The organism is Enterobacter sp. fkY84-1 (genome assembly GCF_052974705.1).
On record NZ_CP169393.1, the window covers coordinates 4,568,857 to 4,626,527 of the forward strand.

General features: G+C 55.5%; 49 protein-coding genes, 1 tRNA gene and 3 rRNA genes (2 of these 53 only partly in view). 25 read left to right on the forward strand and 28 right to left on the reverse strand.

The genetic code is table 11. The features are described 5' to 3' along the window. A protein-coding gene (gene cpxA / locus ACEPLT_RS21865; RefSeq protein WP_045416900.1) for an envelope stress sensor histidine kinase CpxA crosses the window boundary here: on the forward strand, positions 1–1,116 show its 3' portion. Its footprint begins 258 nt before the window's first position; only the last 1,116 of its 1,374 coding nucleotides appear in the window; its start codon lies off the left edge, out of view; the stop codon is at positions 1,114–1,116. A 53-nt stretch (positions 1,117–1,169) separates the two neighbouring features. On the opposite strand, the gene yiiM is transcribed toward cpxA, so the two are convergent. The 6 genes from yiiM to ACEPLT_RS21895 form a co-directional block, all read right to left on the reverse strand. After that, positions 1,170–1,844, reverse strand: coding sequence for a 6-hydroxyaminopurine reductase (yiiM, locus tag ACEPLT_RS21870; RefSeq protein ID WP_008501820.1), 675 nt, complete (start codon positions 1,842–1,844; stop codon positions 1,170–1,172). A gap of 71 nt (positions 1,845–1,915) precedes the next feature. After that, on the reverse strand, positions 1,916–2,536 hold the full coding sequence (gene sodA / locus ACEPLT_RS21875) for a superoxide dismutase [Mn] (RefSeq protein ID WP_003861999.1): 621 nt from the start codon (positions 2,534–2,536) through the stop codon (positions 1,916–1,918). Between the two features lie 162 nt (positions 2,537–2,698). Then, positions 2,699–3,964 carry an MFS transporter gene (locus ACEPLT_RS21880; protein ID WP_023326324.1) on the reverse strand — a complete coding sequence of 422 codons (1,266 nt, stop codon included), beginning with the start codon at positions 3,962–3,964 and terminating at the stop codon, positions 2,699–2,701. Between the two features lie 44 nt (positions 3,965–4,008). Further along, the gene (locus ACEPLT_RS21885; RefSeq protein WP_232929206.1) at positions 4,009–6,132 is read right to left on the reverse strand and encodes an alpha-galactosidase; all 2,124 of its coding nucleotides are present in this window, start codon (positions 6,130–6,132) and stop codon (positions 4,009–4,011) included. Between the two features lie 103 nt (positions 6,133–6,235). Further along, a complete protein-coding gene (locus tag ACEPLT_RS21890; RefSeq protein WP_032675660.1) occupies positions 6,236–7,231 on the reverse strand; it encodes a LacI family DNA-binding transcriptional regulator in 996 nt (331 codons plus the stop codon). Between the two features lie 17 nt (positions 7,232–7,248). Further along, positions 7,249–7,797 carry a helix-turn-helix domain-containing protein gene (locus tag ACEPLT_RS21895; RefSeq protein WP_021242797.1) on the reverse strand — a complete coding sequence of 183 codons (549 nt, stop codon included), beginning with the start codon at positions 7,795–7,797 and terminating at the stop codon, positions 7,249–7,251. A gap of 102 nt (positions 7,798–7,899) precedes the next feature. On the opposite strand from ACEPLT_RS21895, the gene ACEPLT_RS21900 reads away from it, so the two are divergent. Together ACEPLT_RS21900 and ACEPLT_RS21905 are read left to right on the forward strand one after the other, a co-directional pair. Further along, positions 7,900–8,559 carry an AzlC family ABC transporter permease gene (locus ACEPLT_RS21900; RefSeq protein WP_008501825.1) on the forward strand — a complete coding sequence of 220 codons (660 nt, stop codon included), beginning with the start codon at positions 7,900–7,902 and terminating at the stop codon, positions 8,557–8,559. After that, complete coding sequence (locus ACEPLT_RS21905) at positions 8,559–8,882, forward strand: AzlD domain-containing protein (RefSeq protein ID WP_008501826.1); 324 nt, start codon at positions 8,559–8,561, stop codon at positions 8,880–8,882. Before ACEPLT_RS21900 ends, ACEPLT_RS21905 begins: the two co-directional genes overlap by 1 nt. Positions 8,883–8,922: 40 nt before the next feature. Here ACEPLT_RS21905 and ACEPLT_RS21910 read toward each other — a convergent pair whose 3' ends face one another. Both ACEPLT_RS21910 and fdhD read right to left on the reverse strand, forming a co-directional pair. Then, complete coding sequence (locus ACEPLT_RS21910) at positions 8,923–9,135, reverse strand: YdgH/BhsA/McbA family protein (protein ID WP_008501827.1); 213 nt, start codon at positions 9,133–9,135, stop codon at positions 8,923–8,925. 114 nt (positions 9,136–9,249) lie between these two features. Next, positions 9,250–10,086, reverse strand: coding sequence for a formate dehydrogenase accessory sulfurtransferase FdhD (gene fdhD, locus ACEPLT_RS21915; RefSeq protein ID WP_177317944.1), 837 nt, complete (start codon positions 10,084–10,086; stop codon positions 9,250–9,252). 371 nt (positions 10,087–10,457) lie between these two features. Between fdhD and fdnG the strand changes: the two genes are divergently transcribed. From fdnG to ACEPLT_RS21940, 5 genes are all read left to right on the forward strand, one after another. Next, positions 10,458–13,508, forward strand: coding sequence for a formate dehydrogenase-N subunit alpha (fdnG, locus tag ACEPLT_RS21920; RefSeq protein WP_088728449.1), 3,051 nt, complete (start codon positions 10,458–10,460; stop codon positions 13,506–13,508). A gap of 12 nt (positions 13,509–13,520) precedes the next feature. Beyond that, the gene (gene fdxH, locus ACEPLT_RS21925) at positions 13,521–14,423 is read left to right on the forward strand and encodes a formate dehydrogenase subunit beta (protein WP_008501831.1); all 903 of its coding nucleotides are present in this window, start codon (positions 13,521–13,523) and stop codon (positions 14,421–14,423) included. After that, positions 14,420–15,055: a formate dehydrogenase cytochrome b556 subunit gene (fdoI, locus tag ACEPLT_RS21930; RefSeq protein ID WP_008501832.1), complete on the forward strand. Its 636-nt coding sequence runs from the start codon at positions 14,420–14,422 to the stop codon at positions 15,053–15,055. The genes fdxH and fdoI overlap by 4 nt, the downstream gene beginning before the upstream one ends. After that, positions 15,052–15,981: a formate dehydrogenase accessory protein FdhE gene (gene fdhE, locus ACEPLT_RS21935; RefSeq protein WP_008501833.1), complete on the forward strand. Its 930-nt coding sequence runs from the start codon at positions 15,052–15,054 to the stop codon at positions 15,979–15,981. Before fdoI ends, fdhE begins: the two co-directional genes overlap by 4 nt. Before the next feature lie 219 nt (positions 15,982–16,200). Continuing rightward, on the forward strand, positions 16,201–17,121 hold the full coding sequence (locus ACEPLT_RS21940) for an alpha/beta hydrolase (RefSeq protein ID WP_232929209.1): 921 nt from the start codon (positions 16,201–16,203) through the stop codon (positions 17,119–17,121). 8 nt (positions 17,122–17,129) lie between these two features. On the opposite strand, the gene fabY is transcribed toward ACEPLT_RS21940, so the two are convergent. The 6 genes from fabY to ACEPLT_RS21970 form a co-directional block, all read right to left on the reverse strand. After that, the gene (fabY, locus tag ACEPLT_RS21945; protein ID WP_023326334.1) at positions 17,130–18,071 is read right to left on the reverse strand and encodes a fatty acid biosynthesis protein FabY; all 942 of its coding nucleotides are present in this window, start codon (positions 18,069–18,071) and stop codon (positions 17,130–17,132) included. A gap of 44 nt (positions 18,072–18,115) precedes the next feature. Beyond that, the gene (dtd, locus tag ACEPLT_RS21950) at positions 18,116–18,553 is read right to left on the reverse strand and encodes a D-aminoacyl-tRNA deacylase (RefSeq protein WP_008501836.1); all 438 of its coding nucleotides are present in this window, start codon (positions 18,551–18,553) and stop codon (positions 18,116–18,118) included. Further along, entirely contained in the window at positions 18,550–19,431 is an 882-nt protein-coding gene (locus ACEPLT_RS21955; protein WP_021242790.1) for a virulence factor BrkB family protein, read from the reverse strand. Before ACEPLT_RS21955 ends, dtd begins: the two co-directional genes overlap by 4 nt. Beyond that, positions 19,425–20,024, reverse strand: a complete 600-nt coding sequence (yihX, locus tag ACEPLT_RS21960; RefSeq protein WP_008501839.1) for a glucose-1-phosphatase — start codon at positions 20,022–20,024, stop codon at positions 19,425–19,427. The genes ACEPLT_RS21955 and yihX overlap by 7 nt, the downstream gene beginning before the upstream one ends. An 88-nt stretch (positions 20,025–20,112) precedes the next feature. After that, entirely contained in the window at positions 20,113–20,616 is a 504-nt protein-coding gene (locus ACEPLT_RS21965) for a hypothetical protein (protein WP_227156930.1), read from the reverse strand. Continuing rightward, positions 20,580–21,323 (reverse strand): winged helix-turn-helix domain-containing protein, encoded by a 744-nt coding sequence (locus tag ACEPLT_RS21970; RefSeq protein ID WP_447088317.1) that lies wholly within the window; start codon positions 21,321–21,323, stop codon positions 20,580–20,582. Before ACEPLT_RS21970 ends, ACEPLT_RS21965 begins: the two co-directional genes overlap by 37 nt. Positions 21,324–21,870: 547 nt before the next feature. Between ACEPLT_RS21970 and ACEPLT_RS21975 the strand changes: the two genes are divergently transcribed. Together ACEPLT_RS21975 and ACEPLT_RS21980 are read left to right on the forward strand one after the other, a co-directional pair. Further along, positions 21,871–22,488, forward strand: coding sequence for a helix-turn-helix transcriptional regulator (locus ACEPLT_RS21975; protein WP_232929215.1), 618 nt, complete (start codon positions 21,871–21,873; stop codon positions 22,486–22,488). Positions 22,489–22,559: 71 nt separating this feature from the next. After that, entirely contained in the window at positions 22,560–25,424 is a 2,865-nt protein-coding gene (locus tag ACEPLT_RS21980; protein ID WP_232929217.1) for an autotransporter outer membrane beta-barrel domain-containing protein, read from the forward strand. A 40-nt stretch (positions 25,425–25,464) separates the two neighbouring features. Here the strand turns inward: ACEPLT_RS21980 and ACEPLT_RS21985 are convergent, their stop codons facing one another. Next, positions 25,465–26,259, reverse strand: a complete 795-nt coding sequence (locus ACEPLT_RS21985) for a DeoR/GlpR family DNA-binding transcription regulator (RefSeq protein ID WP_021242785.1) — start codon at positions 26,257–26,259, stop codon at positions 25,465–25,467. Positions 26,260–26,293: 34 nt separating this feature from the next. Next, the gene (locus tag ACEPLT_RS21990) at positions 26,294–27,190 is read right to left on the reverse strand and encodes a sugar kinase (RefSeq protein WP_232929218.1); all 897 of its coding nucleotides are present in this window, start codon (positions 27,188–27,190) and stop codon (positions 26,294–26,296) included. A 155-nt stretch (positions 27,191–27,345) separates the two neighbouring features. Between ACEPLT_RS21990 and yihU the strand changes: the two genes are divergently transcribed. The 7 genes from yihU to ompL all read left to right on the forward strand — a co-directional run bounded on the left by yihU (position 27,346) and on the right by ompL (position 36,082). Beyond that, on the forward strand, positions 27,346–28,236 hold the full coding sequence (gene yihU, locus ACEPLT_RS21995; protein WP_232929219.1) for a sulfolactaldehyde 3-reductase: 891 nt from the start codon (positions 27,346–27,348) through the stop codon (positions 28,234–28,236). Positions 28,237–28,253: 17 nt separating this feature from the next. Beyond that, complete coding sequence (gene yihT, locus ACEPLT_RS22000) at positions 28,254–29,129, forward strand: sulfofructosephosphate aldolase (protein WP_232929220.1); 876 nt, start codon at positions 28,254–28,256, stop codon at positions 29,127–29,129. A 14-nt stretch (positions 29,130–29,143) separates the two neighbouring features. Beyond that, on the forward strand, positions 29,144–30,385 hold the full coding sequence (yihS, locus tag ACEPLT_RS22005) for a sulfoquinovose isomerase (RefSeq protein ID WP_135345644.1): 1,242 nt from the start codon (positions 29,144–29,146) through the stop codon (positions 30,383–30,385). Positions 30,386–30,401: 16 nt separating this feature from the next. Further along, positions 30,402–32,426, forward strand: a complete 2,025-nt coding sequence (locus tag ACEPLT_RS22010; protein ID WP_232929221.1) for an alpha-glucosidase — start codon at positions 30,402–30,404, stop codon at positions 32,424–32,426. 45 nt (positions 32,427–32,471) lie between these two features. Continuing rightward, positions 32,472–33,854 (forward strand): MFS transporter, encoded by a 1,383-nt coding sequence (locus ACEPLT_RS22015; protein WP_025912315.1) that lies wholly within the window; start codon positions 32,472–32,474, stop codon positions 33,852–33,854. Positions 33,855–33,896: 42 nt separating this feature from the next. Then, positions 33,897–35,321, forward strand: coding sequence for an MFS transporter (locus ACEPLT_RS22020; RefSeq protein WP_032675668.1), 1,425 nt, complete (start codon positions 33,897–33,899; stop codon positions 35,319–35,321). 74 nt (positions 35,322–35,395) lie between these two features. Next, entirely contained in the window at positions 35,396–36,082 is a 687-nt protein-coding gene (ompL, locus tag ACEPLT_RS22025; protein ID WP_032637905.1) for a porin OmpL, read from the forward strand. A gap of 80 nt (positions 36,083–36,162) precedes the next feature. Here ompL and typA read toward each other — a convergent pair whose 3' ends face one another. Then, entirely contained in the window at positions 36,163–37,986 is a 1,824-nt protein-coding gene (gene typA, locus ACEPLT_RS22030; RefSeq protein WP_008501854.1) for a ribosome-dependent GTPase TypA, read from the reverse strand. Between the two features lie 376 nt (positions 37,987–38,362). On the opposite strand from typA, the gene glnA reads away from it, so the two are divergent. The 4 genes from glnA to ACEPLT_RS22050 all read left to right on the forward strand — a co-directional run bounded on the left by glnA (position 38,363) and on the right by ACEPLT_RS22050 (position 42,637). Further along, positions 38,363–39,772 (forward strand): glutamate--ammonia ligase, encoded by a 1,410-nt coding sequence (gene glnA / locus ACEPLT_RS22035; RefSeq protein WP_008501856.1) that lies wholly within the window; start codon positions 38,363–38,365, stop codon positions 39,770–39,772. 170 nt (positions 39,773–39,942) lie between these two features. Next, positions 39,943–40,992 carry a nitrogen regulation protein NR(II) gene (gene glnL, locus ACEPLT_RS22040; protein ID WP_008501857.1) on the forward strand — a complete coding sequence of 350 codons (1,050 nt, stop codon included), beginning with the start codon at positions 39,943–39,945 and terminating at the stop codon, positions 40,990–40,992. 11 nt (positions 40,993–41,003) lie between these two features. Further along, a complete protein-coding gene (gene glnG, locus ACEPLT_RS22045) occupies positions 41,004–42,416 on the forward strand; it encodes a nitrogen regulation protein NR(I) (RefSeq protein ID WP_008501858.1) in 1,413 nt (470 codons plus the stop codon). Between the two features lie 110 nt (positions 42,417–42,526). Beyond that, complete coding sequence (locus ACEPLT_RS22050; protein ID WP_032622955.1) at positions 42,527–42,637, forward strand: YshB family small membrane protein; 111 nt, start codon at positions 42,527–42,529, stop codon at positions 42,635–42,637. A gap of 100 nt (positions 42,638–42,737) precedes the next feature. On the opposite strand, the gene hemN is transcribed toward ACEPLT_RS22050, so the two are convergent. Both hemN and yihI read right to left on the reverse strand, forming a co-directional pair. Further along, positions 42,738–44,111, reverse strand: coding sequence for an oxygen-independent coproporphyrinogen III oxidase (hemN, locus tag ACEPLT_RS22055; RefSeq protein ID WP_032654245.1), 1,374 nt, complete (start codon positions 44,109–44,111; stop codon positions 42,738–42,740). A gap of 188 nt (positions 44,112–44,299) precedes the next feature. Next, positions 44,300–44,815, reverse strand: a complete 516-nt coding sequence (gene yihI, locus ACEPLT_RS22060; protein WP_008501860.1) for a Der GTPase-activating protein YihI — start codon at positions 44,813–44,815, stop codon at positions 44,300–44,302. 580 nt (positions 44,816–45,395) lie between these two features. Between yihI and yihA the strand changes: the two genes are divergently transcribed. Continuing rightward, positions 45,396–46,025, forward strand: coding sequence for a ribosome biogenesis GTP-binding protein YihA/YsxC (gene yihA, locus ACEPLT_RS22065; RefSeq protein WP_008501861.1), 630 nt, complete (start codon positions 45,396–45,398; stop codon positions 46,023–46,025). Between the two features lie 98 nt (positions 46,026–46,123). Here the strand turns inward: yihA and ACEPLT_RS22070 are convergent, their stop codons facing one another. Next, positions 46,124–46,171: a spot 42 RNA, inhibition of DNA synthesis gene (locus ACEPLT_RS22070; protein WP_071892919.1), complete on the reverse strand. Its 48-nt coding sequence runs from the start codon at positions 46,169–46,171 to the stop codon at positions 46,124–46,126. A gap of 166 nt (positions 46,172–46,337) precedes the next feature. Continuing rightward, on the reverse strand, positions 46,338–49,130 hold the full coding sequence (gene polA, locus ACEPLT_RS22075; protein ID WP_232929223.1) for a DNA polymerase I: 2,793 nt from the start codon (positions 49,128–49,130) through the stop codon (positions 46,338–46,340). Positions 49,131–49,570: 440 nt separating this feature from the next. Here polA and ACEPLT_RS22080 point away from each other — a divergent pair, with 440 nt between their 5' ends. Then, positions 49,571–50,479 carry an acyltransferase gene (locus tag ACEPLT_RS22080; protein ID WP_021242775.1) on the forward strand — a complete coding sequence of 303 codons (909 nt, stop codon included), beginning with the start codon at positions 49,571–49,573 and terminating at the stop codon, positions 50,477–50,479. 23 nt (positions 50,480–50,502) lie between these two features. Here ACEPLT_RS22080 and dsbA read toward each other — a convergent pair whose 3' ends face one another. From dsbA to ACEPLT_RS22095, 3 genes are all read right to left on the reverse strand, one after another. Then, positions 50,503–51,126, reverse strand: a complete 624-nt coding sequence (gene dsbA, locus ACEPLT_RS22085) for a thiol:disulfide interchange protein DsbA (protein ID WP_008501864.1) — start codon at positions 51,124–51,126, stop codon at positions 50,503–50,505. A gap of 26 nt (positions 51,127–51,152) precedes the next feature. Further along, positions 51,153–52,139 carry a serine/threonine protein kinase gene (locus tag ACEPLT_RS22090; protein WP_023293673.1) on the reverse strand — a complete coding sequence of 329 codons (987 nt, stop codon included), beginning with the start codon at positions 52,137–52,139 and terminating at the stop codon, positions 51,153–51,155. Positions 52,140–52,214: 75 nt separating this feature from the next. Beyond that, positions 52,215–52,484: a YihD family protein gene (locus ACEPLT_RS22095; RefSeq protein WP_008501866.1), complete on the reverse strand. Its 270-nt coding sequence runs from the start codon at positions 52,482–52,484 to the stop codon at positions 52,215–52,217. 68 nt (positions 52,485–52,552) lie between these two features. On the opposite strand from ACEPLT_RS22095, the gene mobA reads away from it, so the two are divergent. Both mobA and mobB read left to right on the forward strand, forming a co-directional pair. Next, the gene (gene mobA / locus ACEPLT_RS22100; protein WP_063616207.1) at positions 52,553–53,137 is read left to right on the forward strand and encodes a molybdenum cofactor guanylyltransferase MobA; all 585 of its coding nucleotides are present in this window, start codon (positions 52,553–52,555) and stop codon (positions 53,135–53,137) included. Then, positions 53,134–53,637: a molybdopterin-guanine dinucleotide biosynthesis protein MobB gene (gene mobB, locus ACEPLT_RS22105; protein ID WP_232929225.1), complete on the forward strand. Its 504-nt coding sequence runs from the start codon at positions 53,134–53,136 to the stop codon at positions 53,635–53,637. Before mobA ends, mobB begins: the two co-directional genes overlap by 4 nt. 97 nt (positions 53,638–53,734) lie before the next feature. Here the strand turns inward: mobB and rrf are convergent. The 4 genes from rrf to ACEPLT_RS22125 all read right to left on the reverse strand — a co-directional run. Beyond that, a 5S ribosomal RNA gene (rrf, locus tag ACEPLT_RS22110) occupies positions 53,735–53,850 on the reverse strand. Between the two features lie 70 nt (positions 53,851–53,920). Beyond that, positions 53,921–56,826: ribosomal RNA gene (locus tag ACEPLT_RS22115) — 23S ribosomal RNA — on the reverse strand. 183 nt (positions 56,827–57,009) lie between these two features. After that, positions 57,010–57,085: transfer RNA gene (locus ACEPLT_RS22120), tRNA-Glu, on the reverse strand. Between the two features lie 85 nt (positions 57,086–57,170). Continuing rightward, positions 57,171–57,671, reverse strand: a 16S ribosomal RNA gene (locus ACEPLT_RS22125); it runs 1,041 nt beyond the window's last position. Together the 16S, 23S and 5S rRNA genes with 1 tRNA gene alongside form the textbook arrangement of a ribosomal RNA operon.

The following is a 57,671-nucleotide window of genomic DNA, read 5'->3' on the forward strand; positions in this document are numbered from 1 at the left end:
CTGGTGACCAGCGAAGGCCGCGTGATTGGCGCCGATCGCAATGAAATGCAGATCATCCGCAACTTCATTGGCCAGGCAGATAATGCCGATCACCCCCAGAAGAAAAAATATGGCCGCGTAGAGATGGTGGGGCCGTTCTCCGTCAGAGATGGCGAGGATAACTATCAGCTCTACCTGATTCGCCCCGCGAGCAGCTCCCAGTCCGATTTTATCAACCTGCTGTTTGACCGCCCTCTCCTGCTGCTGATTGTCACGATGCTGGTCAGCTCGCCGCTGCTGTTATGGCTGGCGTGGAGCCTGGCAAAACCCGCACGTAAGCTGAAAAACGCCGCCGACGAAGTGGCGCAGGGCAACCTGAGGCAGCACCCGGAACTGGAGTCCGGACCGCAGGAGTTCCTGGCCGCCGGGACCAGTTTCAACCAGATGGTGAGCGCGCTCGATCGCATGATGACGGCCCAGCAGCGCCTGCTGTCGGATATCTCGCACGAGCTGCGTACCCCGCTCACGCGCTTACAGCTGGGTACCGCCCTGCTGCGCCGCCGCAATGGAGAAAGCAAAGAGCTGGAGCGCATCGAAACCGAAGCGCATCGTCTGGACAGCATGATCAACGATCTGCTGGTCATGTCGCGCAATCAGCAGAAAAACGCGCTGGTGAGCGAAACGGTGAAAGCCAATCATCTGTGGCATGAAGTGCTGGATAACGCGGCGTTCGAAGCGGAGCAGATGGGCAAATCCTTCACCGTTAACTTCCCGCCGGGTCCATGGCCGCTGTACGGTAACCCCAACGCGCTGGAAAGCGCGCTGGAAAATATCGTGCGTAACGCCCTGCGCTACTCGCACACGAAGATTGAGGTGGCGTTCTCGGTGGATAAAGACGGGATCACCGTCATCGTCGACGACGACGGTCCTGGCGTCAGCCCGGAAGACCGCGAGCAGATTTTCCGTCCGTTCTACCGTACCGACGAAGCGCGTGACCGGGAATCGGGCGGTACGGGGCTGGGGCTGGCGATTGTGGAAACCGCCATGCAGCAGCACCGCGGCTGGGTGAAAGCCGACGACAGCCCGCTGGGTGGGCTGCGGTTAACGCTGTGGCTACCGTTGTATAAGCGTTCGTAGCTGTTAGTGCCGGGTGGCGGCTTCGCCTTACCCGGCCTACTTTTTACGGAGGTCTATTTACCCCACAATCTCCGGGAATTATCCTCGATCTTGCTGCTTAAACGCCGTTTCTGCATCGTTCTTGTCCAGCTGGTCGACAGCCCCGCCGCCGACAGCAGGCGATGATACTGCTCGTCATCAAACGGCATATGCCACGCAATGGCGCAGGCGTCGTAAACAGACACCTCACTCAGGCGTGATACCAGCTCAAGCGGCGCATCCGCTGAAACCTGCCCAGCCAGCACCACCCGGTACAGCCAGCCGGTTTTACCCGCGCTTTGCATCTGAGCCGACATGTCATGAATGCCGAAATGGTAGTTGAGCTTGAAGCACGGCGAGCGCGGCTGCGTCACCTGAATCAGGGCATCGCCCCAGCGGTAGATATCACCAATAAACACGTTCTTTTCGGTGAGCCCTTCAGTGGAGAGATTTTCACCAAACGCGGGAGCAACGAAGAGATCCGCCTGCTCGGGGAACTCCGCCTTCCAGTGCTGATAGTGCTCGCGCGGATAGTGGCACAGCGCGCGCTCCGGCCCGCCGTGGATCTTCTTTTCGGCCTGCTCGTCACCCGCAAGCCCGAGGTCGGTTAACGTCAGCTCACCGTCGACCTGAATTTTGGCGATGGCGCTCGGGCGGCTGCCGTCGTACTCCCTTACCTTGCCTGTAAATACATTCACCGGATAATGCATCGCTGCCTCCATTACGCAGATACAAAAAAAGCGAGCCATCAGACTCGCTTCTCACAGGCGTCAATGCAACCTTATTTTTTAGCGGCGAAACGCGCTGCTGCTTCGTCCCAGTTCACCACGTCCCAGAAGGCTTTGATGTAGTCCGGACGACGGTTCTGGAATTTCAGGTAGTAAGCGTGTTCCCACACGTCCAGACCCAGGATTGGGAAACCGGATGCGCCAGAGATCGCTTCACCCATCAGCGGGGAGTCCTGGTTCGCGGTAGAAACCACGGCCAGTTTGTCACCTTTCAGTACCAGCCACGCCCAGCCGGAGCCGAAACGGGTTGCAGCGGCTTTCTCGAACTCCGCTTTGAAGTTGTCAACGGAACCGAAGTCGCGCTCGATAGCCGCTTTCAGGTCGCCCTGCAGGGTAGTACCGGTTTTCAGGCCTTTCCAGAACAGGCTGTGGTTAGCGTGACCGCCCGCGTTGTTGCGCAGCACGGTTTTCTTGTCCGCTGGCAGCTGGTCCAGCTTGGTGATCAGCTCTTCAACAGGCAGGTTAGCGAACTCAGGCAGGCTTTCCAGCGCGGCGTTCGCGTTGTTCACATAGGTCTGGTGGTGTTTAGTGTGATGGATTTCCATCGTCTGCTTGTCGAAATGCGGTTCCAGTGCGTCGTAGGCATACGGCAGGGATGGCAGTGTATAACTCATAATCCTCTCCATTATTGTCGGGCGGCACAGCTGTTAATGCCGCGTAAGCAGTTGGTTCATTATAGTTAATTAAATGATATTGAAAATGATTATCAATGCCGTAGTTTTTATAAGGTTATTCATTTTTTGACCAACGCCGGAATAGTGAATGGGTTCAGGGTGTTAATGGACTTCTAGCGCCTTATTGCCCGCCGCTATCTCCTCCCTGCTGCTGAGCGTAAACGCCGACACCACCGTAATCGCCAGCACGAAACAGCCCAGCATCAGGTACGTCTCCTGGAAACCGATCCGGTCATACATATTCCCGGCAAACGCGGAGAGGAAGATTGCCGCCGACTGTTTGGCAAACTGGAAGCCAATCAGATAGATAGTCGCCGAAAGACGCGTATCAAACACCCCGGTGATGTACTTGAAGGCCCCCACCAGCAGGAACGGCACCTCCAGCGCGTGCAGCATCTTCAGGGCAATCACTTCTACGGCGGTGGTGGCAAACGACGAGCCGATAATGCGCGTCGCCATAATCACCCCGGCGATCAGCAGCGTGTTTTTCGCGCCGATGCGGTTAATGATCCACGGTGAACAAAACATGATGATCGCATTGCAGATTTCCCCGGCAGTGGTCGCAAAACCAAAGGCGCGAGTGCCCTCCTGCGGCGTGGCGAAGAACGTTTTGAAGAAGGTAGCAAACTGCTGGTCGAAGACGTCATAGACGCAGGCCACGCCAATCACGTACAGAATAAACATCCACATTCTGCGCTGGCGGAACAGGCTAAAAACCGTTTTCGCCGTGATCTGCGGCTGGTTGGCACCCAGCGCATTCATTACCTGCGCCGTCTGGTTGGGTCTAGGCTTTGCGACCACCAGCAGCAGCATCAACAGCAGCGCCGCCGCCGAACCCATCCAGAAAACATACGACGGATCGATGCCGAACAGGATCCCGCCCGTGGAGGCGCACAGCCCCCAGCCGAGGCAGCCAAACATGCGCGCCTTGCCGTACTCAAAGAAACTGTTACGGCTCACGCGTTCAATGTAGGCCTCAATGGCTCCTGAGCCCGCCGAAAAGACAAAGCCGATATAAATGCCGCCGCTCAACGCGCCCAGCCAGATGTTGGCTTTCAGTAACGGCGCAAAGACGTAGAGGAAGAAAGGGGCAAACAGGAACAGCAGCACGGAGATGATCCACAGCAGGTGTTTTTTCAGCCCCAGTTTATCCGAGATCACCCCAAGCACCGGCTGGAAGGCAATGGCCGAGAGTGAGATGCAGGAGAAGACGATGCCGGTATGGGTTTTATTGAGGCCGATGATATCCGACAGCCAGATCGGCAGGAACGGAAAGCAGGTGGCCATGATGAAAAAGTAGAGAAAGAAGAACAGCCCGAATATCCAGAAATTAGGGTTGTCTTTGTGGGTACAGGTTGTTGTGTTCATTATTTTTATCCTCAACGGAGGGCCAGTTTCCCGGCCCGTCACCTTTACACGCGTTCCACGCCAATCAGGATGGCGCTTTCCGGATCGAGAATCGGCAGCGCAATGCCCGCCTGCATCAGCCACTCACCGCTCGCCGTTTGCGGGGTCTCCATCCATGCCGGCAGCTTGCGCATGGTATGGCCTCCCTCACCGGTGATGCGAATATCAGGGTGATCGAGCAGCGAAATACGATATTGCGCGCTGGCCTCAAGCCCCGGCATGCGCAGCGGCATCATCAACGTGTAGTCCGGCATGGCGAGCTGGCTGACGATAAACAGTCCCTGCGTTTTATCTTCGCTCACAATACCCTGTGCCAGCGTAGTGGCATCCGGCATATCCACGCGCCAGTGGGTGCCCTGATGGATAACCTCGCGCCACTGCTTATACAGCGCGGCGTAACGGCGATAACCTTCGCGCTCCTGCTCATCAACGGTGAGGGGATCCAGTTCCAGCCCCATATGGCCAAACAGCGCCGTCAGACCGCGAAATTCAATGCTGTGCTGGCGGAAGGTGGCGTGACATTTATGATGACCGATATGCGCCCCCATCACCTCCGGCGGGAAGAAATAGCTCATGCCGCGCTGGATAGCGTTGCGCTCCAGCGCATCGTTGTTGTCCGAGGCCCAGAAGCGGTGGCAGCGCGTCAGCACTTCATAATCAATTCGCCCCCCGCCGGAGGAGCAGGATTCAAATTCGACGTGCGGGAAACGCTTGCCCAGCACGTCCAGCAGGCGATAAAACTGGCGGGTTTGCGCGTCGGCGGCGGCCTTTCCGTCGTGACCCGGCTGCACCAGCTCACGGTTCATGTCCCACTTCACGTAGTCGACCTCATGTTCACCCAGAAGCCAGCTCATGCGCTCCACCAGGTAATCAAACGCCTTCGGAATGTTCAGGTTAAGCACCAGCTGGTGCCGCCCGGTATGTTGCCTGTAGCCGGGCAACGCCAGCACCCAGTCGGGATGCGCACGATAAAGATCGGAATCCGGGTTAATCATCTCCGGCTCAACCCAGATGCCAAACGCCATGCCGAGCTGTTTCACATGGCTGATGACCGGCGTGAGGCCGTTCGGGTACTTCTTCTCGTCCAGATACCAGTCACCCAGCGCGGCGTAGTCGTCGTTGCGACCTTTGAACCAGCCGTCGTCGATGATAAAGCGCTCCACGCCCAGCGCGGCCGCCTCGTCGGCCATGCGCATGATGTAGTCCGGGTCGTGGTTAAAGTAGATGCCTTCCCAGGTATTGAGGTGAACCGGGCGCGGTTTGTTTTCGGGGAAGCGGATAACGTTGTCGCGAAGGTAATGGTGAAACTGCTGGCTCATGCCGTTCAGGCCCCGTGCAGAGTAGCTTGCATACAGGCGCGGCGTCCAGAGCGTGTCGCCCTCCTCAATCGCCATTTCGCCCGGCAGGTAGAGGGCTTCAGCCTGCAGATAGCGGCGGCCGTCGGTTTTGGCTTCCGCACGCAGGCGATGGTTGCCGCTCCAGCCCAGATGCACGCCCCAGACGTCGCCGTGCATTTCGCTGAACGACGGCGTACCGGCAATCAGCGCCGGGAAGTGTTCATGGGAGGTTTTACCCCGGCGGTTTTCAATCACAAAGCTGTCGTGCTCAAGCGTCACGCGGTGCGGCTGAAATTCCCGGATCCAGCGTCCGTGGAAGGCCATCACCTCCCGCGCGCGTTCGGCCACGGGTAGCGTTATGGCAAAACGGTCCACCTGCCACGCCTGCGCTTTCAGGTTGGTTAAGCCGTGACGCACCACCAGCACGCCGCTGGCGTCCAGCGCCAGCTCGCTGGTCAGCCGCAGGCCCGCATGTTCATCTTCTGCCGTAATCGTCAGGGTTTGCCCCTGCTGCTGGACGTCTGTGGTGCTAAAGAGAGGTGAACCGTCCAGTCCCAGACGATGCCCTTCAATACCGGGCGACCCAAACAGGCCGTGCCCCAGCTCGGCCATCAGCGTGACCGGAGAATCCACATCCAGCCTGCCGTTGGCAACTGGCCGGGAAAGGGTTTCAGCATTCTGCGGCGAAAAGTGCTGAAGATGCGGCCCCCAGTAGATAATTTCGGCGAACGGGTGCGTTTTTATCACCACATCCACCGTCGCGCTTTCGAGTCGTAAAATGGAATCTTGCATCAGACATCTCCTGTCATGGGATGCCTTGAGTTTTGATCCGAAACGTTTCGGATACAAACCAAAACGTTTCGGATTTGTGATCGGGTTTAGAAAATGGAGAGATTCAGGCCGTCTGGCCGGGAGAGAATTCGGGCTGCCAGAGCACCTGGAGCTGCTCGATCGCCTCTCCGTTGATCAGCTGGCGAACCATATCGGCAATCTGTTTCCCGACGCCCTGACGGGTGGACTGGATCACTGCCGCCACGTCAGCGTCGACGATGCTGTCCTGCGGAAGCCCGTCATAAACCACCAGCGCAACGGCGTTCTCGCCGGTCAGGCGGCCCAGCTCCGCCAGCGCCATCGCCGCGCCGTCGCCATGAGTGTTGCAGTCGGTAATGATGGCCGTGGGCGGCTGCGACAGCGAGAGAAGCTCTTTCGTGGTGGCATACCCCACCCGGCGTGAAGGGGGCATGGCGCGCAGCCATTCGCTGGAAAGCCCGGCTTCCCGCAACGCGTCCAGATAGCCCTGACGGCGCTGGGTGATGAATGCCTGATTGTTGCTTTCGCCCAGCAGGGCAATGCGCTGATGGCCTTTTCCGATCAGCCAGCGGGTCGCATTGTACGTACCGGCATAGTTGTCGAAGTCGAACCACGCGTACGGCTGCGGCAGCTGGCTGCGCCCGAGCGCCAGGAAAGGAAAACCGGCCGCCTGCAGCTGCTCAAGACGGGGATCGCGATCCAGCGTGTGTGCCACGATCAGCGCATCCACGCGGCGGCTTTGCACCATGCGCATATAGCTGTGCTTATCCGCCAGATCGTCGTCTGCGATGAGCAGCAGGTCGATTTCATGTCGCGCCAGTTCGTGGCTAATTTCGCCGACCATGTCCATAAATACGCTGTTATTGAGCGGAACAGGATGGACCGGGAACACCAGCCCAACGGCGTCGATTTTGCCCATCTTCAGACGACGGGCGAAGGTGTTAGGCCGATAGCCGCGTCGCTGGGCCTCCGCTTCTACGCGAGCGCGCGTCTCGTGAGAAACGTCGTCATATCCGTTGAGGGCGCGGCTGACGGTGGTGACTGACAGCCCCAGTTCTTTGGCAATGGCTTTAAGCGACATGAGTTTCCGTATCTCTGTTAGTTTTGTTCCGCCACCAGCAGCGCGTAAGTGTCTGGCTCCAGGGCCTTGAAGATGTGCGGCTGGTCGGCGGGATAACAAATGTAATCCCCTGCGCCAAGCTCTTCCGCTGCGTCGAGCAGGCCGACCAGCGCCCGCCCCTGCGTCACAATAATATGTTCAACCGAGCCCGGCGGATGCGGCTGAGAAAGACGGTCTGCGCCCGGTTGGGTCATCAGAAGATAGACATCGCGGCGCGCGCCGGGAGGGCATGCTGCCAGCAAAATGGCTTCATAATTAGCCTCTCCGGCGACCACTTTCGTCCCTTCACCACGGCGTATCACCTGCGTGGTCGGTAGCTGCGGCTCAAGCAAGCGGGCGAAAGGAATATCCAGCGCCACGCAGAGCGACCACAGCGTTTCCAGGCTAGGGTTACCGTTGCCGGACTCCAGCTGGGAAAGCGTGGATTTTGCGATCCCGGCACGGCGGGCAATTTCCGCCAGTGAAAGCCCGGTTCGCAGGCGTTCTCGCACCAGACTTTTGGCGATCAGGCTGATCGGCTGCGTCATATAACGGCCTCTTGTTCTATAAAACGAACGAATCGTTCGTCTTGAAAATCAGTTTCGTTGCGTTCATTATAATGGATACACGTTCGATATGGCTAAAATTGTATGAAGCATCATCTCTCTTGTCTGAAAGGCGACACCATAAAAGCAATCATCCTGGTCTGCCTCGCGGTGGGTGTGGTCGGGATGTCCTACGGCTCGCTGGCGATGGCCTACGGTTTCCCGGTCTGGGTGCCGTTTGTGCTCTCCATTACCGTGCTGGCGGGCGCGTCTGAGTTCATGTTTATCGGCATCGTGGCGAGCGGCGGCAATCCGCTGGCGGCCGCGGCGGCAGGTTTGCTGGTCAACGCCCGGCACGTGCCGTTTGGCGTGACGGTGCGTGAGCTGGTGGGCAAGCGCGGTCTGAGCCTGCTGGGCTGCCACATCATGAACGATGAAAGCGTGGTGTTTGGCCTGTCGCAAAAAACCGCCGAGCAGCGTAAAGCCGCCTACTGGCTGTGCGGCTTAGGCGTCGCCATCGTCTGGCCGCTTGGCGCACTGCTGGGGGCCATGGTCGGCAAATTGTTGCCGGACCCGGAGACCATCGGGCTGGATGCGGTATTTCCGGCCATTCTGCTGGCATTAGTGGTTCCCGCTTTTAAAAACCGTACCACGCTGATCCGCGCCTGCAGCGGCGCCGTGTTATCGCTGGCCGCCGTACCGTTTGCCCCGGTGGGATTACCGGTACTGCTCTCTTTACTCGGTCTTGCCGCGAGGAAAAAATAATGGAAAACATGACGGTCTTTATTCTCGGCATCGCCATTCTTTCTGCCGGAACCTATTTAATGCGCCTTGGCGGCGCCAAACTCGGCAACCGGCTGGCGCTGTCGGAGCGTTCTCAGGCGCTGCTGTCAGATGCGGCAACGGTATTGCTGTTCTCCGTGGCGCTGGCGACCACCTTTTATGAGGGAGAACACTTCGCGGGCATGGCGCGCGTGCTGGGCGTGGCGTTTGCGGTGTTTTTAGCCTGGCGGAAAATGCCGTTAATCGTGGTCATTGTGGCTGCGGCGGTGGTGACGGCATTGCTGCGCGTGGCGGGCATAAACTAAAAAAGCGCCCCGGGGGCGCTCTTTCGACGGTGTGACTCGCTTATTTGTTCAGTTCAGCAGTCATGTGTACGCGGTTACCGGTGAATGCCTGGGTAATTTTGTACGAAGACGCGCCCGCTTCCTGAGCCTGAGCCGCGATTTTCGCTTCTGCACCATCAATGGTAGAGGCGGTTGCGGTTACGGTCTGCGCAGCGAAAGAACCAAAAGAAGTAGCCAGAGCGATTACAGCGACAAAAGTTTTGATGCTTTTCATAATATAAACCCTTTCATTAAGTTGTTCAGGTAAGGCACCGTGCCTTGATGAGATAAATACTAGACCTCATCGCGAACAACTAAAAGCGGAAGGATTTGCTATTATCATTCAAAATTACTGATTAACTATTAATCGCTGTGGATGGGTATAAATGGTTGCCCTTCCCGGCTTGCAGAACCCCACCAGCGTCAGGTTGCAGCGCTCGGCCACCTCCACCGCCAGCGTCGTTGCCGCCGACACGGCAAACAGGATCTCCACCCCGCACATCGCCGATTTTTGCACCATCTCATAGCTGGCGCGGCTGGAAACGAGCGCGGCGCCCTGCTGCCAAACCTCACTTTCACGTGCACGACGACCGAGCAGCTTATCCAGCGCCACGTGGCGGCCCACGTCTTCATGCCCACCGGCAATCTCTCCCGACGGCAATACCCACGCCGCCGCGTGCGTGCAGCCGCTGAGCTGGCCGATAGGCTGTACATCGTTGAGGTGCTCAAGCGCAGGGTCGAGGTGCGCCAGATTAAAGGTCTGAGTAAACGGCAGTGGTGAAACAGGTTTGCCAATATCATTGAGCTGCTCAACGCCACACACGCCGCAGCCGGTACGCCCGGCCAGCGCGCGTCGACGCTCTTTCAGCCCCATAAAGCGGCGGCTGGAGAGCTCGATTTGCACTTCCAGGCCGTTGCAGGCCTGCACCACGTCCATGCCATAGATATCTTGCGGATGCTCAATGATGCCTTCCGAGAGGGAAAAACCGATGGCGAACAGCTCAAGATCTTTCGGAGACGCCATCATCACCACATGCGATATGCCGTTGTAAACGAGCGCAACGGGCACTTCTTCGGCCAGAAAATCGGGTATGGCATCGGTTATGTGGGGCGGTCGGTGTACCGACAGTTCCACAATGCCGGCAGGCAGGGGTGACGAGAGGGGATCACGGTTTTGTTTAGACACAGCGGTATTCCTGAACAACCACGGAAGCGAGCGTGCTATTGCAGCATAAACCACAGGCTGTACGCATAGTATGGATCAACTTTTCGACAACCATTCTCCTACTCATTTAGCAGGGGTGCAACCTGCCACCGGCTACACCGCTTTAACATGCAGAGCTGTTAACGTGATCAATATCACACTTTATAATCAACATGGTGATAATACGTTCACTTTGTATTAACGCCATTAGAACAGCTGTACCGACAATGTGGTATTCTGATGATATCCCTCGTGGAATTGAGGGATTAACGCAAATTTTTTCCTTTGCGGTCATTCTTCAACCGCGAAGTCAAAACTACATATGTAAGCAATGTCGAAACAAGGAGTGACCCATGCAGGTCAGCAGAAGGCAGTTCTTTAAGATCTGCGCTGGCGGTATGGCAGGCACCACGGCAGCGGCACTGGGCTTTGCGCCCGGCGTAGCGCTGGCGGAAACGCGGCAGTATAAACTGCTGCGCACCCGTGAAACCCGTAATACCTGTACGTACTGCTCTGTCGGTTGCGGGCTGTTGATGTATAGCCTCGGCGACGGTGCTAAAAACGCCAAAGCGTCTATTTTCCATATCGAAGGCGACCCGGATCACCCGGTTAACCGCGGCGCATTGTGCCCGAAAGGGGCCGGTCTGGTGGACTTTATCCACTCCGAAAGCCGCCTGAAATTCCCTGAATACCGCGCGCCGGGTTCCGACAAATGGCAGCAAATCAGCTGGGAAGAGGCGTTTGACCGCATCGCTAAACTGATTAAAGAAGACCGCGATGCCAACTTTGTTGAGAAGAACGCCGACGGCGTCACGGTCAACCGCTGGCTCTCCACCGGGATGCTGTGTGCCTCTGCCTCCAGCAACGAAACCGGTTATTTAACCCAGAAATTTACGCGCGCACTCGGTATGCTCGCGGTCGACAACCAGGCGCGTGTCTGACACGGACCAACGGTAGCAAGTCTTGCTCCAACATTTGGTCGCGGTGCGATGACCAACCACTGGGTCGACATCAAGAACGCCAACCTCATTGTGGTGATGGGCGGTAACGCCGCTGAAGCGCACCCTGTCGGGTTCCGCTGGGCGATGGAAGCCAAAATCCACAACGGTGCGAAACTGATTGTGATCGATCCCCGCTTCACGCGTACTGCGTCAGTGGCGGATTTCTACACCCCTATTCGTTCAGGTACTGACATCACTTTCCTGTCAGGCGTACTGCTGTACCTGATGACCAACGAAAAATACAACCGCGAATACACCGAAGCCTATACCAACGCCAGCCTGATCGTGCGTGAGGATTACCACTTCGAAGATGGTCTGTTTAGCGGTTACGACGCCGAAAAACGCAAGTACGACAAAACCAGCTGGAACTACGAGCTGGATGAGAAAGGTTTTGCGAAGCGTGACACCACGTTGCAACACCCGCGCTGCGTGTGGAACCTGCTGAAAGAGCACGTCTCCCGCTACACGCCGGAGGTTGTCGAAAACATCTGCGGTACGCCGAAGGCGGACTTCCTGAAGGTGTGCGAGCTGATCGCCGAAACCAGCGCGAAAGACAAAACCGCGTCGTTCCTGTACGCCCTCGGCTGGACGCAGCACTCCATCGGCGCGCAGAACATCCGCACCATGGCGATGGTGCAGCTGCTGCTCGGCAACATGGGGATGGCAGGCGGCGGCGTGAACGCCCTGCGCGGTCACTCCAATATTCAGGGTCTGACCGACCTCGGCCTGCTGTCTCAGAGCCTGCCGGGCTATATGAACCTGCCAAGCGAGAAACAGACCGACCTGCAAACCTACCTGACGGCCAGCACGCCTAAACCGCTGCTTGAAGGCCAGGTGAACTACTGGGGCAACTATCCGAAGTTCTTCGTCTCGATGATGAAAGCGTTCTTCGGTGACAAAGCGACGGCGGAAAACAGCTGGGGCTTTGACTGGCTGCCGAAGTGGGACAAAGGTTACGACGTTCTGCAGTATTTCGAGATGATGCATCAGGGCAAAGTGAACGGCTATCTGTGCCAGGGCTTTAACCCGGTTGCCTCGTTCCCGAACAAGAACAAGGTTGTTGAGTCGCTGTCGAAGCTGAAGTTCCTGGTGACGATTGACCCGCTCAATACCGAGACCTCGACCTTCTGGCAGAACCACGGCGAATCGAACGATGTCGATCCGTCGAAGATTCAGACCGAAGTGTTCCGTCTGCCATCGACCTGCTTTGCGGAAGAGAACGGCTCTATCGTCAACTCCGGGCGCTGGCTGCAGTGGCACTGGAAAGGCGCGGACGCCCCGGGCATCGCCATGAACGACGGCGAGATCCTGGCCGGTATCTTCTTACGCCTGCGTAAGATGTATGCGGCTGAAGGCGGCGCGAACCCTGAGCCTGTGCTGAACATGACCTGGAACTACTCGACGCCGGAAAACCCAGCGCCGGAAGAAGTGGCGATGGAGAGCAACGGTAAGGCGCTGGCGGACGTTATCGACCCGGCCACCGGCACCGTGCTGGCGAAGAAAGGCGATCAGCTCAGTACCTTCGCGCACCTGCGTGACGACGGCACCACCTCCAGCGGCTGCTGGATCTTTGCCGGTAGCTGGACGCCGAAAGGCAACCAGATGGCCAACCGCGATAACGCCGACCCGTCGGGTCTGGGCAATACGCTGGGTTGGGCATGGGCATGGCCGCTCAACCGCCGTATCCTCTATAACCGCGCGTCCGCTGACCCGCAGGGCAACCCGTGGGATCCGAAGCGTCAGCTGCTGAAGTGGGACGGTGCGAAATGGGGCGGCGTGGATATTCCGGACTACAGCACTGCCGCACCAGGCAGCGATGTCGGACCGTTTATCATGCAGCCTGAAGGGATGGGGCGTCTGTTCGCTATCGATAAGATGGCGGAAGGTCCGTTCCCGGAACACTATGAGCCGTTTGAGACGCCGCTGGGCACCAACCCGCTGCACCCGAACGTGGTTTCTAACCCGGCAGCCCGTATCTTCAAGAGCGATTTTGAAGCGCTGGGTAAAAAGGACAAGTTCCCGTACGTGGGCACCACTTACCGTCTGACCGAGCACTTCCACTACTGGACCAAACACGCGCTGCTTAACGCCATCGCGCAGCCGGAACAGTTTGTGGAAATCGGCGAGAAGCTGGCGAACAAGCTCGGCATTGCCCATGGCGATACCGTGAAGGTCTCCTCTAACCGTGGCTATATCAAAGCCAAGGCAGTGGTGACCAAGCGTATTCGCACGCTGAACGTTCACGGTCAGCAGGTGGATACCATCGGCATCCCAATTCACTGGGGCTATGAGGGCGTGGCGAAGAAAGGGTTTATTGCGAACACCCTGACGCCATTCGTCGGTGATGCGAACACGCAGACGCCGGAGTTTAAGGCCTTCCTCGTGAACGTGGAAAAGGTGTAACGGAGACGACTTATGGCTTATCAATCTCAAGACATTATCCGTCGTTCCGCGACTAACGGTTTCACGCCCGCGCCTCAGGCGCGGGACCACCAGCAGGAAGTGGCGAAGCTTATCGACGTGACCACCTGTATCGGCTGTAAAGCCTGTCAGGTGGCCTGCTCTGAGTGGAACGACCTGCGTGACGAAGTGGGTCACAACGTCGGGGTGTACGACAACCCGGCGGACCTGACCGCCAAGTCCTGGACGGTGATGCGTTTCTCGGAAGTGGAGCAGAACGACAAGCTGGAATGGCTTATCCGCAAAGACGGCTGTATGCACTGTGCGGATCCGGGCTGCCTGAAGGCGTGTCCGTCAGAAGGGGCTATCATTCAGTATGCCAACGGCATCGTCGACTTCCAGTCCGAGCAGTGCATTGGCTGCGGCTACTGCATCGCGGGCTGTCCGTTCGACGTACCGCGCCTGAACCCGGAAGACAACCGCGTCTACAAATGCACCCTGTGCGTGGACCGCGTTACCGTCGGCCAGGAGCCTGCATGCGTGAAGACCTGCCCAACCGGCGCCATCCACTTTGGTTCTAAAGAGGATATGAAAACGCTGGCGGCAGAGCGCGTGGGCGAGCTGAAAACCCGTGGTTACGACAATGCGGGCCTGTACGATCCGGCCGGGGTGGGCGGTACGCACGTGATGTACGTGCTGCACCACGCCGACAAGCCGAACCTGTATCACGGCCTGCCGGAGAACCCGGAAATCAGCGCCACCGTGAAGTTCTGGAAAGGCATCTGGAAACCGCTGGCAGCGGTGGGCTTTGCTGCCACCTTTGCAGCGAGCATCTTCCACTACGTCGGCGTCGGTCCGAACCGCGCGGAAGAGGAAGACGACAACCTGCATGAAGAGAAAGACGAGGTGCGCAAATGAGAAAACGTGACACCATCGTGCGCTACACCGCGCCGGAACGCATCAACCACTGGGTCACCGCCTTCTGCTTCATGCTGGCGGCGATAAGCGGGCTGGGGTTCTTCTTCCCGTCCTTCAACTGGCTGATGCAGATCATGGGGACACCACAGCTGGCGCGCATCCTGCACCCGTTTGTGGGCGTCATCATGTTCGCGTCGTTCATCATCATGTTTTTCCGCTACTGGCACCATAACCTAATCAATCGGGATGATATCTTTTGGGCGAAGAATATTCGTAAGATCGTCGTCAACGAGGAAGTGGGTGACACCGGGCGTTATAACTTCGGCCAGAAATGCGTATTCTGGGCGGCGATTATCTTCCTGGTCCTGTTGCTGGTGAGCGGCGTGATCATCTGGCGTCCGTACTTTGCGCCTGCTTTCTCAATCCCGGTGATCCGATTCGCGCTGATGCTGCATTCATTTGCCGCAGTGGCGTTAATTGTGGTTATCATGGTGCATATCTACGCCGCCCTCTGGGTGAAAGGCACCATTACCGCGATGGTGGAGGGATGGGTCACCAGCACGTGGGCGAAGAAACATCACCCGCGCTGGTACCGTGAAGTCCGCCAGAAACAGGAAAAGTCATCTGAATGAGTATTCGCATAATCCCGCAAGATGAGCTGGGGTCGAGCGAGAAACGCACGGCGGATTATATTCCGCCGTTGTTATTCCCCAGACTCAAGAACCTCTACAACCGCCGCGCAGAGCGTCTGCGCGAGCTGGCAGAGAACAACCCGCTGGGTGATTTTCTGCGCTTTGCCGCGCTGGTCGCCCACGCGCAGGAAGTGGTGCTGTACGACCACCCGCTGCAAATGGACCTGACCGCGCGGATCAAAGAAGCCAACGCGCAGGGTAAGCCGCCGCTGGACATTCACGTCCTGCCGCGCGACAAGCACTGGCAAAAGCTGCTGCATTCGCTGATTGCCGAGCTGAAGCCGGAAATGAGCGGAACCGCGCTGGCGGTCATTGAGAATCTGGAAAAAGCGTCCGAACAAGAGCTTGAAGAGATGGCGAGCGCGCTGTTCGCGTCCGACTTCTCGCTGGTCAGCAGCGATAAGGCGCCGTTTATCTGGGCAGCCCTGTCGCTCTACTGGGCACAAATGGCCAGCCTGATCCCGGGCAAAGCTCGCGCCGAATACGGCGAGGCGCGCCAGTTCTGCCCGGTGTGTGGCTCAATGCCGGTCTCCAGCATGGTGCAAATCGGCACCACTCAGGGGCTGCGCTACCTGCACTGCAACCTGTGTGAAACCGAGTGGCACGTGGTGCGCATTAAGTGCAGCAACTGCGAGCAGACCCGCGATCTGAACTACTGGTCGCTGGAAAACGAAGACGCGGCGGTGAAAGCCGAAAGCTGCGGCGACTGCGGCACCTACCTGAAGATTCTGTATCAGGAAAAGGACCCGAAAGTCGAAGCGGTGGCCGACGATCTCGCCTCGCTGATTCTGGACGCGAAGATGGAGCAGGAGGGCTTTGCCCGCAGCTCGATCAACCCGTTCCTGTTCCCGGGCGAAGGGGAGTAATTCCCTGTGACAGTGCCGGGCGGCGCGTGCTTGCCCGGCCTGTAATTCGACAGCAATACCCGCCGCCTTTCATGCCAGATACTCTCCATTCTCGTTGAGAGACGCGTTATCGCCTTTGCGAGCCGCTTTCCAGGTTGTTGCCCTCAACACTATTCTTGTTTTCTTTTGAATCAAACCAGGCTACAAAACTGTTCATCCATACAGTAAAAGGGATTATTCATGGCGCTGGAAAAGGGTATTGCACAGCTGGTTCAGGGATTTATCGCTGCAGGGCGGCCCTCGTCACGTCGCCAGAGCATTGAGGTGCGACGAGCAGGCTATATTGCCAGCACAGGGCTTGCCGGGGAGACCGAAACGCGCGTTCAGGTGGAGACGCTTGTTCTTGAGGGTCTTACCATTCGGGTATTTTCACCTCTCAATGCGCCTGAACTATTGCCTGCTGCCATCTACTACCACGGCGGATGCTTTATCAGCGGCGGCTTTGATACCCATGACAACCAGCTCCGTCAGTTAGCCTGCTACGGCAATTGCCGGGTGGTTGCGATTCAATACAGGCTGGCGCCGGAGCATACCTTCCCCGCCGCACATGACGATGCGGAAAGAGGCGCAGATCTGGTCTGGCACTATGCGGACAAACTGGGCGTGGATAAAAACCGGATTACACTTTGTGGAGACAGCGCGGGGGGACATCTGGCGCTGGTAACGGCGCTGCGGCTTAAGGCTAAAGGGCTCTGGCAGCCTGTACAGCTTATTCTTATCTACCCCATGCTCGACGCCACGGCCAGTTTTGAAAGCTATACCCTCAACGGCCTGGATTACGTAATTACTCGCGATACCCTGCTGAGCGGCTATGAAATATATCTGGCTGGAGCCGACCGTAAGCATCCTGAGGTTAGCCCGCTGTGGCGAGAAGACTTCAGCGGCCTGCCAGCTGTCCATATCGTTACCGCTGAGTACGATCCGTTATGCGATGAAGGCGAGGCGCTGTTTCAACGCCTCACGGAGCAAGGAGTGACGTGTACCGCTCAGCGATGGCTGGGAGTAATACATGGCTTCTTCCAGCTTGGTGGAATTAGCCAATCAGCGCGAGATATTATGCGGGATATCGCCGGGCGGATTCAGCACGCCCGGGGAGCGTAAACAGGAGATTACTCCTCCTCGTTCCCGCCCTCTTCATACGCGCCAAAAGGCTTCGCCGGAAGAACAATGTAGGTGCCTTCAAACACCGCGCCCGGCGTTTTATCGCCAAACAGTTCAACCTGCATTTGTACGCGCGCCTTGCGACCGCGTGCCAGACGGTCAAGATCGCCACCCAGTGATCCCAGATCGGCCACGGCGGTCGGCTTGCCGCTTATCGGCGCGCTATAGCGAATGTGGGCATCGGCCAGAATGATGGTGCCGCCCAGATGGCGCTCGCGCAGCATCAGCCAGATAAGCCCCCAGCCGGTGAGCGTGGCCAGTGAGAAAAGACTTCCGGCAAACAGGGTGTGGTGCGGATTCTGGTTGCCGGTTTCCGGCATGGTGGTAATAAATTTTTGTCCGGTGTACTGCTGAATGCGTACGCCCATTTTTTCGCTGAGCGGAATGTGCTGATACCAGGCCTGCTGCAGCTGTCCGCACCAGTCGGCGCGATGCAGAATATCGTCCAGCGTGGCGATGGGTTTGATCATCAAAAAATGACGAATCGGCGTGGTTTGCGGGGTTGTGATTTCACCCTGATTCACAAAACCGAGTTTAGCGAAGAACTCCACGGCATCTTCGCGGGCGCTACAGGTGACGCGCTTAACGCCTTCCTGACGGGCGACGGATTCCAGGGTCATCGCCATTAGCGTCCCCAGACCTTTGTCCTGCACGGAGGGATGAACCGCCATAAAGCGAATAGACGCTTCGTTATCGGCGTTGATATACAAACGCCCGACGGCCACAAGGTTGCCCTCTTCGTCCATCACCATCTGATGGTGGGCCATCGCGTCCCAGGCGTCGCGCTCAGAGCCTTTTGGCTGATGTAATGGCTTGCGTAGCATTTCCCAGCGGAACTGGTAATAGGCTTCTAACTCTTCTTCCGTTTGCGGTACTCGAAGGTGATACATAGCTGTACTCTCTCTTGTTACCCGCGGCCACGCCGTAAGTATGCTCATACCTGGAGCCAGAATGTGACGGGGCCATCGTTCACCAGCGATACCTGCATATCTGCAGCGAATCGTCCGGTTTGCGTATTCATTTCCTGCTGGCGACAACGCTCAACAAAGTACTCGTAAAGTGCTTCTGCACGATCCGGCGCGGCGCCTTTCGAGAAACTCGGGCGCATGCCGCGCTCGGTATCCGCTGCCAGCGTAAACTGGGAAACCACCAGCACGCTGCCGCCCGCCTGCTGGACGTTCAGGTTCATCTTGCCTTCCGCATCGCTGAAAATACGGTAGCCCAGCACGCGCTCACACAAGCGGTTGGCTTTTTGTTCGTCATCATCCTTTTCGACACCTAACAACACCAAAAGTCCTGGGCCAATTTCACCCGTCACCTCTCCCTCCACGGTGACGCTGGCACGGGTTACGCGCTGTATCAATGCAATCATGGTTGGTCTGCTTCTTGTTGTTTTTCAGCTTCTGCTGCTTTTTTAAGTTCGCGGTATACACCGAGAGTGACAGTTATTTCAGCACCAAGCAAGACGATACACCAGGTCCAGTAGACCCAGACAAACAAAATGGGGATCACCGCCAGCACGCCGTAAATCAGCTGATAGGACGGAAACATGGTGATGTAAAGGGCAAACCCTTTCTTACCGAGCTCAAAGAGCAACGCCGCCACCAGCGCCCCCACGACCGCATCGCGGTTAGGCACGCGCGTGGTCGGCACCACGCTATAGAGCAGCCAGAACGAGAGCCACGACAGGATCAACGGAAAGATGCGAAGCACATTATCAATCACGCCGTTTAAATCGCTCGCCCAGCGCAGGGAGAGCAGATACGAACTGATCGCGAGGCTCGCCCCGGCCAGCAGCGGCCCCAGCGTGAGGATCATCCAGTACACGGCAAAGGAATAGACCTTTGGCCGCGCTTTTTTACTCCGCCAGATCGTGTTCAGCGCGTTATCGATGGCGTACATCAACAGCAGCGCGGTGACAATAAGACCGCATGCCCCCACTGCCGTCATCTTGCTGGAGTTAGCAACAAACTGCTCAATGTAGTTCTGGATGACATCCCCGGTTGCCGGAATGAAATTCGCGAAGACAAAATGACGAAGCTGCAGGCTGACGTCCGCAAACATCGGAAAGGCGGAAAACAGGGCAAAGATGACTGCCACCAGAGGCACTAATGAGAGTAACGACACGTAGGCGAGGTTACCCGCCAGCGTGGTCATATTGTCCTCATCAATCCGGTGCCAGAGCAGTTTCAGCCAGGCCCGCAGCGGGCGAGTATGGTGCGTGGCTTTTTGATGAACGGTTTTTAGCATAGCTGCTTCGCAAAGTAGTCTGGTATCGTCTCTTTTCCGGTCACCAGAATTGACGTAATACCCAACTGGTTAGCTCCCTCTATATTATCGGCGTTGTCGTCGAAAAAGACCGCATCGGCCGCGGTGAATCCCTCTGCCTGCAGAACAGCCTGATAAATTCGCGCTTCAGGCTTACGCATCCCCATCTCCTGCGAGAGGTAGATCTTATCCGCCGCCGCCTTAACTTCAGGGTACTCCTCAGGCCAGAACGTGGTGTGCAGACGGTTGGTATTTGATAGCACAACGACCCGATGCCCCTGCTCGCGCAGTTTGTGCATGATGTCGATCACCTCAGGGCGAACCGCCACAAATACCGCCTGCCAGCCGTGGGAAAACTGTTCATAGCTTAACGAAAGCCCCATCTCCTGGCAGAAACGTTCAGCGAATGCTTCATCGCTGATTTCACCGCGCTCATGCTGGTGGAAGGTCTCGCCCATCGCGAAATTCTGCTTTAAGGTCGCCAGCGGCACGCGGCTAAAATCGCTCCATGCACCCAACACGCGATTAAAATCGATATCGACGATGACGTTTCCTAAATCAAAGATATAAAGCATGTTTATCTCCTGCTCGCCGTGGAGAGGTAACTGTAGCGGGAATAAAGAGATTTGACTATGTATGCGGTCTAAGGTGTGCGATCGATTTTTACGGCGCGTTTTTACGACAGTAAAGCGAAGGGACGTTTGACGCGGCAAAAATCCAGGCCCCCCGGTACTCATCGATCATCAGGCTCAGCTCTCTACCCGGCGTGCGGTAAAAACCCGGTAGCGTTGCGTTGATATCAGCCTCATCCGCATTATCGGCAAAGGTTTTAACAATACGATTGTTATTTAACACGCGCGCGTTCTCATGGTCACTGTAGTGAAAATAGATGGTTCGATTAACTTCAGTAACCGTCTGACCAAATAATTTACCGTTAATAACCGTAGACCCCTCCCGATGCTGCATCCGCCAGGAAACCGTACCCACAAATCGGTTTTTACCAATCGTCCATTCCACATCTCCCGTACAGCGTATCGGCGTACTCGATAAATGCGAATAAGCTAACCAGCCACTGGTGATAGCGGCAGCCAGAAATGCCGCCAGCAAAATGATACGGTTCCGGAGAGTCATCATTTTTCGTGCGCCCAAAAATAATGGGTGGTACATAACGCCGTCGCGTCCCTTCGCGCATCGTTATTACAGACAAACGCCGCGATTCGCTCCGTTTTACTATAGCCGACGAGAAAAACGTATCGTTTTTCGGCACACAGACCGGGATTATTGTTTAGCAGGCGCACGTAATGATCCTGAATATGTTCGTTAGGTGCATAAAAAAGTTGGCAGGCATGGGTCGTGCTGCCCGCTGAAAGGGGAATGTAGTGACTAAACGGCATGTTCTGGTGCTTTTTATATAATATTCCCCCGTTGATAAGCGCGATCAACAAAAGCGTTGCGGTCGTTATTATCAGCCAGGCTGGCCTCTGCCTCGCGGCGCCATTGGCAACGAGCACGTCTTTATTGGCTATGACTGGCTCAGCGGTTGGGACAAATAATTCAACCTCGGTAGCCTCGGAAAGCATAAGCCCGCGACGCGAAATCGTTTTTACCGTATCGCGCGGTAAGCCCACCTCAGCGAGGGCATTGCGTAATGTCAAAATAGCCTGGTAAAAGGTATTCGGCTTAGTGACGTCATTGCGCTCCCCCCATCCCACCACCATTAACTGGTTTTGCGAAATTATTTCTCCGGGATGGGTGATGAGATAAAGAAAACAGAGGTTGGCAGGAAGCTGCAATTGTATCGAGCGCCCGGTAATATGATTTACCAGGTTTTTGTTTTCTGGATCATACTCGACCAATTTGTTAATAAGATACAATTTTCCTTTCCTCAGCAATAACAACCCTTAACTATATACACCAGAAAGATATACGTATATTTAACAACAGTATAGGTCAGAAGGATCAGGACGCGATACCACCCCAACTAAGATTAAGAATAACACATTGTTTTTCAATCAGTTAAAAGACAATTTTCTTAGGTTTCTCTCATCTAAAACGACATAATGAGATTTCATTACACTTCGCCCGGCCCACTCATTATATTGAGCCCCAAGTCGCGAAAAGACTGTCGTTACGGCCGATTTAAGAAACGAATCTTTAGCTATTAGTGCTATTTCGTAAATCGTCCTCCGGGATTTTTTTTGTCGAATAATCTTAAGGGGCTGAAGAATAGTCCTGGAATACGATGGCCAAAGTATGTCCTTTCGCTATGGCTACGGCCTGACAAAATAGACATCACCAGGAATTTATATTCTTCACCACTATTTATCATAAACAAGAGAGGGGCACGGGATATGTTTCAAGATTGACACATTTGGATGGCAGTGAAATATTGACAGTGAAAATAAGACAGGAGTGGACTGGATGATGACATCGTCGCATAAGGTTGTCCGCTGTATGAGCTGTGAATTGTCCTGTCAGTTATTTCCAGATAACGCAGTACGCTCACAATATTGTGGAAATGCCTCATTCGCAGTTTGGCCTGGTGGTAACCATTTCCTGCAGTTTGCAGTAGAAAATAAAATATTGCAAGGAAACAAGAATCACTTATTACGCGGCTTTATATTTGTAGACTTTTCGTTTTGCAACCTGCGCGTACTTGCCGATCCGCAATGGATTGAACGTCTGGTGAGAACTAACATGAACATCGTGATTATCACAGACCGCAAGCTGGAAGCATTGGCCAATTATTTTTTCATGCAGCGCAGTGAAATAAAGGGAATTATTTATTCGGATGACAACGACATTATATTAAAGGAAAAAATCAGCCATCTTTTCTCCGGGAGACGGTTAAATAGCAGACGCGGCAGCATGTTGAACGCTGTTGAATTTACGTTACTGAACAGATTTTTGTCAGGTGCGTGCCTCCAGGAGATTATAAAATCAGACGGCATAGATGTTAAAAAAATTTATGTTCATAAAATACGACTTGAGAGGAAGTTAGGCACCAGTATTCATAAAATTCTCGTTTCTATTTTGTAATTTCAACCTGTTTACCTACCCACATTTAATGGTGTGGAGGATGTTCTACGCCTGAAAGAAAGGGGGCAGTCATGCCATATATAATGAAACACTCACCAGTCGCCGCTGCGATTTCGCTGGCGTTAACGTCAGCGCTATTTACCGCACATGCAGCGGTAATAGATTTTGCTAATTTACCTGCCTCCGGAGCGGTAACGGATTTGCCTGCAGAAATACAGGCGCTGATACCTGCAACGGCAAACGCGAACTTTAGCAAAAATACCGGCGATCCTAACTATGTCTACCAGTACAGCCCGGGGAATATCCCGATTTACGGAGATGGGATCACCCTCGAAGGGCCTGGGGCGGAAGCCTTTGAGCATTCCGTTACCGTTATTCAGAACTCCACATCCGGCAGCCCGGGGGTGATATTTGGTGACGATCTGACTATTCGCACCCAGTCAAAAGTGGCTGCCAATAATGGTAAAGACGTCGACGGTATTCGTACCCACGGGATGAACACGCCGGCCAACCCGGTATTTATCATTACCGGCGACCGCACCCACATCTACGTTAATGGCCAAAGCGGTGACGGCATCAATGCCGGGTACAGCTCCTTCAGTCAGGGTTCTCTCGGCTCCGCCAATATTTATGTGGGTGACGATCTCTATATCGAAACCACGGGCAGCACCGGGCGCGGGATTAGCGCTTATGCACTGAATGATGCCTCAAAGGCAAAAAATAACGTTATCGTCGGCGATCGTGCGCATATTGTGACGCGCGGGATTTACGCTGAGGGAATTCGTACCAACCAGAGCGGCTCATACGTCCGGCTGGGCGATGTGGCGACCATCGAAACGTACGGCACATCGGCCTATGGCCTGTACGCGGGCTCTGCGTCAAAAATTGAGCTAGGCAAAAGCGCGACGATTACCACCGACGCGGCCAGTGCCTCCGGGGTTTATTCTACCGGCTCGTCAACCATCACCCTTGATGAAGGCGCCACCATTACGACCAACGGTGCCAGTGCGCATGGCGTCTACGCGTACACCGGTGCGGTGAATCTGGGAGATAACGTCACCATTGCGGTAAACTGCAGCGAGAAAACCAGCAGCTCCGCGCAGGCGCCGCACGGGATGTATGCCTGGTCGCGCGGCGTGATAGCGCTCGCGGGTGGTGCAACCATTACCACCGCAGGCCAGCGCGACAGCGGTAGCTATGCCCTGAACGCCAGTAACGGCGGGGTGATTGATGCGTCCGCAGGAGGCAAGTTCATCCTCAACGGCGATATCCTTTCCGCAGGCGGCGTCGCGGCCACCAGCACGCTTCCGGCACAAAACAGTACCATTACGCTGACTATGGATGACAACTCCCTGTGGAACGGAGCGTCCTTCATTGAGAGCAACGCCGCGGGTACCGGTACTATCGCACTGACGATGAATGATGCCGTCTGGAATCTGCGCGACAGCTCCACGCTGACCAGCCTGACGCTGAATGCGGGCGGCACGATTAATTTCCAGCATGCAGAGGACGCGGCGTGGCAAACGCTGACCATCAAGGATGATTTTATCGGCAACGGCGGCAAGCTGGTCTTCAATACCGTGCTGTTTGACGACACTTCGGAAACGGACAAACTGATCGTTGAAGGCAACACCTCCGGTCATACCGGGGTGGAAGTGAACAACATTGGCGGTGCCGGCGCGCAAACCGTAGAAGGGATTGAAATTGTCAGCGTTGGCGGCAACTCTGAGGGGACGTTTGAGAAAGCCAGCCGTATCGTGGCGGGGGGCTATGACTATAACGTTGTGCAAAAAGGTAAAAACTGGTTTTTGACCAGCCTGGTCGAGCCCGTTGATCCTGTAGACCCACCGGTCGACCCCGTAGATCCACCTGTTGACCCAGTGGACCCGGTAGATCCGCCCGTTGACCCGGTGATCCCGCCGCAAGAGCCGGTCCCCCCAGCTGCACCACCGAAAAGCGAGCACCAGTATCGCCCGGAATTCGGCAGCTATCTGGCAAACAGCTATGCGGCCAATACGCTGTTTATGACCCGTCTGCACGATCGTCTGGGTGAAACGCAGTACACCGACATGCTTACGGGCGAGCAGAAAGTGACGAGCCTGTGGATGCGTAACGTCGGCGGTCATACGCGTTTTAACGACGGCAGCGGCCAGCTAAAAACGACCGCCAATCGCTACGTGCTGCAGCTGGGTGGCGATGTCGCCCAGTGGAGCACCGATGGCCTGGACCGTTGGCATCTTGGCCTGATGGCAGGCTACGGCAACAGCCAGAGCCGGAGCGCTTCCAGCCTGACCGGCTACCGCTCACGCGGTGAAGTGAATGGCTATAGCGTCGGTCTGTATGGTACCTGGTACGCAAACGAGGCGGATAAAAGTGGCACCTACGTTGATAGCTGGGTGCTGTATAACTGGTTCGACAATAAGGTAATGGGACAGGATCAGGCCACTGAGAGTTATCGTTCCAGCGGCGTGACCGCCTCTGTCGAAGCGGGCTATAGCGTTAAGGTGGGCGAAAGCGACCGCAACAGCTACTGGATCCAGCCGAAAGCGCAGGCCGTTTGGATGGACGTGCAGGCTGACGATCATCGCGAGCGCAACGGCACGCGGGTGAAAGACGAGACTCAGGGCAACCTGATGACACGTCTCGGCGTGAAGGCCTACATCAGCGGACATAACGCGATTGACGACGGTAAATCACGGACCTTCCAGCCGTTTATCGAAGCGAACTGGATCCACAACACCCAGCCCACGCGTATCCGCATGGATGACGTCAGCAATGAGATGCGTGGTACGCGCAATATCGGTGAACTCAAGACCGGCGTAGAGGGGAAGATTACGCCGCAGCTTAGCGTATGGGGCAACGTGGCTCAGCAGATAGGCGATAAAGGCTACAGCGATACGCAGGGGATGTTAGGGGTGAAATACAGCTTTAAATAACAATATTTAAGCCGCTGTTTGCTCAGCGGCTTTTTTTGCTTCAGGCAATATCATCGCTGGTACTGGCCAGGATGATTTCAACCTTACTGGATTTCAGGTGAGTTTGCAGAGCCGAGCCAGGCATCTCATCGGTGAAGAGTGCCGTGGCCTGCGCCACGTTGCCAATCTCTACCGCCGCGGATGCGGTAAATTTCGTATGATCGGCTGCGAGCAGAATGTGGCGAGCGTGGGCGATCATGGTTTTCACCACGCTGGCTTCATTGACGTCAAACTCCATCATCGCGCCGTCGTGCTCAATTGCCCCCACGCTGGTCACGAGATAATCCGCCCGAAAACCAGACACAAACGCCGTTGCCGCAGGCCCGATAATCCCGCCATTGTGCGGGCGCAGCGTGCCGCCAGGCACCATCACTTCAAAGCGCGGGTTTTTATACAGAATATGCGCCACCCGCAGGCTGTTGGTGATAATGCGCAGGTGGTTATGGTTGAGCAGCGCCCGGGCAACGTGCTCCACGGTCGTGCCGATGGTGATGAAAATAGTCGAGCCATCGGGAATATAGTCCGCAATGGCTTCGGCAATCGCCCGCTTCTCTTCGGTAAGCGAGACTTCACGCTGCTCGAACGCCGTGTTCACCACGCTGGATGCCCTGCCCGCCCCGCCATGATGACGCGTGATCAGCCCCTGCTCGCTGAGCTTACGGATATCCCGGCGCACGGTTTGCGTGGAAACATCCAGCAGCTGCGCCAGTTCATCAATGTTCATATAGCCGCGATCGGCAATCAGCGTCAGCAGCTGATCGTGACGCGGGTTGCCGGTCAGTTCGGTAAGGCTCATGGGCTGTCCTCTGAAAACCATCACGCCCCGCATTTTATACAAAAAGTGACAAAAAAGAGCGGGTTTGATCACAGTCAGGTATACCCGCGCGTCCACCGGGCTTCGTGCATTTCAGCGCTGCGACGGCGCTGGCAAAACGCACGGCGTCTGCGGCGGGCCATTTCTGCCCCAGGCTGACCGCCAGCGCACCGTGGAACACGTCGCCCGCCCCCGTGGTATCCACCACGTTCACCTCAAAGCCGGGCTGATGGCACAATGCGCCGTTTTCCAGCCAGAAGCACCCGTCTCGCCCCTGTGTAACATACACATGTCCATTTGTGAGCGTTTGTGCTTTTCTCAGGGCATTTTCTGTTTCGTCCCGCTGCGTAAGGCGCCGCAGCCCCGGCGCGGAGAAGGCCGCGTGATCGCTTAAAGCGATCAGCTCCGCGATGTCCTGCGGGGTGACATCCGCATCAAGCAACGTCGGAACGTCCTGCTGACGGGCCAGGGTAAATGCCTGTTTTGCCCCGTCATGCCAGCGCACATCGGCTAAGACAATATCCCACTGCGAGAAGTCGATTTCATGCAGCCAGTCTGCCGCCGCAGGGAGATCGGGGCTGGGGTAGTTGGCAATCACGCGCTCTCCGCCTGCGTCCACCAGCACCGCCGATTGTGACGATCGGGCACCCTTAAACACGCGCGTGTAGCGGGTCTTCACCCCTAGGGATTCCAGCTCCGCCAGCAGCCGTCTGCCGGTATCGTCATCCCCCACCCGGCCAATAAAATCCACTTCCGCGCCCAGTTTCGCCGCCGCCACTGCCGCCGTTGCCGCCGGGCCGCCCCCCACTTCCGTATAGTCTTTTGCGACATATTTCCCACCTTCTTTTGGTAAATCATCGAGATACCAGATGCGATCCAGCACGGTAATGCCGACACAAACGATGCGAGTCATGGTGATTCCTCCTGCGATTTCTGATGCCTTCATTTTAATTTCACCAAATGTTTAAAAAGTGACCCGTGTCAATTTTTTGACTATAAATTACAAATACGATCAAAAACAGACAACATAAACGCGCAAAAATTGACACGATGTGACAGGAGAAAGGCATGTCAGCAATCGCATTTATCGGTTTAGGGCAGATGGGCGCGCCAATGGCGATGAATCTGTTGAAGCAAGGCCACCAGCTTAACGTCTTTGACGTGAACCCGCAGGCGGTTCAGGCGCTGGCAGAGAGCGGCGCTCGGGCGGCGGCAACGCCCGCGCAGGCAGCAACGGACGCGGAATTCGTCATCACCATGCTGCCAAACGGCGACCTGGTACGCAGCGTCCTGTTCGGCGAGCACGGCGTGTGCGAAGGGTTATCCCGCGACGCACTGGTCATTGATATGTCCACCATTCACCCGCTGCAAACCGACGCGCTGATACGCGACATGGCTGAGCAAGGCTTCAACCTGATGGACGTGCCAGTCGGGCGCACCTCTGACCATGCCATCGCCGGCACGCTGCTCCTGCTGGCAGGCGGCACGGCGCAGCAGGTTGAGCGCGCCACCCCGGTCTTAATGGCGATGGGCAATGAGCTGATTAACGCCGGCGGGCCAGGCATGGGCATCCGCGTGAAGCTTATCAATAACTACATGAGCATTGCCCTGAACGCCCTTTCCGCCGAGGCCGCCGTGCTGTGCGAAGCGCTTGGCCTCTCCTTTGACGTGGCGCTCAAGGTCATGAGCGGTACGCCTGCGGGTAAAGGCCACTTCACGACATCCTGGCCGAACAAGGTGCTGAAAGGGGATCTTTCTCCCGCCTTCATGATCGACCTTGCGCATAAAGATCTGGGGATCGCCCTCGACGTGGCCAACCAGCTCCACGTTCCGATGCCGCTGGGCGCGGCTTCCCGCGAAGTTTACAACCAGGCACGCGCCGCTGGGCGCGGGCGCGAGGACTGGACGGCCATTCTTGAACAGGTTCGCGCATCTGCCGGGCTGAAAAAATCACACTGATACGAAAGGACTGAGGAATGACGATGTACACCCTGAAAGATATCACCCGACCTTCCGGCGGTTTTGCAATGCTGGCCGTGGATCAGCGCGAAGCGATGCGCCTGATGTTTGCCGCCGCAGGCGCGCCGGTGCCGGTAACCGACCAGAACCTGACCGATTTTAAGGTCAACGCGGCAAAAATTCTGTCGCCGTACGCCTCTGCCATTCTCGTCGACCAGCAGTTCTGCTATCGCCAGATTGTCGAGCAGCAGGCCGTGGCCAACAGCTGCGCGATGATTGTGGCCGCCGACGAATTTATTCCGGGGAACGGTATTCCGGTCGACAGCGTGGCGATCGACAAGAACGTCGACGCGCAAGCGGTCAAACGCGATGGCGGCAAAGCACTGAAGCTGCTGGTGCTGTGGCGCAGCGATGAAGATCCGCAGCAGCGCCTGGAGATGGTGAAAGCGTTCAATACGCTGTGCCACGATAACGGTCTGCTGAGCATTATCGAGCCGGTGGTGCGTCCGCCACGTCGCGGTGCCGCGTTTAACCGCGAACAGGCGATTATCGACGCGGCCAAAGAGCTGGGCGACAGCGGTGCCGACCTCTACAAAGTGGAGATGCCGCTGTTTGGCAAGGGCACGCAGCAAGAGCTGCTGGCGGCCTCGCAAAAGCTTAACGAGAACATCGCCATGCCGTGGGTGATCCTCTCCTCCGGCGTGGACGATAAGCTCTTCCCGCGCGCCGTAAGCGTCGCCATGCAGGCGGGGGCATCGGGCTTTTTAGCCGGTCGCGCCGTCTGGTCCTCTGTGATTGGCCTGCCGGACACCGAGCTGATGCTGCGTGATATTTCCGTCCCCAAACTTCAGCGTCTGGGTGAGATCGTCGACGAAATGATGGCTCGCCGTTAAGAAAGGATCCGAACATGAAATGGTTTAACACCCTGAGCCATAACCGCTGGCTCGAACAAGAGACCGACCGCATTCTCGATTTCGGTAAAAACGCCGCCGTACCGACCGGCTTTGGCTGGCTGGGCAATAACGGCCAGGTGCGCAGCGATATGGGCACGCATCTGTGGATCACCGCCCGCATGCTGCACGTTTACGCGGTGGCGGCGAACATGGGACGCCCCGGTGCATATGCCCTGGTTGAGCACGGCATTAATGCCCTCAACGGTCCGCTGCGCGACAAGCAGCACGGCGGCTGGTACGCCTGCGTAAACGATGAAGGCATCATTGACGCCTCCAAGCAGGGCTATCAGCACTTCTTCGTCCTGCTGGGCGCGGCGAGCGCCGTGACCACGGGTCACCCGCAGGCACGTAAGCTGCTGGACGATGCCATCGAGGTGATTGAGCGCTACTTCTGGAGCGAACAGGAGCAGATGTGCCTGGAGTCCTGGGATGAAGCCTTCAGCAAAACGGAAGACTATCGCGGCGGTAACGCCAACATGCACGCCGTGGAAGCCTTCCTGATCGTTTATGACGTGACCCACGACCGTAAATGGCTCGACCGCGCCCTGCGCATCGCCTCGGTGATTATTCACGACGTGGCGCGCAAAGGGGAGTACCGCGTTAACGAGCATTTCGACACCAGCTGGAACCCAATCCGCGATTACAACATTGATAATCCCGCCCACCGCTTCCGCGCCTACGGCGGCACGCCGGGACACTGGATTGAGTGGGGCCGCCTGATGTTGCACCTGCGCGCCGCGCTGGAAGCGCGCTTTGAAACCCCGCCGGAGTGGCTGCTGGAAGATGCAAAAGGCCTGTTCCACGCCACCATCCGCGACGCCTGGGCACCCGACGGCGCCGACGGGTTTGTCTACTCCGTGGGCTGGGACGGTAAGCCTATCGTGCGGGAACGCGTGCGCTGGCCAATCGTCGAGGCGATGGGCACGGCTTACGCGCTCTACACCGTCACCGGCGAGGCGCAGTACGAAGCCTGGTATCAGAAGTGGTGGGATTACTGCATCAAGTACCTGATGGACTACGAAAACGGTTCGTGGTGGCAGGAGCTGGACACCAACAACGAAGTGACCACCAAAGTCTGGGACGGCAAGCAGGATATTTACCACCTGCTGCACTGCCTGGTGATCCCCCGCCTGCCGCTGGCCCCGGGCTTAGCCCCTGCCGTCGCCGCCGGATTACTGGATAGCCTGGCCAAATAATAAAGACGGAGTGTTTATGCGTACCCTACACAATATTGACCTGAAAAATAACGAAAGTGGCTTCACCCTGCGCTGGCAGGACCGTCTGATTTTATCCCACACCGCGGATGCCCCTTGCCTGTGGATTGGCGCAGGCGAGGCGGATATCGAGATGTTTCGCGGCAACTTCAGCATCAAAGACAAGCTCAACGAAAAGATTGCCCTGACGGACGCGACCGTCACGCAGCAAAGCGCGGGCTGGGCGATCCGCTTTACCCGCGGCGATGCCGTAAGCGCGACGCTGCTGGTGGGCGTGGATGCGGAAGGCCGTCTGGAGCTGAAGCTGAAAAATGACGCCGCCAGCCATAACCGCATCTGGCTGCGGCTGGCAGCTCAGCCAGACGATCATATCTACGGCTGCGGCGAGCAGTTCTCGTACTTCGACCTGCGCGGCAAGCCGTTCCCGCTGTGGACCAGCGAGCAGGGCGTTGGCCGCAATAAGCAGACCTACGTCACCTGGCAGGCCGACTGCAAAGAGAACGCGGGCGGCGACTACTACTGGACCTTCTTCCCGCAGCCTACCTTCGTGAGCACCCAGAAGTACTACTGCCACGTGGATAACAGCTGCTACATGAACTTTGATTTCAGCGCGCCGGATTTCCACGAGCTGGCGTTCTGGGAAGATAACGCCACGCTGCGCTTCGAATGCGCAGAAACCTACGTCGATCTGCTGGAAAAACTGACCGGCCTGCTGGGGCGTCAGCCGGAGCTGCCGGACTGGGTGTACGACGGCGTGACGCTGGGCATTCAGGGCGGCACCGAGGTATGTCAGCAGAAGCTCGACGCCATGCGCGAGGGCGGCGTGAAGGTCAACGGCATCTGGGCGCAGGACTGGTCCGGCATTCGCATGACCTCCTTCGGCAAGCGCGTGATGTGGAACTGGAAGTGGAACAGCGCGCTCTATCCGCAGCTTGATGCGCGGATTGCGAAGTGGAAAGAGGAAGGCGTGCAGTTCCTCTCCTATATCAACCCGTACGTCGCCAGCGATAAAGATCTCTGCGAAGAGGCGTCGAAGCGCGGCTATCTGACCAAAAACGCCAACGGCGAGGACTACCACGTCGAGTTCGGCGAGTTCTACGCGGGCGTTATCGACCTGACCAACCCGGCAGCCTACGACTGGTACAAAGAGGTCATTAAAAAGAACCTGATCGAACTGGGCTGCGGCGGCTGGATGGCCGATTTCGGGGAATATCTGCCGACCGACACCTTCCTGCACAACGGCGTGAGCGCGGAGATCATGCATAACGCCTGGCCTGCCCTGTGGGCCAAATGTAACTACGAGGCGCTTCAGGAGACCGGCAAGCTCGGCGAGATCCTGTTCTTCATGCGCGCGGGCTATACCGGCAGCCAGAAGCACTCGGTGATGATGTGGGCGGGGGATCAGAACGTCGACTGGAGCCTGGACGACGGTCTGGCGTCCGTCATCCCTGCGGCGCTGTCGCTGGCGATGACCGGGCACGGCCTGCACCACAGCGACATCGGCGGCTATACGACCCTGTTCGAGATGAAGCGCAGCAAAGAGCTGCTGCTGCGCTGGTGCGACTTCAGCGCCTTTACGCCGATGATGCGTACCCATGAGGGCAACCGTCCAGGCGATAACTGGCAGTTCGACGGCGACGCGGAAACCATCGCGCACTTCGCGCGCATGACCACCGTCTTCACCACCCTGAAGCCGTACATCAAAGCCGCGGTCGCGCAGAACGCGAAAAGCGGCCTGCCGGTGATGCGCCCGCTGTTCCTGCACTATGAAGACGACGCGCGCGCCTACACGCTGAAATACCAGTACCTGTTTGGCCGCGATCTGCTGGTAGCGCCGGTTCATGAAGAGGGGCGCCGCGACTGGTCGCTCTATCTGCCACAGGACAGCTGGGTGAATGCGTGGACCGGGGAAATCTGCCGGGGCGGTGACGTGACCGTAGATGCCCCGCTCGGCAAGCCGCCGGTCTTCTACCGCCAGCACAGCGAATGGGCAGATCTGTTTAGCACCTTACGTCATATCTGATAAGGCTCGCCCGCGGGGCAACCTGCGGGCAGACGGAGAACAATAATGAGTCAACATACTTCCGATCCGGCAACCCTGCGCCTGCCGTTTAAAGAAAAACTCGCCTACGGGATGGGCGATCTCGGCTCAAACATCCTGCTGGATATCGGCACGCTTTATCTGCTGAAGTTTTACACCGACGTGCTGGGCCTGCCGGGCACCTACGGCGGGATCATCTTCCTGATTGCGAAGTTTTTTACCGCCTTCACCGATATGGGCACCGGGATCATGCTCGACTCCCGGCGCAAGATCGGCCCGAAAGGGAAATTCCGCCCGTTCGTGCTCTATGCGGCGTTCCCGGTGACCTTACTGGCGATTGCCAACTTCGTTGGCACGCCGTTTGAAATCACCGGTAAAACGGTGATGGCGACGGTGCTGTTCATGCTGTACGGCCTGTTCTTCAGCATGATGAACTGCTCCTACGGCGCGATGGTGCCCGCCATTACCAAAAACCCGGACGAGCGCGCCTCGCTGGCCGCCTGGCGTCAGGGCGGTGCTACGCTGGGCCTGCTGCTCTGTACCGTGGGTTTTGTTCCGGTGATGAACCTGATTGAAGGCAATGACCAGCTTGGCTATATCTTTGCCGCCACCCTCTTCTCGCTGTTCGGACTGTTTTTTATGTGGTGGTGCTACAAGGGGGTGACCGAACGCTACGTCGAGGCGCAGCCCGCTAACCCGGCGCAAAAACCGGGGCTGCTGCAGTCGTTTCGCGCCATCGCCGGAAACCGCCCGCTGTTTATCCTGTGCATCGCGAACCTGTGCACGCTGGGCGCCTTTAACGTCAAACTCGCCATTCAGGTTTACTACACGCAGTACGTGCTGAACGACCCGATCCTGCTGTCGTACATGGGCTTCTTCAGCATGGGCTGCATTTTTATCGGCGTCTTTATGATGCCCGGCGCGGTGCGGCGCTTCGGCAAGAAAAAGGTCTACATCAGCGGGCTGATGATTTGGGTGGCGGGCGATCTGCTCAACTACTTCTTCGGCGGCGGCTCGGTGAGCTTTGTGGCGTTCTCCTGCCTGGCCTTTTTCGGCTCCGCGTTCGTGAACAGCCTGAACTGGGCGCTGGTGTCCGATACCGTGGAGTACGGTGAGTGGCGCACCGGCGTGCGCTCCGAAGGAACGGTGTATACCGGTTTTACCTTCTTCCGGAAGGTCTCCCAGGCGCTGGCGGGCTTCTTCCCGGGGATCATGCTCACGCAGATCGGCTATGTACCCAACGTGGTGCAATCCAGTGGCACGGTTGAAGGGCTGCGGCAGCTGATATTTATCTACCCGAGCCTGCTGGCGGTCATCACCATCGTGGCGATGGGCTGCTTCTACAACCTCAACGAGAAGATGTATGTGCGCATCGTCGAAGAGATCGAACTGCGCAAACGTACGGCATAATGACGTGATAGAGCGCCCTGCGGGGCGCTTTGAGGATCGACCATGACACATAATACTGATCCGTTAACCCTCAAATTGAGCCTGCGAGAGAAGTGCGCCTACGGGATGGGCGATTTTGGCTCGAACCTGATGCTGTGTATTGGCACGCTGTATCTGCTGAAGTTTTACACCGATGAACTGGGCATGCCGGCGTTCTACGGCGGCATTATTTTCCTCGTCGCGAAGTTTTTCACCGCCTTTACCGACATGCTGACCGGGGTGCTGCTGGACTCCCGACGTAACATCGGCGCGCGGGGAAAATTCAGGCCGTTCATTCTTTACGCCTCCGTTCCGGTGGCGCTGGTGGCGACGGCGCAGTTTATGGCCAACGACTTTAGCCTGACGGTGAAAACGGCCCTCGCCACCGTGCTCTTCATGATGTTTGGCCTCTGCTATAGCCTGATGAACTGCGCCTACGGTGCGATGGTCCCGGCCATCACCAAAAACCCGAACGAGCGCGCGCAGCTTGCGGCGTGGCGTCAGGGCGGCGCTACGGTGGGGCTGTTGCTTTGCACCGTCGGCTTTATGCCCATTCAGGCGCTGTTCGTCCACCAGCCCTCACTCGGCTATCTGGTGGCCGCGCTGGTGTTCGTTACCGGCGGCCTGTTCTGCATGTGGTGGTGCTACAGCGGGGTGAAAGAACGCTACGTCGAGCTTACGCCCGATCACCATAAGCCCGGCATTCTGAAATCATTCTGCGCGATTTTCCGCAATCCGCCGCTGCTGGTGCTGTGCATCGCCAACCTGTGTACCCTCGCCGCCTTCAACATCAAGCTGGCGATTCAGGTCTATTACACCCAGTACGTGCTGAACGATCTGCATCTGCTGTCGTGGATGGGCTTTTTCAGCATGGGCTGCATTCTGATTGGCGTGTTTCTGGTGCCCGGCGCGGTAAAGCGCTTTGGCAAGAAACCGGTCTATCTGGGCGGGCTGGCGCTGTGGGCGGTGGGCGACGTGCTGAATTTCTTCTGGGGGACCAGCTCCCTGCTGTTCGTGCTGTTTTCCTGCATGGCCTTCTTCGGCACGGCATTTGTTAATAGCCTGAACTGGGCGCTGGTGCCGGATACCGTCGATTACGGCGAGTGGAAAACCGGCATTCGCGCCGAAGGGTCGGTGTATACCGGCTATACCTTCTCGCGCAAAATCTCCGCCGCGCTCGCCGGTTTCCTGCCCGGCATCATGCTGACCCAGATTGGCTACGTTCCCCATGCCGTGCAGAGCGCGGGCACGCTGCTTGGGTTGCGTCAGCTGATTTTCCTCTGGCCGTGCGGCCTGGCGATTGTTGCTGCCGTGACCATGGGGCTGTTTTATAAACTCAACGAAGCGCGCTTCGCCTTTATTATCGAGGAGATTGGAAAACGGAAGAAACAAACCGCGAATACCCCTGAGATAACCACCAACAAGAAAGCGTCAGTAGTCACTTTATAACAATAAATCCGGCCACTATGTCCTTCCTGTTTATCAGGAGGGAGGCCTTTCTGTACCTGATACATGGACAAATTATGAAAAGAATCATCACTGTACTGATCGTGTCGTCTGTGTCCTGCCCGGTATTTGCCGGGGCCTATGTCGAAACGCGTGAAGCCTACAATACGGCCTCAGAGATGCACGAGGTGATCCTGCGTGCGGGCTATAACTTCGATATGGGCGCGGGACTGATGTTCACCAACGCCTATAACGTGGGTAAATGGGATGAACTTAAGCACAGCTATAACGAAATCGAGGGGTGGTATCCGCTCTTTAAGCCGACCGATAAACTCACCTTCCAGCCCGGCGGGTTGATTAACGACAGCAGCGCAGGTTCGGGTGGCGCGGTTTATTTGGATACCAATTATAAATTTACGGACTGGTTCAACCTGACGTTCCGCTATCGCTATAACCATAACAATTACGATACGCCGGACTATAACGGGCAGATGGATAAGAACGACACGCACGAATTTGCCAACTACTGGAATTTCAAAGTAACGGATGCATTTTTCTACACCTTTGAACCGCACTTTTTCCAGCGGGTGAATGACTACCACAGCAAAAATGGCAAAGACCACCACTGGGAAATTACCAATAAGTTTAGCTATAAGATCGACAGAAACTGGCTGCCGTACCTCGAACTGCAGTGGCTGGACAGATGGAATGATTACAACCGGGAGCAGTACCGGATCCGTTTAGGGCTACGGTATTCGTTCTAATAAAAAAAGCCGCTGATCGCTCAGCGGCTTTTTCGTTGCCGGGTGGCGCATGCGCATACCCGGCCTACGGCATAACCGAATTACTCTTCTTTCGCACCGCGCATAGCACGTTTACGATCGTTCTCGGTCAGGTGACGTTTACGGATACGGATAGACAGCGGAGTCACTTCTACCAGTTCGTCGTCATCGATGAATTCCAGAGCCTGCTCCAGGGTCATCTTGATCGGTGGAACCAGAACCGTTGCTTCGTCAGTACCGGACGCACGCATGTTGGTCAGTTTCTTACCGGTCAGGCAGTTTACGGTCAGGTCGTTAGAACGGCTGTGAATACCGATGATCTGGCCTTCGTAAACTTCAGCACCGTGACCCAGGAACAGCTTACCGCGATCCTGCAGACCGAACAGCGCAAACGCAACCGCTTTACCCTGACCGTTGGAGATCAGTACGCCGTTGTTACGCTGGCCCACTTCGCCCGGACGCACGTCGTCGTAGTGGCTGAAGGTGGAGTACAGCAGACCGGTACCAGAGGTCATGGTCATGAACTCAGAACGGAAGCCGATCAGGCCACGGCTTGGGATCACGTAGTCGAGACGTACGCGGCCTTTGCCATCTGGATTCATGTTTTTCAGGTCGCCTTTACGCTCGCCCAGCGCCTGCATCACAGAACCCTGGTGCTGCTCTTCAACGTCCAGCGTCACGTTTTCGAACGGCTCTTGTTTACGGCCGTCGATTTCGCGGAAGATAACTTTCGGACGGGAAACCGCCATCTCGAAACCTTCACGACGCATGTTTTCGATCAGAACAGACAGGTGCAGTTCACCACGACCGGATACGCGGAAGGCATCAGCGTCTTCGGTTTCTTCAACGCGCAGCGCAACGTTGTGCACCAGCTCTTTGTTCAGGCGGTCAAGGATCTGACGAGAGGTAACGAACTTACCTTCTTTACCACAGAACGGAGAGGTGTTGACGTTGAAGAACATGGTAACGGTTGGTTCATCAACAGACAGGGCTGGCAGCGCTTCCACGTTCTGCGGGTCGCAGATGGTGTCAGAGATGTTCAGCTCGCCCAGACCGGTGATCGCGATGATATCGCCCGCTTCAGCCAGATCGCTGTCGATACGCTCCAGACCCAGGTGAGTCAGCACTTTGCCAACTTTACCGTTGCGGGTTTTGCCTTCGCTATCGATGATAGTAACCTGCTGGTTTGGCTTCACTTTACCGCGTTTGATACGACCGATACCGATGACGCCAACGTAGTTGTTGTAGTCCAGCTGGGAGATCTGCATCTGCAGTGGACCATCCAGATCAACATCCGGTGCCGGTACGTGATCGACAATCGCCTGATACAGCGGGGTCATGTCTTCCGCCATATCTTCGTGGTCCAGACCCGCGATACCATTCAGCGCCGAAGCGTAAATGATAGGGAAGTCCAGCTGTTCGTCGGTCGCGTCGAGGTTAACGAACAGGTCGAATACCTGATCAACAACCCAGTCAGGACGTGCGCCAGGACGGTCAACCTTGTTGATAACAACAATTGGTTTCAGGCCATGGGCAAATGCTTTTTTGGTCACGAAGCGCGTTTGCGGCATTGGGCCGTCAAATGCGTCAACCACCAGCAGCACGGAATCCACCATGGACATCACGCGCTCAACTTCACCACCGAAGTCGGCGTGCCCTGGGGTATCAACGATGTTGATACGGTAGTCATTCCATTTAATAGCGGTGTTTTTCGCGAGGATAGTAATCCCACGCTCTTTCTCCAAATCGTTGGAGTCCATCACACGCTCTTGAGTTTCGGCACGTGCATCAAACGTACCGGATTGCTGCAGCAGCTTATCAACCAGGGTAGTTTTACCATGGTCAACGTGCGCGATGATGGCGATGTTACGCAAATTTTCGATCACAACTTTGCCTCAGGCATTAGAAATAGCGCGTTATTGTACACGGATTAATCGCACTACAAAACAGGATCACAAACATCCTCCGCAAACAAGTATCGCAGAGATGCTTTGTGATCGCTTTCACGGAGCGAAAAAGGGCACTTTAACGAAAATTGCACCAATATGGTGCTCGGTGTTCAGACTGAAGCACTATACTGGTGCAACATTACCATTGTGGTGCAGCCCTTTTGCACTATGGTGCGCATGATAACGCCTTTTTGGGGTGTTTTAAAAGTTGGCACAGATTTCGCTTTATAAAAATTACATGGCAACAGCCAGTACAAACAGAAACTGAAGACCTCGTTACCACGACGACAATGACCAATCTGGAGAGTTAAGTATGTCCGCTGAACACGTTTTGACGATGCTGAACGAACATGAAGTGAAGTTTGTTGATCTCCGCTTCACCGACACCAAAGGTAAAGAACAGCACGTCACAATCCCTGCTCATCAGGTGAACGCCGAATTCTTTGAAGAAGGCAAAATGTTTGACGGCTCCTCCATTGGTGGCTGGAAAGGCATTAACGAATCCGACATGGTTCTGATGCCAGATGCAACCACTGCGGTCATTGATCCGTTCTTCGAAGAACCTACCCTGATCATCCGTTGCGACATCCTCGAGCCAGGCACGCTGCAGGGCTACGACCGCGACCCACGTTCTATCGCGAAACGCGCTGAAGAGTACCTGCGTTCTACCGGCATCGCGGACACCGTTCTGTTCGGGCCAGAGCCAGAGTTCTTCCTGTTCGATGACATCCGTTTTGGTGCCTCTATCTCTGGCTCCCACGTGGCTATCGACGACATCGAAGGCGCATGGAACTCCTCCACCAAATACGAAGGCGGTAACAAAGGTCACCGTCCAGGCGTGAAAGGCGGTTACTTCCCGGTTCCTCCGGTCGACTCTGCACAGGACATTCGTTCCACCATGTGTCTGGTGATGGAAGAGATGGGCCTGGTTGTTGAAGCTCACCACCACGAAGTGGCGACTGCGGGTCAGAACGAAGTGGCTACCCGCTTCAACACCATGACCAAAAAAGCGGACGAAATTCAGATCTACAAATACGTTGTGCACAACGTTGCGCACCGTTTCGGTAAAACCGCGACCTTCATGCCAAAACCAATGTTTGGCGACAACGGTTCCGGTATGCACTGCCACATGTCTCTGTCCAAGAACGGTACCAACCTGTTCTCTGGTGACAAATATGCCGGTCTGTCCGAGCAGGCGCTGTACTACATTGGCGGCGTAATCAAACACGCTAAAGCGATCAACGCCCTGGCGAACCCAACCACCAACTCCTACAAGCGTCTGGTCCCGGGCTACGAAGCGCCAGTGATGCTGGCCTACTCTGCGCGTAACCGTTCTGCTTCTATCCGTATCCCGGTGGTGGCGTCTCCTAAAGCGCGTCGTATCGAAGTTCGCTTCCCGGATCCAGCGGCTAACCCATACCTGTGCTTCGCAGCACTGCTGATGGCCGGTCTGGACGGTATCAAGAACAAGATCCACCCAGGCGAAGCGATGGACAAAAACCTGTACGACCTGCCGCCAGAAGAAGCGAAAGAGATCCCACAGGTTGCTGGCTCTCTGGAAGAAGCCCTGCAGGCGCTGGACGCAGACCGTGAGTTCCTGACCGCAGGTGGCGTATTCACTGACGACGCTATCGATGCCTACATCGCCCTGCGTACTGAAGAGAACGACCGCGTGCGCATGACTCCGCATCCGGTTGAGTTCGAACTGTACTACAGCGTTTAATTAAGTTGTTTTACCCGGCGTGACAAGCGCCGGGAGTAGTTGCCGTGGAAACTTTTAGCCCATCTCCGGATGGGCTTTTTTCTCCACCAACAATCTGATCTCACGCGCTTTTGACGCCGAAAACGCTATACTGCACTAAATTAGTGCAAACGACTCCAGGAGACTGCTGAATGGCAACTGGCACGCTGCCCGATGCTGGGCAGATCCTCAATTCTTTGATTAACAGCATTTTGCTGGTGGATGACGAGCTGGCCGTTCATTACGCCAACCCGGCGGCACAGCAGCTGCTCGCCCAAAGCGCACGCAAACTGTTCGGCACCCCGCTTCCGGAACTTCTGAGCTATTTTTCGCTGAATATTGGCCTGATGCAGGAAAGTTTACAGGCGGGCCAGGGTTTCACCGATAACGAAGTGACGCTGGTGATCGACGGGCGCTCGCACATTCTGTCGCTGACCGCGCAACGTCTTCCCGAAGGCTTGATCCTGCTGGAAATGGCGCCGATGGATAATCAGCGTCGCCTGAGCCAGGAGCAGCTTCAGCATGCGCAGCAAATTGCCGCCCGAGACCTGGTGCGCGGCCTGGCGCATGAAATCAAAAACCCGCTGGGTGGGTTACGCGGCGCGGCGCAGCTTCTGACCAAGGCGCTGCCCGACCCTGCGCTGGCGGAGTACACCAACGTCATCATCGAGCAGGCGGACCGCCTGCGGAATCTGGTTGACCGTCTTCTCGGGCCACAGCAGCCGGGAATGCACGTCACAGAAAGCATCCATAAAGTGGCCGAGCGGGTGGTGAAGCTCGTCTCGATGGAGCTGCCAGAGAACGTCACGCTGGTGCGTGATTACGACCCAAGCCTGCCGGAACTGGCCCATGACCCGGATCAGATTGAGCAGGTCCTGTTGAACATTGTGCGCAATGCCCTGCAGGCGCTTGGACCGGAAGGGGGCGAGATTATTTTACGCACCCGTACCGCCTTCCAGCTCACGTTACACGGCGTGCGCTATCGGCTTGCGGCCCGTATCGACGTCGAGGATAACGGCCCCGGTATTCCATCGCATCTTCAGGACACTCTGTTCTACCCGATGGTCAGCGGCCGTGAAGGCGGTACCGGCCTGGGCTTATCCATTGCCCGCAGTTTGATCGACCAACACTCTGGAAAAATTGAATTTACCAGTTGGCCGGGACATACCGAGTTTTCGGTTTTCCTGCCGATTAAAAAATAAAGGTGACGTTTATGCAACGAGGGATAGTCTGGGTAGTCGATGACGATAGCTCCATCCGTTGGGTGCTTGAACGCGCGCTCACAGGGGCTGGATTAAGCTGCACGACGTTTGAGAGCGGCAGCGAAGTGCTCGACGCACTCACCACTAAAACGCCCGATGTTCTGCTGTCGGATATCCGTATGCCGGGCATGGACGGGCTGGCGCTGTTAAAGCAGATCAAACAACGCCACCCTATGCTTCCGGTCATCATAATGACGGCTCATTCCGATCTGGATGCCGCGGTGAGCGCTTACCAGCAAGGGGCATTCGATTATCTGCCCAAACCGTTTGATATCGACGAAGCGGTGGCGCTGGTTGAGCGCGCGATTAGCCATTATCAGGAGCAGCAGCAGCCGCGCCACGCGCCCGATTTTGGGCCAACCACCGACATCATCGGCGAAGCGCCGGCGATGCAGGACGTGTTTCGCATTATTGGCCGTCTGTCCCGCTCCTCCATCAGCGTCTTGATTAACGGCGAATCGGGGACAGGTAAAGAGCTTGTGGCGCATGCGCTGCATCGCCACAGCCCGCGGGCAAAAGCGCCGTTTATCGCCCTGAATATGGCGGCGATCCCGAAGGACTTGATTGAATCCGAACTGTTCGGCCATGAAAAAGGGGCGTTTACCGGCGCAAATACCATTCGCCAGGGGCGCTTCGAACAGGCTGACGGCGGCACGCTGTTCCTGGATGAGATCGGCGATATGCCGCTGGACGTTCAGACCCGTCTGCTGCGCGTGCTGGCCGACGGGCAGTTTTATCGCGTGGGCGGCTACGCGCCGGTGAAGGTGGACGTGCGTATTATCGCCGCGACCCACCAGAACCTGGAGCAGCGCGTGCAGGAAGGCAAATTCCGTGAGGATTTATTCCATCGCCTGAACGTCATTCGCGTTCATCTGCCGCCGCTGCGTGAACGCCGGGAAGATATTCCCCGCCTGGCGCGTCATTTCCTGCAGGTGGCTGCCCGCGAGCTGGGTGTGGAAGCTAAGCAGCTTCATCCCGAAACCGATGCCGCTCTGACGCGTCTGGCGTGGCCGGGCAACGTGCGTCAGCTGGAAAATACCTGCCGCTGGTTAACCGTGATGGCTGCCGGTCAGGAAGTGCTGATTCAGGATTTACCGGCCGAGCTGTTTGAGGCGACCGCGCCGGAAAGCAGTAGCGGACACGCGCTGCCGGACAGCTGGGCGACGCTGCTGGCGCAGTGGGCCGACCGCGCGCTGCGTTCCGGTCATCAAAACCTGCTGTCTGAGGCTCAGCCTGAGATGGAGCGTACGCTGTTGACCACCGCGCTTCGTCATACCCAGGGTCATAAGCAGGAAGCCGCTCGCCTGTTAGGATGGGGACGCAATACCCTGACGCGCAAGCTGAAAGAGCTGGGAATGGAGTAATATCCGCGCTTGTGTAAAGGTTATTAATTGAGCGCAAATTGCCGTTATTTTGCGCTTTACTGTTCCGATGAGTTTTGTATGATCGTGCCCGGAAATTGGGGGTGAACATCATGCTGGAAACATTCGTGAATATGCTCTCTAGCGGAGCCGCTGAAAGCCACACGCCACAAACCGCCGTTGCGGCGGTGCTGTGTGCGGCGCTGGTTGGGCTGTTTAGCTAGCGAGTTGGCGATAAAAAGCCGGGTCACGCTTCGCTTACCCGGCCTACATTTCGCACTTTTGTAGGCCGGGTAAGGCGAAGCCGCCACCCGGCATTACCGTTTAAATCACCCGCGAGAACTGCTGCATACGCGCTTTCTGACGCAGATATGCGTCGAAGCACATGCAGATATTGCGGATCAACAGACGCCCTTTCGGCGTGACCTCAATCCCGCTCTCCGACACGTCCACCAGCCCGTCTTTCGCCAGCGGCGCCAGCAGCTTCAGGTCTTCCGCGAAATAATCGCTGAAGTTCAGCGCCCACTGCGCTTCCACGTCCCTGAAATCAAGACGGAAGTTGCAGATAAGCGCCTTAATCACATCGCGACGGATACAGTCATCGCGCGTTAATGCGATGCCGCGCCACAGCGCGTTGCCCGTCTCATCAACCTGCTGGTAATACTGCTTCAGTTCTTTCTGGTTTTGCGCGTAGCAGTCGCCGATCATGCTGATGGCGGAGACGCCCATTCCCAGCAAATCGGTATCGCCCTGGGTCGTGTAGCCCTGGAAATTGCGGTGCAGGACCCCTTCGCGCTGAGCGACCGCCAGTTCGTCGTCCGGACGGGCAAAGTGATCCATGCCGATAAACTGATAGCCGGTGTCGGTCAGCGAGGTGATGGTTTCCTGCAGGATATCCAGCTTCTGCTGGGCAGAAGGCAGATCGGCATCTTTGATTTTGCGCTGGGCGGCAAAGAGCGTCGGCAGATGCGCGTAGTTAAAGACGCTCAGGCGGTCCGGACTGAGTTCAGCCACGCGCTTCAGCGTAAAGGCGAAGCTCTCCGGCGTCTGCTTTGGCAGGCCGTAAATCAGGTCAATATTGGTCGACGTAAAACCGATGTCACGCGCATGGTTGAGTAAGGCAAAGATAAAGTCTTCGTCCTGCTCGCGGTTCACCAGACGCTGAACCTCTTTATTGAAGTCCTGCACGCCCATGCTCAGGCGGTTGAAGCCTTCTGCGCGTAAGTGATCGAGGACATCCAGCTCAATTTCACGCGGATCGACTTCGATCGAGATTTCAGCGTCGTCGTTAAAACTGAAATTGCCGCGCAGCAGGGTCATCAGGCGGCTTATTTGCGCTTTGTTCAGATAGGTTGGCGTACCGCCGCCCCAGTGAAGCTGGCTGACGTGACGACCTTTAAACAGCGGCGCGCGATGCACAATTTCCTGTTGGAGCGCGTCAAGATACTGGTCGGCTTTATGCTGCTGGCGGGTCACGATTTTATTGCAGCCGCAGAAGTAACAAAGCTTGTGGCAGAACGGAATATGGACATAGAGCGACAGCGGACGCTCAGGATAGCGCGCGACAGCCTGCTGAAAATCCTCCTCGCCGAAGGCATCGGAGAACTCCAGCGCGGTGGGGTATGACGTATAACGCGGCCCGGAATAGTTATATTTCTGGATTAGGGCCAAATCCCAGTCGATAGTTGGTGCTGACATGCTCACTCCTTCCGTTGGTGTCGCGTTCGTATACGGCGGCCCGTTCTGACCCCATTGCGGGCCATCATTCGGGTGCGCAGCCACTTCTGTCGCCGCGACAACCGCCGTAGTTTAACGAATAACCACACCAGATAACATATAACCGGAAGGGTTATAAGCAGGACTATCGAGCCTGCCGGGTGCAAATGTTAGTTTCCACCCTTCAGAAGACGCATCATATCTTCCTGCTTCTCGTCTTCTTCTTCGTCGTCTTCATCATCGTAAGACAGACCCAGCTTCTGCATCAGCTCGTCGATGCGATCCAGTTTGGCATCCACCCATGACTGCTCTTCGGCGGTCAGGGTTTCACCCTCTTCAAGACGTTCCAGCAGCGCGTCCAGGCGCTCATCGTTCTCCAGCAAATCCAGCTCAGCCTGCGGTGAAAGCATAGGTTTCTCGCTCTTTGGTTTGTGCTGCTTAGTGACCGGGGTGTCTGTCACGCCCAGTGGAATGGGAGTTTTACTGCCGATACGAGGATCTTTCTGCTGCTTGCTTTTTGCAGAAGCGCCCGCTGCACCACCACCGTTGGCACGGCTACCCGCAGCATGACCGCGATGTTTTTTGTCGCGTTTGCGGTCGCGCGCTTCCTGGTTCAGTTCTTCGCGCGTTTTGCGGCGTGCTTTTGCAGGGCGTTTCGCGCCCGCAGCGGAGGTTGGTTTTTTCATGATGTTTTATCTTTAAGTCGTTTTCTTCAGTATAGAATTGCGGCGAAATCTAGCAGAAAGCAAGCAAAGAAAAAAGGCGACAGAGCAATCTGTCGCCTTTTTTCCTGACTCACAACCCTTAGCGGGTCAGACATTCCATGTTTGCCAACAACAAACCCTGTTTATCCCTTGGCTAATACCGTCCGTGATACGGTTCCATTTCCTGTTAAAACGCCTCCAGGCGCTGGTCGTCCTGACAATCCTGCGTCTTCGCCTCCTGGCGCTCCTGACCCTTATCCTTAAGTCATTATCCTGTTGGCTTCCTCGCCTTGCCGCATACTTTACCGTGTTCGCTTAAACTAACAAGCAACGAAACGGTACAAAAACGGATTTTCAGATAATTACCTGGAAATAAGATGATGATTTAAAACAGTTTGCCTTTTTCTTGCTCCTGCGATTTCTCTGAAATCTCCCATAGTACGTATAGCCAATCTCTCACAGCGGCCAGGGCTTAAGCCTACAGGCTGAGTGCAATGAAAAAAGTCTTTTGCCCGCATTCAGGTATAATCCCCCTCAGATTACGATTTTTGGAGACGACCACGTGACTACCTGGAACTACCAACAGACGCATTTTGTCACCAGTGCGCCCGATATTCGCCACCTCCCCTCTGATACCGGTATTGAAGTGGCCTTTGCTGGCCGCTCTAATGCGGGGAAATCCAGCGCCCTGAATACGCTGACCAATCAGAAGAACCTGGCGCGTACCTCAAAAACACCTGGCCGTACCCAGCTGATCAACCTGTTTGAAGTCGCAGAGGGCAAACGCCTGGTCGACTTACCGGGGTACGGTTATGCGCAGGTACCCGAAGAGATGAAAATCAAATGGCAGCGTGCGCTGGGTGAATACCTCGAAAAACGCATGTGCCTGAAAGGTCTGGTGGTATTGATGGATATTCGCCACCCGCTGAAAGATCTCGATCAGCAGATGATCGACTGGGCGGTGGCAAGCGATATCGCCGTGCTGGTGCTGCTGACGAAAGCCGATAAGCTGGCAAGCGGCGCGCGTAAAGCGCAGGTGAATATGGTTCGCGAAGCGGTGCTGGCGTTCAACGGTGATGTGCAGGTTGAGCCGTTCTCCTCGCTGAAAAAGCAGGGCGTGGACAAGCTGCGTCAGAAGCTCGACACCTGGTTTAGCGAGCTGGAACCCGCGACGGAAGCGGAAGAAGAGTAATACCGAGCGCGGCAATGGCCGCGTTTTTTTTTGCCTGAACATTTCTTTGCCGCAATAAAAAACGCCCCAGTCATTACTGACTGGGGCGGCTAAAATATTCAGCCAAATCCGATTACGTGAAGTAAAAGGTCTGAAAGATAGAACATCTTACCTCTGTACCCTACGCCGATAACTCTACCCCTTTTTGTGTTGCAGAAAAAGCACTTTTTGTAGTTTTTTTTCATTTTTTACATAGGGAATTCTAATGATCGTCACAAAACGCGCGTTGCCATGTTGCAAACTTACATAAAAAGCGCGTTATGCGAAGAACCCTTAGTGAGCCTGATCCCAGTTTTCACCACTTCCCACTTCCACCAGCAACGGCACGTCCAGCGTCATGCTGCTTTCCATCAGTTCGTGGATCTTCTTCGACACGGCGTCAAGGTCGTCCTTGTGCACTTCAAATACCAGTTCATCGTGTACCTGCATGATCATTTTCACACGCGGTTTCTCTTTCTCGAGCCAGGCATCCACGGCGATCATTGCACGTTTAATAATGTCCGCCGCGGTCCCCTGCATCGGGGCGTTGATCGCGGCACGCTCTGCGCCCGCGCGGCGCGCCGCGTTGCTGGATTTGATGTCCGGTAAGTAGAGACGGCGGCCGTCCAGCGTTTCAACGTAGCCTTTCTCTTTCGCCTGCGCGCGGGTACGTTCCATATATTCCAGCACGCCCGGGTAGCGTTCGAAGTAGAGATCCATATACTTCTGCGACTCTTTACGCGGAATATTGAGCTGGCGTGAAAGGCCGAACGCGCTCATGCCGTAGATCAGACCGAAGTTGATCGCTTTAGCGCTGCGGCGCTGTTCGTTGGTCACGCTGTCCAGCGGCAAGCCGAAGACTTCCGCCGCGGTTGCCCGGTGAATATCTTTCCCTTCGGCAAACGCGGTCAGCAGGCCTTTGTCGCGGGACAGATGCGCCATAATGCGCAGCTCAATTTGCGAGTAGTCAGCAGAGACAATCAGATAATCCTCTGGTGCAATGAAAGCCTGGCGAATACGGCGGCCCTCTTCGTTACGTACCGGGATGTTCTGCAGGTTGGGTTCGGTTGACGAGAGACGACCGGTCGCCGCGACAGCCTGATGATATGAGGTGTGCACGCGGCCCGTTTTCGGGTTGATCATCAGCGGAAGCTTATCAGTGTAGGTAGACTTCAGCTTCGCGAGGCCACGGTACTGCAGAATCACTTTTGGCAGCGGGTAGTCCAGCGCCAGCTCTTCCAGCACCTCTTCAGAGGTTGAAGGCGCACCGCCAGGGGTTTTCTTCAGCGGCTTGATGCCCTGCTTTTCAAACAAAATGGTTTGCAGCTGCTTCGGTGAAGAGAGGTTAAACGGCTCGCCTGCAAGCTCATGCGCTTTTTGCTCCAGCTCGGTCAGGCGCTGCGCCAGCTCCCCGGAGTGGTTATGCAGCACCGTTGGATCGATTTTCACGCCGTTGCGTTCAATGCGGGACAGCACGGGTACCAGCGGCATCTCAATATGCTGGAACACATTCAGCGGACCTTCGTGCTTTTGCAGTTTTGGCCACATCTTCAGGTGGAGCTGCAGCGTAACGTCAGCGTCTTCCGCCGCGTAGCGTCCTGCTTCTTCAAGAGCGATCTGGTTAAAGGTGAGCTGATTTTTCCCTTTGCCGGCAATCTCTTCGAAGGTGATGGTTTTGTGCTTGAGCCAGCGGTCAGATAAGGAATCCATATCATGGCGGCCCGCGACGCTGTCCAGAATGTAAGATTCAAGCATGGTGTCGAAGGCGATCCCGCGCAGTTCAATGCCGTAGTTTTGCAGAATGCCGCGGTCGTACTTGAGGTTTTGCCCAACCTTGAGCGCCTTTTCGTCTTCCAGGATCGGCTTCAGCAGTTCAAGCACGCGTTCACGGGAGATCTGTTCCGGCGCATCCAGGTAATCGTGCGCCACGGGAACATAGGCCGCATGACCAGGCTCTGTCGCAAATGACAGGCCTACCATATTGGCAGAGATGTTATCGAGACTGTCCGTTTCGGTGTCAAAGGCAAAGACCGGCGCCTTTTTCAGTTTCTCGATCCAGGCAATGAGCTGTGACTCTTCAAGAAGGGTTTCATAATTGTCGAAGGAAAGCGCCACGGCTTCTTCTTCCGCCTGCTCTTCTGCATCAACGACAATCGTCTCCTTCGGCTTTGTGGAAGGTTTTGCCCCTTTTGCCTGCAGCCATTTACCGGCTTCCACGTCAGTGGTCCAGCGCTTAAATTCGTATTTCTTAAACAGGCTTAGAAGCTCGTCCGCAGAAGGCTGCTGCACTTCCAGCTGTTCACAGCCCAGTTCGAGCTCGACATCGGTTTTGATTGTGGCCAGCTTATAGGAGAGATAAGCCACCTCTTTGTTCTCTTCCAGCTTCCCAGCCATGGTTTTGGCACCACGGAAGGAGAGACTGGCGATTTTGTCTGATTCCGCGTAGAGCGTATCCAGCCCGCCCAGCCCCTGAAGCAGCGCCTGCGCGGTTTTCTCACCGACGCCAGGGACACCAGGAATGTTATCCGAGGAGTCGCCCATCAACGCGAGGAAGTCGATAATCAGCTCTGGCGGCACGCCATATTTTGCGACCACCTCTTCCGGCCCCAGAATGGTGTTGGTCATGGTGTTAATCAGGGTAATCCCTGGCGTCACCAGCTGCGCCATATCTTTATCACCGGTGCTAATCAGTACCGGACGACCCATCTTTTCGGCTTCACGCGCCAGCGTACCGATGACGTCATCCGCTTCAACCCCAGAAACGGCCAGCAGCGGCAGACCCATCGCTTTCACCATCGCATGCAGCGGCTCTATCTGCGCACGCAGATCGTCAGGCATTGGCGGACGGTGGGATTTGTAATGTTCAAACAACTCGTCGCGGAACGTTTTGCCTTTCGCATCAAACACGACGGCCGCATGGGTTGGCTGATACTGAAGGATCAGGCTGCGCAGCATATTCAGCACGCCATACATTGCGCCGGTAGGTTCCCCTGCGCTGTTGGTCAGAGGAGGAAACGCATGGTACGCCCGATACAGGTAAGAAGAGCCATCGACGAGAATAAGAGGGTTTTCTGGGATCTGAACCATAATGTCCGTGCCTTTAATCAATTTATGCGTAAAGGATGCCACAGAAGGATGAAAACATCAGTTATTCAGGCCCGATACAGGAAAAGATTTTGCGATCGTGAGGATCGCTCGTAAAAATCAAACTGTGGATAAGTTTGTGAGTATTTTCACTTCATATGAATAACAGACGTAAAAAATACATATAAGGCAATATTTAGATCTTAATTATCAGATTGTTATGTTATGAGATCGCCTCTATATGGCCAACTGATGGCAATTTAGTCTATGTGGATATAAGCCTTGATTTACGCAGAACGACAGCGAAATCTTCTGCGCCGGGGTAAAAGCCGCCAAATCACCCTGTGAAAGCGCCATTCATTTGTCTGTTTTCTGGTAAAATCAGCGCCCAGCGTCGACTAGCCGGTCGCTCACTTACAGCTAACTACCTGAAAAAGCTCATCATGTCGAGATTGCTCGCTGCAATAACATTACTGCTAAGCATCATTTTAACTATCCTGGTGACGATCGCCTGTTCCGTACCGATCATTCTCGCCGGGATAATTAAACTGCTGCTGCCTGTATCCGTGGTGTGGCGAGCCGTGTCCGCATTTTGTAATTTCATGATGTATTGCTGGTGCGAAGGACTGGCGATCCTGTTGCGCCTTAACCCGCACCTGAAGTGGGATGTCAAAGGGCTGGAGAACCTTAACAAAAAGAACTGGTACCTGCTGATCTGCAATCACCACAGCTGGGCGGACATCGTGGTGTTATGCGTGCTTTTTCGCAAACACATCCCGATGAACAAATATTTCCTGAAACAGCAGCTCGCCTGGGTGCCTTTTATCGGGCTGGCCTGCTGGGCGCTCGATATGCCGTTTATGAAACGCTATTCGCGCAGCTATTTGATTCGTCATCCGGAACGTCGCGGTAAGGATGTGGAGACCACGCGCCGCTCCTGTGAAAAGTTTCGTGCGCATCCAACGACCATCGTGAACTTTGTTGAAGGCTCCCGCTTTACGGAAGAGAAGCGCCAGCAAACGCGCTCTCCGTATCAGCATCTGTTGCCGCCAAAGGCAGCGGGGATTGCGATGGCGCTTAACGTGCTGGGAGCACAGTTCGATAAACTTCTTAACGTCACGCTCTGCTATCCGGAAAACGATAAGACGCCGTTCTTCGATATGCTCAGCGGCAAACTGACGCGTATTGTCGTGCACGTCGACCTGGTCCCGATTGACGCTGAACTGCACGGTGATTACGTAAACGATAAGAACTTCAAACGTCGTTTCCAGCAGTGGCTTAATACGCTCTGGAAAGAGAAAGACGAACAGATAGACAAGATAAAATCTTCATACAAAAACGCCGGTCAGTGACCGGCGTTTTTACATCAGCGAAATTACTTCTTCTCAACCAGGTATTTCACGGTATCTGCATACTGCTGAACGAAAATATCCATGCTGCTGGTGTCCATGCCCTGCATGTTCAGCTGATATTTGCCGTTAACAAACATCGCCGGAACGCCCTGAAGCTGGAGGTCAGCAGCCGCTTTTTCCTGCTGGGCAACCAGTGATTTCACCACGAAGCTGTTCCATGCGGCATCGTATTCTTCACCTTTCACGCCGGCATCAACGAACACTTTACGGATATCCGCAGTGGTCTGAACGGTCTGGGTTTTCTGTACGGCTTCAAACATTGGCGAAGTGATCTTATCTTCTACGCCCAGTGCCATCGCCACCGCCCATGCCTGAGTCAGGTCTTTACCCAATGGGCCCAGGAACTCGACGTGGTACTTGGTCATTTTGGTGCCTTCCGGCAGCTTTTTCTTCACGTTGTCAGAGACATGCAGCACCTGCTCGAACTGGTAACAGTGTGGGCAATAGAACGAGAAGAACTCCAGTACCTGTGGCTCGCCAGCGACCGGCTTCTCCAGCGTGATGTACTGTTTGCCGTCGGTAAACTGTGCAGCAGAAGCGCTAAATGCCAGAATCATACCTGCCAGCGCCAGCCAAATTTTTTTCATGATTAACTCTCTCCTGGGTGTGTCCATTAATACATCGGCGTTAATTGCAGAGGGGGCTCCTGAAGAACCTTAACCTGCTCAGTAAATGTAGATATCTGGCTACGCCAGTAATCCTCTCCGGTAAGCCACGGGAAATTACGAGGAAATGCCGGATCGTCCCAACGCCTGATTAACCATGCGAGATAATAAACAAAACGCATCGCACGTAAAGGCTCAATCAGGGCAATTTCGTCTGAATTAAACGGGCTAAATTCTTCATAAGCTTCAATAATGGTTTCAAGCTGCATGCGTTGCTCGGCTTTGTCGCCATTCAGCAGCATCCACAGGTCCTGAACCGCTGGCCCCATACGCGCATCATCGAGATCGACAAACAGCGGTCCATCACGCCAGAGAATATTCCCGGCGTGACAATCGCCATGCAGACGCAGGACGGAAATATCATCACGCCAGCAGGTTTTCACTGCAGCAATAAGCTTATCGGTGGCGTTGAGGAAAACATCCTTTAGCGCTGCGGGGATCATTGCAGACGTTTCGAATAATGTGCGCGGTTCAAGAAGGTATTCCTGAATCCCCATAGTCGGGCGGGCAATAAAGGCTTTTTTGCGTCCCGTCTGGTGTATACGCCCAAGATAGCGGGCAACCCACTCCATCTGATCGATATTATCCGCTTCAAACTGACGGCCACCCAGACTTGGGAATACTGCGTAGTAATACCCTTCGTGCGTAAGGAGCGTTTGGTTATTGAATTTCAGCGGTGCGGCAACGGGGACATCGTCATCCAGCAGATCGTGAGCGAACTGATGCTCTTCCTGAATTTGTTCAGCGGACCAGCGTTCAGGACGATAGAATTTTACGACATAGCGCTGACGATCCTCGTCCTGAAATTGATAGACGCGGTTTTCGTAGCTGTTTAACGGTGTTAGCCCGGAATCCACCCGAATACCCTGTTCAAACAGGGCATCCATAATGGTGTCCGGGTGTAATGTCTGGAAAGTAAAAGCCTGGTCGTTCATCCGATCATCCGGAAATTATACGAATGATTCAGGATATCATCTTGTGGCGATTTCGGTGCCGCCGCTTACAAGCTTTTACTCTTTAATTACGCCTCGGGCGCGCAGCAATGCCGTCTTAAAATCTTCCTCATAATCTTTCTGAATACCAGGAATAACAGCATCTTTGGCAGAGTCGCGCATTTTAAGGTGGTAGATCAGGATGTCGTCAGAAAGGTCTGCCAGATCGCCGTCAAAACCTGACTCTTTTGCCAGTTTCTGTAAAAATTGCATCAGATTGAGCTCTGGCTCTTTTTGCCAGGCGGGCTGGAGGAGTTCAATAACTTCATTCAGACGTTTACATTTCATGGTGGTGCTCCTTTCATTTAGAGTGACACGTTAGCAGGGTCAATCCCACAATAAAAGAGGCGATATTCGTGAATGTTAGCCAGGAAATCATCGGGGTCGTTCTGGCAGGCGGCAGAGCAACGCGAATGGGCGGTAAAGATAAGGGGCTTCAGCTTCTTAATGGAAAACCCTTGTGGCAGCATGTCGCCGATACGCTCGCCGGCCAGGTGACGGCAATGGCCATCAGCGCTAACCGGCATATCGACACTTACCGGCAAAGCGGGTACGCCGTTTATCAGGATAGCCTAGAGAATTACCCGGGCCCGCTTGCCGGTATGCTTTCGGTCATGCAACAGTCGCAGGGTGAGTGGTTTATCTTCTGCCCCTGCGATACCCCGTTTATTCCGTCCTGTCTTGTCGAGCGTCTGTTCCTGCTTCGTGGTACAGCGCCTGTGGTTTGGGTGCATGACGGCGAGCGTGACCATCCTGCTATCGCGTTGATGCATCGATCGCTAGCGCCTGCTCTGCAGGCCTACCTGGCCGCGGGAGAGCGCAGAGTGATGGTCTTTATGCGTGAGTCTGGCGGCCATTCCGTTGATTTTAGCGATGTGAAATCAGCGTTTGTGAACGTAAATACGAGTGAAGATTTGCAGATGATGCAGGAGAAAAGATGATACCTGTTGTAGCCATTTCCGCCTGGAGTGGGACCGGGAAAACCACGCTGTTGAAAAAGCTCATTCCTGCGCTTTGTGCCAGAGGGCTTCGCCCTGGTTTGATTAAGCATAGTCATCACAACATGGACATTGATACGCCCGGAAAAGACAGCTATGAGCTGCGTAAGGCCGGAGCAGCACAAACGATGGTAGCAAGTCCTCAGCGCTGGGCGTTAATGACAGAAACGCCGGATGAGGCGCCGCTGAATCTCGCTTATCTGGTTAGCCGGATGGATCACTCCACGCTGGATCTGGTGCTGGTTGAGGGGTTTAAGCATGAGGCCATGCCTAAGATCCTACTTTTCAGAAGCGATGCCGGGCATGATTTGAGCGAGTTAACGCTGGATGAACATGTGATTGCAGTGGCCAGCGATGTGGCAGTGGAACTTGAAGTTCCGGTGCTGGATTTAAATGATGTGGACGGGATTGCGCAGTTTATTGTGGCGTGGAGTGCGGTCTGACTTGCCGGGTGGCGGCTTTGCCTTAACCGGCCTACCGTTTTTTGGCGCATAAACGCAAAAAGGCCATCCTTTTGGATGGCCTCTTCACTTGTTTGATGCCTGGCAGTTCCCTACTCTCACATGGGGAGACCCCACACTACCATCGGCGCTACGGCGTTTCACTTCTGAGTTCGGCATGGGGTCAGGTGGGACCACCGCGCTAAAGCCGCCAGGCAAATTCTGTTTAATCTGTATCAGGCTGAAAATCGTGTCTGTCTCTTCGCCAAAACATCTTCGGCGTTGTAAGGTTAAGCCTCACGGTTCATTAGTATCGGTTAGCTCAACGCATCGCTGCGCTTACACACCCGACCTATCAACGTCGTCGTCTTCAACGTTCCTTCAGGAGACTTAAAGTCTCAGGGAGAACTCATCTCGGGGCAAGTTTCGTGCTTAGATGCTTTCAGCACTTATCTTTTCCGCATTTAGCTACCGGGCAGTGCCATTGGCATGACAACCCGAACACCAGTGATGCGTACACTCCGGTCCTCTCGTACTAGGAGCAGCCCCCCTCAATTCTCCAGCGCCCACGGCAGATAGGGACCGAACTGTCTCACGACGTTCTAAACCCAGCTCGCGTACCACTTTAAATGGCGAACAGCCATACCCTTGGGACCTACTTCAGCCCCAGGATGTGATGAGCCGACATCGAGGTGCCAAACACCGCCGTCGATATGAACTCTTGGGCGGTATCAGCCTGTTATCCCCGGAGTACCTTTTATCCGTTGAGCGATGGCCCTTCCATTCAGAACCACCGGATCACTATGACCTGCTTTCGCACCTGCTCGAGCCGTCACTCTCGCAGTCAAGCTAGCTTATGCCATTGCACTAACCTCCTGATGTCCGACTAGGATTAGCTAACCTTCGTGCTCCTCCGTTACTCTTTGGGAGGAGACCGCCCCAGTCAAACTACCCACCAGACACTGTCCGCAACCCGGATTACGGGTCTACGTTAGAACACCAGCCATTAAAGGGTGGTATTTCAAGGACGGCTCCATGCAGACTGGCGTCCACACTTCAAAGCCTCCCACCTATCCTACACATCAAGGACCAGTGTTCAGTGTCAAGCTATAGTAAAGGTTCACGGGGTCTTTCCGTCTTGCCGCGGGTACACTGCATCTTCACAGCGAGTTCAATTTCACTGAGTCTCGGGTGGAGACAGCCTGGCCATCATTACGCCATTCGTGCAGGTCGGAACTTACCCGACAAGGAATTTCGCTACCTTAGGACCGTTATAGTTACGGCCGCCGTTTACCGGGGCTTCGATCAAGAGCTTCGCGTTGCCGCTAACCCCATCAATTAACCTTCCGGCACCGGGCAGGCGTCACACCGTATACGTCCACTTTCGTGTTTGCACAGTGCTGTGTTTTTAATAAACAGTTGCAGCCAGCTGGTATCTTCGACTGATTTCAGCTCCACCCGCAGGGGCTTCACCTACATATCAGCGTGCCTTCTCCCGAAGTTACGGCACCATTTTGCCTAGTTCCTTCACCCGAGTTCTCTCAAGCGCCTTGGTATTCTCTACCTGACCACCTGTGTCGGTTTGGGGTACGATTTGATGTTACCTGATGCTTAGAGGCTTTTCCTGGAAGCAGGGCATTTGTTACTTCAGCACCGTAGTGCCTCGTCATCACACCTCAGCGTTAATAAACGACCGGATTTACCTAATCGTTCCGCCTACATGCTTAAACCGGGACAACCGTCGCCCGGCTAACATAGCCTTCTCCGTCCCCCCTTCGCAGTAACACCAAGTACAGGAATATTAACCTGTTTCCCATCGACTACGCCTTTCGGCCTCGCCTTAGGGGTCGACTCACCCTGCCCCGATTAACGTTGGACAGGAACCCTTGGTCTTCCGGCGAGCGGGCTTTTCACCCGCTTTATCGTTACTTATGTCAGCATTCGCACTTCTGATACCTCCAGCATGCCTCACAGCACACCTTCAACGGCTTACAGAACGCTCCCCTACCCAACAACACATAAGTGTCGCTGCCGCAGCTTCGGTGCATGGTTTAGCCCCGTTACATCTTCCGCGCAGGCCGACTCGACCAGTGAGCTATTACGCTTTCTTTAAATGATGGCTGCTTCTAAGCCAACATCCTGGCTGTCTGTGCCTTCCCACATCGTTTCCCACTTAACCATGACTTTGGGACCTTAGCTGGCGGTCTGGGTTGTTTCCCTCTTCACGACGGACGTTAGCACCCGCCGTGTGTCTCCCGTGATAACATTCTTCGGTATTCGTAGTTTGCATCGGGTTGGTAAGCCGGGATGGCCCCCTAGCCGAAACAGTGCTCTACCCCCGAAGATGAGTTCACGAGGCGCTACCTAAATAGCTTTCGGGGAGAACCAGCTATCTCCCGGTTTGATTGGCCTTTCACCCCCAGCCACAAGTCATCCGCTAATTTTTCAACATTAGTCGGTTCGGTCCTCCAGTTAGTGTTACCCAACCTTCAACCTGCCCATGGCTAGATCACCGGGTTTCGGGTCTATACCCTGCAACTTAACGCCCAGTTAAGACTCGGTTTCCCTTCGGCTCCCCTATACGGTTAACCTTGCTACAGAATATAAGTCGCTGACCCATTATACAAAAGGTACGCAGTCACACCACGAAGGTGCTCCCACTGCTTGTACGTACACGGTTTCAGGTTCTTTTTCACTCCCCTCGCCGGGGTTCTTTTCGCCTTTCCCTCACGGTACTGGTTCACTATCGGTCAGTCAGGAGTATTTAGCCTTGGAGGATGGTCCCCCCATATTCAGACAGGATACCACGTGTCCCGCCCTACTCTTCGAGTTCACAGCCTGTGTGCTTTCGTGTACGGGACTGTCACCCTGTACCGTGCGACTTTCCAGACGCTTCCACTAACACACAAGCTGATTCAGACTCTGGGCTGCTCCCCGTTCGCTCGCCGCTACTGGGGGAATCTCGGTTGATTTCTTTTCCTCGGGGTACTTAGATGTTTCAGTTCCCCCGGTTCGCCTCGTTAACCTATGTATTCAGTTAACGATAGTGTGACGAATCACACTGGGTTTCCCCATTCGGACATCGCCGGGTCAAAGGTTCATATCACCTCGCCGGCGCTTTTCGCAGATTAGCACGTCCTTCATCGCCTCTGACTGCCAGGGCATCCACCGTGTACGCTTAGTCGCTTAACCTCACAACCCGAAGATGTTTCACTTCTGATTGCGAAAATTTGAGAGACTCGAACACACCATTTAAGATGTGTCGTTTCAATTTTCAGCTTGATCCAGATTTTTAAAGAGCAAATATCTCAAACGTGACTCGCAAGTCAGTTTTGAGATATGACGGCAGGTGACTTTCACTCACGAACCAGCAAGTGGCGTCCCCTAGGGGATTCGAACCCCTGTTACCGCCGTGAAAGGGCGGTGTCCTGGGCCTCTAGACGAAGGGGACACTGAAGTCTCGATCGCAAGACGCCTTGCTATTTACTTTTCATCAGACAATCTGTGTGAGCACTGCAAAGGCAGGTTCTTTAAGGTAAGGAGGTGATCCAACCGCAGGTTCCCCTACGGTTACCTTGTTACGACTTCACCCCAGTCATGAATCACAAAGTGGTAAGCGCCCTCCCGAAGGTTAAGCTACCTACTTCTTTTGCAACCCACTCCCATGGTGTGACGGGCGGTGTGTACAAGGCCCGGGAACGTATTCACCGTAGCATTCTGATCTACGATTACTAGCGATTCCGACTTCATGGAGTCGAGTTGCAGACTCCAATCCGGACTACGACGCACTTTATGAGGTCCGCTTGCTCTCGCGAGGTCGCTTCTCTTTGTATGCGCCATTGTAGCACGTGTGTAGCCCTACTCGTAAGGGCCATGATGACTTGACGTCATCCCCACCTTCCTCCAGTTTATCACTGGCAGTCTCCTTTGAGTTCCCGGCCGGACCGCTGGCAACAAAGGATAAGGGTTGCGCTCGTTGCGGGACTTAACCCAACATTTCACAACACGAGCTGACGACAGCCATGCAGCACCTGTCT

Excerpts from the sequence above, each read along its gene's own strand:
- yiiM (WP_008501820.1), bottom strand. The coding sequence starts at position 1,844 with ATGCATTATCCGGTGAATGTATTTACAGGCAAGGTAAGGGAGTACGAC.
- sodA (WP_003861999.1), bottom strand. The coding sequence starts at position 2,536 with ATGAGTTATACACTGCCATCCCTGCCGTATGCCTACGACGCACTGGAA.
- ACEPLT_RS21880 (WP_023326324.1), bottom strand. The coding sequence starts at position 3,964 with ATGAACACAACAACCTGTACCCACAAAGACAACCCTAATTTCTGGATA.
- ACEPLT_RS21885 (WP_232929206.1), bottom strand. The coding sequence starts at position 6,132 with ATGCAAGATTCCATTTTACGACTCGAAAGCGCGACGGTGGATGTGGTG.
- ACEPLT_RS21890 (WP_032675660.1), bottom strand. The coding sequence starts at position 7,231 with ATGTCGCTTAAAGCCATTGCCAAAGAACTGGGGCTGTCAGTCACCACC.
- ACEPLT_RS21895 (WP_021242797.1), bottom strand. The coding sequence starts at position 7,797 with ATGACGCAGCCGATCAGCCTGATCGCCAAAAGTCTGGTGCGAGAACGC.
- ACEPLT_RS21900 (WP_008501825.1), top strand. The coding sequence starts at position 7,900 with ATGAAGCATCATCTCTCTTGTCTGAAAGGCGACACCATAAAAGCAATC.
- ACEPLT_RS21905 (WP_008501826.1), top strand. The coding sequence starts at position 8,559 with ATGGAAAACATGACGGTCTTTATTCTCGGCATCGCCATTCTTTCTGCC.
- ACEPLT_RS21910 (WP_008501827.1), bottom strand. The coding sequence starts at position 9,135 with ATGAAAAGCATCAAAACTTTTGTCGCTGTAATCGCTCTGGCTACTTCT.
- fdxH (WP_008501831.1), top strand. The coding sequence starts at position 13,521 with ATGGCTTATCAATCTCAAGACATTATCCGTCGTTCCGCGACTAACGGT.
- fdoI (WP_008501832.1), top strand. The coding sequence starts at position 14,420 with ATGAGAAAACGTGACACCATCGTGCGCTACACCGCGCCGGAACGCATC.
- fdhE (WP_008501833.1), top strand. The coding sequence starts at position 15,052 with ATGAGTATTCGCATAATCCCGCAAGATGAGCTGGGGTCGAGCGAGAAA.
- ACEPLT_RS21940 (WP_232929209.1), top strand. The coding sequence starts at position 16,201 with ATGGCGCTGGAAAAGGGTATTGCACAGCTGGTTCAGGGATTTATCGCT.
- fabY (WP_023326334.1), bottom strand. The coding sequence starts at position 18,071 with ATGTATCACCTTCGAGTACCGCAAACGGAAGAAGAGTTAGAAGCCTAT.
- dtd (WP_008501836.1), bottom strand. The coding sequence starts at position 18,553 with ATGATTGCATTGATACAGCGCGTAACCCGTGCCAGCGTCACCGTGGAG.
- ACEPLT_RS21955 (WP_021242790.1), bottom strand. The coding sequence starts at position 19,431 with ATGCTAAAAACCGTTCATCAAAAAGCCACGCACCATACTCGCCCGCTG.
- yihX (WP_008501839.1), bottom strand. The coding sequence starts at position 20,024 with ATGCTTTATATCTTTGATTTAGGAAACGTCATCGTCGATATCGATTTT.
- ACEPLT_RS21965 (WP_227156930.1), bottom strand. The coding sequence starts at position 20,616 with ATGTACCACCCATTATTTTTGGGCGCACGAAAAATGATGACTCTCCGG.
- ACEPLT_RS21975 (WP_232929215.1), top strand. The coding sequence starts at position 21,871 with ATGATGACATCGTCGCATAAGGTTGTCCGCTGTATGAGCTGTGAATTG.
- ACEPLT_RS21980 (WP_232929217.1), top strand. The coding sequence starts at position 22,560 with ATGCCATATATAATGAAACACTCACCAGTCGCCGCTGCGATTTCGCTG.
- ACEPLT_RS21985 (WP_021242785.1), bottom strand. The coding sequence starts at position 26,259 with ATGAGCCTTACCGAACTGACCGGCAACCCGCGTCACGATCAGCTGCTG.
- ACEPLT_RS21990 (WP_232929218.1), bottom strand. The coding sequence starts at position 27,190 with ATGACTCGCATCGTTTGTGTCGGCATTACCGTGCTGGATCGCATCTGG.
- yihU (WP_232929219.1), top strand. The coding sequence starts at position 27,346 with ATGTCAGCAATCGCATTTATCGGTTTAGGGCAGATGGGCGCGCCAATG.
- yihT (WP_232929220.1), top strand. The coding sequence starts at position 28,254 with ATGACGATGTACACCCTGAAAGATATCACCCGACCTTCCGGCGGTTTT.
- yihS (WP_135345644.1), top strand. The coding sequence starts at position 29,144 with ATGAAATGGTTTAACACCCTGAGCCATAACCGCTGGCTCGAACAAGAG.
- ACEPLT_RS22010 (WP_232929221.1), top strand. The coding sequence starts at position 30,402 with ATGCGTACCCTACACAATATTGACCTGAAAAATAACGAAAGTGGCTTC.
- ACEPLT_RS22015 (WP_025912315.1), top strand. The coding sequence starts at position 32,472 with ATGAGTCAACATACTTCCGATCCGGCAACCCTGCGCCTGCCGTTTAAA.
- ACEPLT_RS22020 (WP_032675668.1), top strand. The coding sequence starts at position 33,897 with ATGACACATAATACTGATCCGTTAACCCTCAAATTGAGCCTGCGAGAG.
- ompL (WP_032637905.1), top strand. The coding sequence starts at position 35,396 with ATGAAAAGAATCATCACTGTACTGATCGTGTCGTCTGTGTCCTGCCCG.
- glnA (WP_008501856.1), top strand. The coding sequence starts at position 38,363 with ATGTCCGCTGAACACGTTTTGACGATGCTGAACGAACATGAAGTGAAG.
- glnL (WP_008501857.1), top strand. The coding sequence starts at position 39,943 with ATGGCAACTGGCACGCTGCCCGATGCTGGGCAGATCCTCAATTCTTTG.
- glnG (WP_008501858.1), top strand. The coding sequence starts at position 41,004 with ATGCAACGAGGGATAGTCTGGGTAGTCGATGACGATAGCTCCATCCGT.
- ACEPLT_RS22050 (WP_032622955.1), top strand. The coding sequence starts at position 42,527 with ATGCTGGAAACATTCGTGAATATGCTCTCTAGCGGAGCCGCTGAAAGC.
- hemN (WP_032654245.1), bottom strand. The coding sequence starts at position 44,111 with ATGTCAGCACCAACTATCGACTGGGATTTGGCCCTAATCCAGAAATAT.
- yihI (WP_008501860.1), bottom strand. The coding sequence starts at position 44,815 with ATGAAAAAACCAACCTCCGCTGCGGGCGCGAAACGCCCTGCAAAAGCA.
- polA (WP_232929223.1), bottom strand. The coding sequence starts at position 49,130 with ATGGTTCAGATCCCAGAAAACCCTCTTATTCTCGTCGATGGCTCTTCT.
- ACEPLT_RS22080 (WP_021242775.1), top strand. The coding sequence starts at position 49,571 with ATGTCGAGATTGCTCGCTGCAATAACATTACTGCTAAGCATCATTTTA.
- dsbA (WP_008501864.1), bottom strand. The coding sequence starts at position 51,126 with ATGAAAAAAATTTGGCTGGCGCTGGCAGGTATGATTCTGGCATTTAGC.
- ACEPLT_RS22090 (WP_023293673.1), bottom strand. The coding sequence starts at position 52,139 with ATGAACGACCAGGCTTTTACTTTCCAGACATTACACCCGGACACCATT.
- ACEPLT_RS22095 (WP_008501866.1), bottom strand. The coding sequence starts at position 52,484 with ATGAAATGTAAACGTCTGAATGAAGTTATTGAACTCCTCCAGCCCGCC.
- mobB (WP_232929225.1), top strand. The coding sequence starts at position 53,134 with ATGATACCTGTTGTAGCCATTTCCGCCTGGAGTGGGACCGGGAAAACC.